Source organism: Chryseobacterium sp. CFS15 (genome assembly GCF_031118795.1).
In the GTDB taxonomy this organism is placed as follows: domain Bacteria; phylum Bacteroidota; class Bacteroidia; order Flavobacteriales; family Weeksellaceae; genus Chryseobacterium; species Chryseobacterium indoltheticum.
This window is the reverse complement of the sequence record NZ_JAVHYL010000002.1, coordinates 288,357-346,027: the sequence shown is the minus strand read 5'-3', so window position 1 is coordinate 346,027 and position 57,671 is coordinate 288,357. Positions and strand designations below refer to the sequence as shown.

The 57,671-nt window shown below is 33.6% G+C and carries 44 protein-coding genes (2 of these 44 cut by a window edge); 12 read left to right on the top strand and 32 right to left on the bottom strand.

All coding sequences use genetic code 11. The features are described from left to right. The 3 genes in view from OH814_RS04265 to OH814_RS04255 are tightly spaced (at most 27 nt apart) and all read left to right on the top strand, a layout consistent with a single transcriptional unit that may run on beyond the window. Positions 1-1,459: the 3' portion of a GMC family oxidoreductase gene (locus OH814_RS04265; RefSeq protein WP_308827241.1), read on the top strand. The gene continues 605 nt to the left of window position 1, outside the view; 1,459 of the gene's 2,064 nt are visible here — the last part of the coding sequence; the start codon falls outside the window, past its left edge; its stop codon occupies positions 1,457-1,459. 6 nt (positions 1,460-1,465) lie between these two features. Continuing rightward, a complete protein-coding gene (locus OH814_RS04260; protein WP_308827240.1) occupies positions 1,466-2,956 on the top strand; it encodes a ferritin-like protein in 1,491 nt (496 codons plus the stop codon). A gap of 27 nt (positions 2,957-2,983) precedes the next feature. Next, positions 2,984-4,546: a peroxidase, FMP-type gene (locus tag OH814_RS04255; protein WP_308827239.1), complete on the top strand. Its 1,563-nt coding sequence runs from the start codon at positions 2,984-2,986 to the stop codon at positions 4,544-4,546. Between the two features lie 173 nt (positions 4,547-4,719). Here OH814_RS04255 and bioA read toward each other — a convergent pair whose 3' ends face one another. From bioA to OH814_RS04230, 5 genes are all read right to left on the bottom strand, one after another. After that, positions 4,720-5,985 carry an adenosylmethionine--8-amino-7-oxononanoate transaminase gene (gene bioA, locus OH814_RS04250; protein ID WP_308827238.1) on the bottom strand — a complete coding sequence of 422 codons (1,266 nt, stop codon included), beginning with the start codon at positions 5,983-5,985 and terminating at the stop codon, positions 4,720-4,722. 80 nt (positions 5,986-6,065) lie between these two features. After that, a complete protein-coding gene (bioB, locus tag OH814_RS04245) occupies positions 6,066-7,067 on the bottom strand; it encodes a biotin synthase BioB (RefSeq protein WP_308827237.1) in 1,002 nt (333 codons plus the stop codon). After that, positions 7,064-7,717 carry a dethiobiotin synthase gene (bioD, locus tag OH814_RS04240; protein WP_308827236.1) on the bottom strand — a complete coding sequence of 218 codons (654 nt, stop codon included), beginning with the start codon at positions 7,715-7,717 and terminating at the stop codon, positions 7,064-7,066. The genes bioB and bioD overlap by 4 nt, the downstream gene beginning before the upstream one ends. 104 nt (positions 7,718-7,821) lie before the next feature. Further along, the gene (locus tag OH814_RS04235; protein ID WP_308827235.1) at positions 7,822-8,931 is read right to left on the bottom strand and encodes a pyridoxal phosphate-dependent aminotransferase family protein; all 1,110 of its coding nucleotides are present in this window, start codon (positions 8,929-8,931) and stop codon (positions 7,822-7,824) included. Next, complete coding sequence (locus OH814_RS04230) at positions 8,924-9,547, bottom strand: hypothetical protein (RefSeq protein ID WP_308827234.1); 624 nt, start codon at positions 9,545-9,547, stop codon at positions 8,924-8,926. The genes OH814_RS04235 and OH814_RS04230 overlap by 8 nt, the downstream gene beginning before the upstream one ends. 65 nt (positions 9,548-9,612) lie before the next feature. Between OH814_RS04230 and OH814_RS04225 the strand changes: the two genes are divergently transcribed. Further along, entirely contained in the window at positions 9,613-11,091 is a 1,479-nt protein-coding gene (locus OH814_RS04225) for a PLP-dependent aminotransferase family protein (protein WP_308827233.1), read from the top strand. 219 nt (positions 11,092-11,310) lie between these two features. Here OH814_RS04225 and OH814_RS04220 read toward each other — a convergent pair whose 3' ends face one another. The 5 genes from OH814_RS04220 to OH814_RS04200 all read right to left on the bottom strand — a co-directional run bounded on the left by OH814_RS04220 (position 11,311) and on the right by OH814_RS04200 (position 18,620). Next, the gene (locus OH814_RS04220) at positions 11,311-12,609 is read right to left on the bottom strand and encodes a TolC family protein (protein WP_308827232.1); all 1,299 of its coding nucleotides are present in this window, start codon (positions 12,607-12,609) and stop codon (positions 11,311-11,313) included. Between the two features lie 94 nt (positions 12,610-12,703). After that, the gene (locus OH814_RS04215; RefSeq protein WP_308827231.1) at positions 12,704-15,118 is read right to left on the bottom strand and encodes an FtsX-like permease family protein; all 2,415 of its coding nucleotides are present in this window, start codon (positions 15,116-15,118) and stop codon (positions 12,704-12,706) included. A 94-nt stretch (positions 15,119-15,212) separates the two neighbouring features. Then, entirely contained in the window at positions 15,213-15,935 is a 723-nt protein-coding gene (locus tag OH814_RS04210; RefSeq protein WP_308827230.1) for an ABC transporter ATP-binding protein, read from the bottom strand. A gap of 23 nt (positions 15,936-15,958) precedes the next feature. Then, positions 15,959-17,371: a DUF4932 domain-containing protein gene (locus OH814_RS04205; RefSeq protein WP_308827229.1), complete on the bottom strand. Its 1,413-nt coding sequence runs from the start codon at positions 17,369-17,371 to the stop codon at positions 15,959-15,961. A 7-nt stretch (positions 17,372-17,378) separates the two neighbouring features. Further along, positions 17,379-18,620, bottom strand: a complete 1,242-nt coding sequence (locus tag OH814_RS04200) for an efflux RND transporter periplasmic adaptor subunit (protein ID WP_308827228.1) — start codon at positions 18,618-18,620, stop codon at positions 17,379-17,381. 263 nt (positions 18,621-18,883) lie between these two features. On the opposite strand from OH814_RS04200, the gene OH814_RS04195 reads away from it, so the two are divergent. From OH814_RS04195 to OH814_RS04170, 6 genes are all read left to right on the top strand, one after another. Beyond that, positions 18,884-20,227: a sigma-54 dependent transcriptional regulator gene (locus tag OH814_RS04195; RefSeq protein WP_308827227.1), complete on the top strand. Its 1,344-nt coding sequence runs from the start codon at positions 18,884-18,886 to the stop codon at positions 20,225-20,227. Between the two features lie 91 nt (positions 20,228-20,318). After that, on the top strand, positions 20,319-21,635 hold the full coding sequence (locus OH814_RS04190) for an ATP-binding protein (RefSeq protein ID WP_308827226.1): 1,317 nt from the start codon (positions 20,319-20,321) through the stop codon (positions 21,633-21,635). 510 nt (positions 21,636-22,145) lie between these two features. Continuing rightward, positions 22,146-22,727 carry a hypothetical protein gene (locus OH814_RS04185; protein WP_308827225.1) on the top strand — a complete coding sequence of 194 codons (582 nt, stop codon included), beginning with the start codon at positions 22,146-22,148 and terminating at the stop codon, positions 22,725-22,727. An 85-nt stretch (positions 22,728-22,812) separates the two neighbouring features. After that, positions 22,813-23,532, top strand: coding sequence for an ATP-binding cassette domain-containing protein (locus OH814_RS04180; protein ID WP_308827224.1), 720 nt, complete (start codon positions 22,813-22,815; stop codon positions 23,530-23,532). A gap of 28 nt (positions 23,533-23,560) precedes the next feature. Continuing rightward, positions 23,561-24,049 (top strand): hypothetical protein, encoded by a 489-nt coding sequence (locus OH814_RS04175; RefSeq protein ID WP_236255452.1) that lies wholly within the window; start codon positions 23,561-23,563, stop codon positions 24,047-24,049. A gap of 66 nt (positions 24,050-24,115) precedes the next feature. Beyond that, a complete protein-coding gene (locus OH814_RS04170) occupies positions 24,116-24,556 on the top strand; it encodes a hypothetical protein (protein ID WP_308827223.1) in 441 nt (146 codons plus the stop codon). A 37-nt stretch (positions 24,557-24,593) separates the two neighbouring features. Here OH814_RS04170 and OH814_RS04165 read toward each other — a convergent pair whose 3' ends face one another. The 19 genes from OH814_RS04165 to OH814_RS04075 form a co-directional block, all read right to left on the bottom strand. Next, complete coding sequence (locus OH814_RS04165; protein WP_115621710.1) at positions 24,594-25,394, bottom strand: patatin-like phospholipase family protein; 801 nt, start codon at positions 25,392-25,394, stop codon at positions 24,594-24,596. A gap of 80 nt (positions 25,395-25,474) precedes the next feature. Next, the gene (locus OH814_RS04160) at positions 25,475-26,059 is read right to left on the bottom strand and encodes a hypothetical protein (RefSeq protein WP_308827222.1); all 585 of its coding nucleotides are present in this window, start codon (positions 26,057-26,059) and stop codon (positions 25,475-25,477) included. Positions 26,060-26,124: 65 nt separating this feature from the next. Then, complete coding sequence (gene lpdA / locus OH814_RS04155) at positions 26,125-27,513, bottom strand: dihydrolipoyl dehydrogenase (protein WP_076560747.1); 1,389 nt, start codon at positions 27,511-27,513, stop codon at positions 26,125-26,127. A 179-nt stretch (positions 27,514-27,692) separates the two neighbouring features. Continuing rightward, positions 27,693-27,956: a hypothetical protein gene (locus OH814_RS04150; protein ID WP_076560745.1), complete on the bottom strand. Its 264-nt coding sequence runs from the start codon at positions 27,954-27,956 to the stop codon at positions 27,693-27,695. 119 nt (positions 27,957-28,075) lie between these two features. Continuing rightward, entirely contained in the window at positions 28,076-29,383 is a 1,308-nt protein-coding gene (locus OH814_RS04145; protein ID WP_308827221.1) for a sorbosone dehydrogenase family protein, read from the bottom strand. A 210-nt stretch (positions 29,384-29,593) separates the two neighbouring features. Continuing rightward, complete coding sequence (locus tag OH814_RS04140) at positions 29,594-32,257, bottom strand: glycoside hydrolase family 3 N-terminal domain-containing protein (protein WP_308827220.1); 2,664 nt, start codon at positions 32,255-32,257, stop codon at positions 29,594-29,596. 241 nt (positions 32,258-32,498) lie between these two features. Continuing rightward, on the bottom strand, positions 32,499-33,941 hold the full coding sequence (locus OH814_RS04135; protein ID WP_308827219.1) for an alpha-L-fucosidase: 1,443 nt from the start codon (positions 33,939-33,941) through the stop codon (positions 32,499-32,501). 612 nt (positions 33,942-34,553) lie between these two features. Next, the gene (locus OH814_RS04130) at positions 34,554-35,447 is read right to left on the bottom strand and encodes a TIGR01777 family oxidoreductase (protein WP_308827218.1); all 894 of its coding nucleotides are present in this window, start codon (positions 35,445-35,447) and stop codon (positions 34,554-34,556) included. A 131-nt stretch (positions 35,448-35,578) separates the two neighbouring features. Beyond that, entirely contained in the window at positions 35,579-36,289 is a 711-nt protein-coding gene (locus OH814_RS04125) for a DUF2071 domain-containing protein (RefSeq protein ID WP_308827217.1), read from the bottom strand. A 74-nt stretch (positions 36,290-36,363) separates the two neighbouring features. After that, positions 36,364-36,828 (bottom strand): SRPBCC family protein, encoded by a 465-nt coding sequence (locus OH814_RS04120; RefSeq protein WP_308827216.1) that lies wholly within the window; start codon positions 36,826-36,828, stop codon positions 36,364-36,366. Between the two features lie 141 nt (positions 36,829-36,969). After that, positions 36,970-37,227 (bottom strand): fatty acid desaturase, encoded by a 258-nt coding sequence (locus OH814_RS04115; RefSeq protein WP_374990552.1) that lies wholly within the window; start codon positions 37,225-37,227, stop codon positions 36,970-36,972. Between the two features lie 7 nt (positions 37,228-37,234). Further along, complete coding sequence (locus OH814_RS04110; protein ID WP_308827215.1) at positions 37,235-37,741, bottom strand: fatty acid desaturase; 507 nt, start codon at positions 37,739-37,741, stop codon at positions 37,235-37,237. 224 nt (positions 37,742-37,965) lie between these two features. Next, a complete protein-coding gene (locus OH814_RS04105) occupies positions 37,966-38,367 on the bottom strand; it encodes a hypothetical protein (RefSeq protein ID WP_123887255.1) in 402 nt (133 codons plus the stop codon). A 422-nt stretch (positions 38,368-38,789) separates the two neighbouring features. Further along, positions 38,790-39,293, bottom strand: a complete 504-nt coding sequence (locus tag OH814_RS04100) for a transcriptional regulator (protein ID WP_308827214.1) — start codon at positions 39,291-39,293, stop codon at positions 38,790-38,792. 115 nt (positions 39,294-39,408) lie between these two features. Next, positions 39,409-41,001, bottom strand: coding sequence for a VWA domain-containing protein (locus OH814_RS04095; protein ID WP_308827213.1), 1,593 nt, complete (start codon positions 40,999-41,001; stop codon positions 39,409-39,411). A 62-nt stretch (positions 41,002-41,063) separates the two neighbouring features. Continuing rightward, positions 41,064-45,629: a TonB-dependent receptor plug domain-containing protein gene (locus OH814_RS04090; RefSeq protein ID WP_308827212.1), complete on the bottom strand. Its 4,566-nt coding sequence runs from the start codon at positions 45,627-45,629 to the stop codon at positions 41,064-41,066. 47 nt (positions 45,630-45,676) lie between these two features. Beyond that, a complete protein-coding gene (locus OH814_RS04085) occupies positions 45,677-48,442 on the bottom strand; it encodes a hypothetical protein (protein ID WP_308827211.1) in 2,766 nt (921 codons plus the stop codon). 67 nt (positions 48,443-48,509) lie between these two features. Further along, positions 48,510-51,080: a von Willebrand factor type A domain-containing protein gene (locus tag OH814_RS04080; protein ID WP_308827210.1), complete on the bottom strand. Its 2,571-nt coding sequence runs from the start codon at positions 51,078-51,080 to the stop codon at positions 48,510-48,512. Positions 51,081-51,091: 11 nt separating this feature from the next. Beyond that, positions 51,092-51,610, bottom strand: coding sequence for an RNA polymerase sigma factor (locus tag OH814_RS04075; RefSeq protein WP_115949855.1), 519 nt, complete (start codon positions 51,608-51,610; stop codon positions 51,092-51,094). A gap of 375 nt (positions 51,611-51,985) precedes the next feature. Between OH814_RS04075 and OH814_RS04070 the strand changes: the two genes are divergently transcribed. Continuing rightward, complete coding sequence (locus tag OH814_RS04070; RefSeq protein ID WP_308827209.1) at positions 51,986-53,188, top strand: C1 family peptidase; 1,203 nt, start codon at positions 51,986-51,988, stop codon at positions 53,186-53,188. Between the two features lie 311 nt (positions 53,189-53,499). Here the strand turns inward: OH814_RS04070 and OH814_RS04065 are convergent, their stop codons facing one another. After that, positions 53,500-54,561, bottom strand: coding sequence for an NADH:flavin oxidoreductase (locus OH814_RS04065; RefSeq protein WP_308827208.1), 1,062 nt, complete (start codon positions 54,559-54,561; stop codon positions 53,500-53,502). Between the two features lie 169 nt (positions 54,562-54,730). On the opposite strand from OH814_RS04065, the gene OH814_RS04060 reads away from it, so the two are divergent. Then, complete coding sequence (locus OH814_RS04060) at positions 54,731-55,120, top strand: helix-turn-helix domain-containing protein (protein WP_308827207.1); 390 nt, start codon at positions 54,731-54,733, stop codon at positions 55,118-55,120. A gap of 11 nt (positions 55,121-55,131) precedes the next feature. Here OH814_RS04060 and OH814_RS04055 read toward each other — a convergent pair whose 3' ends face one another. Both OH814_RS04055 and OH814_RS04050 read right to left on the bottom strand, forming a co-directional pair. Further along, complete coding sequence (locus tag OH814_RS04055; protein ID WP_308827206.1) at positions 55,132-55,947, bottom strand: hypothetical protein; 816 nt, start codon at positions 55,945-55,947, stop codon at positions 55,132-55,134. 87 nt (positions 55,948-56,034) lie between these two features. Beyond that, a protein-coding gene (locus OH814_RS04050) for a transketolase C-terminal domain-containing protein (RefSeq protein ID WP_308827205.1) crosses the window boundary here: on the bottom strand, positions 56,035-57,671 show its 3' portion. It continues 796 nt past the right edge of the window; only the last 1,637 of its 2,433 coding nucleotides appear in the window; the start codon falls outside the window, past its right edge; it ends in the stop codon at positions 56,035-56,037.

Here is a 57,671-nt window from a genome sequence, read left to right as displayed (position 1 = left end):
ATATCCAATCCAGGAAAGTATGGAAGAGTATTACGGTAAAGATTATGTTTTTCCGATGGATGAAATTCCGCAAAGTTATATGGATCAGCAGATTATTAACGGATTAGCAGGAACTTCGGTTCAGTTGAATTTTAAGAATATTCCGTTGACGATGGTTCCTTCACCTCAGGGAAGAAATTCTACCCCGAATATTGCTTACGGAAAAGCAAAATTAATAAAAGCCAATTCTTCAGATTCAGGTTATAAATTATCATTAAATAATATTGAAAACGAAGATTACAAAGCATTAGGCGCAGTTTGGAATCCTTACATGGGAGAACGTTGCGAAGGAAATGCTTCATGCGTTCCGATCTGTCCGGTTCAGGCAAAATATAATGCTTTGAAAACACTCAAAAAAGCACTTTATAAAGTCAATAAAAACGAAAACCTGCAGAGAAATCCTCATATTCAGATTCAGGCGCAGAGTGTTGTTTACCGATTAAGTGTTGATCAGGCTAATCAGGAAAAAATTTCAAAAGTTCATATAAGAAGATATACTTCCAGAGAAAAAACAGATTTTATTGAAGAAGAAATTGACACTACAAATTCTGTTGTCATTCTTGCAGCCAATGCTTTTGAAAATCCTAAAATTCTTTTAAATTCAAAATACACCGTTATCGAAAACGGACAAAAAGTTGAAAAAACGGTTGCCAACAGAAGCGATCAGGTAGGAAGAAACCTGATGGATCATATGGTCATGCTTACTTGGGGATTATTTCCGGAGCCGGTTTATTCTTACAGAGGTCCGGGTTCTACCACGAATATTTCATCTTTCCGAGACGGAGATTTCAGAAGCGAATTTTCTGCGTGGATTTCTCCACTGGATAATTGGGGATGGAGTTGGCCTGCATTTTCACCGGGATCTGATCTTTCAGAATTTTTGGGACAGGGACTTTTTGGCGAAGAATTAAAAGAAGCATTAACCTACAGACTTTCGAGACAGGTTTTATTTCATTTTGAAATAGAACAGCTTCCAAATCCTAACAACAGAGTTACCATTAATGATCAATATGTTGATGCATTGGGAATTCCGCGTCCTGTTATCAATTATGAATTGAATGAATATGAAATGAGAGCGATGGAACAGGCAAAATTGGCTTCCGACCAAATGTTTGCAAGATTAAATATTGAAGATTTCACAAAGTATAACGCGACAGATAACAACACTTTTGTGTACAACAATGTGAGATATTCTTACAACGGAGCCGGTCATATCGTGGGAACTCACAGAATGGGCGACACGCCGAATGATTCTGTAACCAACAGTTATTGTAAATCCTGGGATCACCCGAATTTATACATCGTCGGTGCAGGAAACATGACCACTTTAGGAACTTCAAATCCTACATTAACCTTATCAGCATTCACAATACGTTCGGTAGAATCTATATTGAAGGATCTGGAAACAATTTTAAAATAGAAAGAAATGAGACAAAGACTTATCAATAAAACAGAACCTCAGGAAACCAACAGTTTTTCAAAGAGTTCTTTAGCCAAAAATACAATCGAAGCAGAAGCTATTTTTCTTCAGTCATTATTATTTGATTCAACAATAAATAAACAAGACTGGATTGAAGGATTAAAATATCACAGCAAAACACTCACAAATCTGTTATTAAATAATCAGATTAAAGAATTTAATGAGTACTTAAGCACACAATTTTCCGGCAAAATTTCAAGTTTGCAACCTTCTGCAGAGCTTTCAAAAGGGCAATTGCTTGAACCTAAAAAAGGATTAACGGAATTAGACTATCGTCCTATTTTACAGGATCTTTTGCAAACAGCAATTTTAATTGAGCATTCTACGATTCCACCTTATCTTACGGCTTTATATTCGATTAAAGACGGAACCAATATTTTAGCATCGCAAATCATCAGAAGTGTTGCAGTGGAAGAAATGCTTCACATGATTATGGTTTGTAATGTAATGAATGCGGTAAGTATTCAGCCGTCGGTAAACAGGCCTCAGAACTACCCTACTTATCCGATGAAATTGCCGATGAATGTTGATTTTTTTGTTGGTCTGGAAACTTTTTCTACAAACAGCATTGCTACTTTTATTGCGATTGAAAGCCCAAGTAATCCTTTGGTAAAAGCTCCGAAACACACCCCTGAAGTAGAAAATTCGGCTTTATATACTAAAAGTGCTGTTCAGGAAAATAATTTGTGGACATTCGAAAACATGAAAGATTTTATGATGCAGAATGTTCATACCATTGGTGAATATTATGATGTTTTATTCTTTTACATCGTTGTTTTCCAAATCATTGCTTATTACAAGGCGAACGGAAAGCTTCCGCAAAATTTTGAAGAATTAAACAAAGGCGGAATTTTCACAGGAGATCCCGCAAAGCAGATTCGTCCGGAACAGTATTACGGAAGCGGTGGAAAACTACATCCTGTAGAAGCTCTGGATGGAGTAATTGCTGTTTTTCAGGAAATTAAAGGACAAGGTGAAGGTGCAGACGATTCTATTTTTGATGTAGATCCTTCGCAGTTTGAAGAAGGTGCAGAATTGGCGCATTATTTCAGATTTAAAGAAGTTTTTCATGAGCATTTTTATCTTGGCGGAGACTACAGACCTTTCACCGATGAAAACGGAATGATGCCTGTAACCACGCCACCTGTAGGAAAAGAATTACCGGTTGACTGGAACGCAGCTTACCCGATGAAACCCAACCCGAAAATGAGCGATTATCAATCGAATCCGCAATTGTACGCACAGGGAAAAGCATTTAACCAAACGTATAAAAATCTTTTGGATGCCATTCAGGCGGCTGTAGAAGGTAATGCGAAAGAATTGGAAAAATCAATTATGTATATGTATGCGTTGAAAGAACAGGCCATCGGATTGATGAGTCAGCCTTTAAATTCGACTCAAAATGCAGGACCAACTTTTGAATATCCTGCAAATTAAATTTAAAACCATCAAAACTAATAAATCATGTTAAAAAGAAATAAAGAAATTTTTGGACAGGAAAATCAGTTTTCAAGAGCTGCTGCTCCAAATCAGGATCAAGACCCGAAAGGCTATCTTGCCAATTTAATGAACGGATACTCGAAACTTTTGATCGATGATCCTGTAAGACCTTTTAGTGAAGAAAATCTTCAGGAAATTGCAAATAATGTAGATTATGGTGTTTTGGAAGCACTAAACGGTACTTGGGTAAGTTATAATGCCAATTACAATACAAACATCGGAAGACCTTCGCTGGGAAGCGGAATACATACGACCATCATGCCTTCTCCGGGTACAAATCCGAGTACAATTCCCGGAAAATTCAGCTTTGATACGGAAGAATATATTGAAAAGTTAACTTTCGAAATCGTTCCCGGCGGTGTTCGTAACCGTGGTGGTGCAACCGAATTATTTTGTGGTGCTGTAAAATACGATCAAACCATTAAAAGTGTAAATAAAGTAGAAGGAAATCCAGATTTGCAATACGCCGGAATTCATGAAGAAAACGGAATGTATCTTTGGTTAAGTGATGTCTACAATTATGCTGCAACGAAAGAAACCATAGAAAAAGACCGTGGAATTCACGCATTTTCTACCGAAGATTTTGAAAAATACGGATACAAAGGAGAATACAGAAACGAGCCATTGGTTGAAGTAAAAGACGAAAACGGTAATTCTTCATATATTCTTTTGAGCCAGTTGAAAGAAGGTCAAAAATATTACGAAATCATTCCGGCGCAGGAAATTAAACCTCTTGACGGAATTACGGGACCTTATTTCATTCCAGACTATTCTATTTCACGAAGTGGTGTTATTCCGCACGGAAGCACAATTACTGTGTTGGGAGATATTACCCCAGAAAGTGTCGATAAGAAAACATATTATCTTAGAAAAGGTAACCCAAAATTTCCTACCGGTATTGCAACCTGGGATCCTCCTCATCTTGCTATCTCACCAACTATGGGAGGTGCGGGCGGTGCAATTAATCTTGACGAACCAGCTCCGGCTTGGGTTCACGAAACATTAAACGATGAAAACGATCCTGGATCAAACAAAATCTATACGCAGAGAATATTGGCAGATGAGCTATATCCTTATTGTGTAAGACCCGATATGCGATTAAGAGATACATTGAGCGGACAAACTGTTGCCAATTATGTCCTAATCCAAATGTCATCAAAAATGCCAACTGGTGCACAAGGCGGAATTTTAAATGTTCCTTTCGTTAATCGTTTTGTCCCAACTGTAGAAATAGAATTTAACTTGTGGATCGAAACCGTGATTGAAGACGGAAAAGAAATTCTTCAGCTGCAATACGAGCAAATTATATTTTTCGAATTTGATTTTGGAAATGATGGTGGCACAACAAGCTGGCCTCATATTCAGGTAAATACGCTCCGTAAAATTGAGGACATTCCTGCTGATCAGAGAAAAGTAATTGAAGAGCAATTCTTCAACGCTCCTTCTGCAATGAGTATGACAACACCTGCCTCAATTACTGAACGTGTCGTAAACCCTCCTTCAGGTTGCCCTTATCACAAAGGTTAGCATAAGAAAATTTGGAAAAAGAATTACTTTTTTCTGAATATCAATCATCTTTCATTCCTCATTTAAAAATAAATTAATAATTAGAAAAAATAAACATTTCAATATTGAAATGTTTATTTTTTTATGGTTTTAAACAAAATTTAAAAGAATTTATAGCAAAAGATTAAACCTTTTTAAAGGCAATTTAGCACCTCTAAAATATTTTTATAAATGAAATTTAATTCTTCTGAGTTGATACAATAAGGCGGAACCAGATACATCACATTTCCTAACGGACGCATAACAATTCCCCTCGACAGAAATTCATCATAAACTTTTTTTCCTATCTCGTTAAAATAAGAAGTTTTATGATCATTTTTAATTTCCCAGGCTAAAATAGTTCCGGTTTGTCGTACGTTTTCAACTTTTGGATGCTGTTTTAAAACATTTGAAAAACGAAAATGTTGCCCCGAAATTCGTTGAATATTTTGTTGAGTTTCGTCATTCAATAAAAGTTCCATACTTGCTAAAGCCGCAGTACAAGCTAACGGATTTGCTGTAAAAGAATGTCCATGAAACAACGTTTTATATTTATCATCCGACAAAAAAGCATTGTAAATCTCGTTTGAACAAGTTGTAATTCCCATTGGCATCGTACCGCCTGTCAAACCTTTAGAAAAACACATAATGTCTGGTTTTTCTGAAAGATAATTAGCTGCAAATAGCTTTCCTGTTCTTCCAAAACCGGTAAAAACCTCATCCTGAATCATCAAAATTTCCTGTGCTCTGCAGAATTTCATTAACTTATCTAAATCTTCAGCATTGTACATCAGCATTCCTGCAGCTCCCTGAATAAGCGGTTCATAAATAAAACAAACAACTTCATCCTGATACGCGGAAATCTGAGCTTTGAGATTTTCAATATTTTCAGAAGTAGGAGTATCAATAAAAATAACTTCAAACAGCATCTCTCCGAAAGGCTTCGTCCAAACACTTCTTCCACTCACCGACATCGCTCCGAAAGTATCACCGTGATAAGCGTTTTTAAATGCTAAAATTTTCGTCTTTTCTTTTCCCTGATTGTAAGCATGTTGAATACACATTTTCAAAGCAACTTCTACTGCCGTCGAGCCATTATCAGAATAGAAAACTTTCTGCTGATTTTGAGGAAGAAGTTTTAGTAAATTTTCAGAAAGCTGTATCGCTGGCTCATGGGTAAAACCTGCAAAAATAACCTGCTCTAAAGTATTCAACTGTTCAGAAACCCGTTGTGCAATGTAAGGATGCGCATGACCGTGAAGCGTAACCCACCATGAAGAAACGGCATCAATATACTTATTTCCTTTATCATCAAAAAGGTAAACTCCTTTTCCTTTAACGATCGGAATAGCATCATCTGCAGTTTTCATTTGCGTGTAAGGATGCCAATTCACAGCTCTGTCGCGCTCTTGTAAATTCATTGTTTAGGGTTTAGGGTTTAGGGTTTAGGGTTTAGGGTTTAGGGTTTAGGGTTTAGGGTTTAGGGAAAATAATTCATAATTCATAATTCATAATTCATAACTTTTTTCGTTTCCTTTTTCTTCATCGGTTTCAATCCTAAAGTCTGCAGCATTTGCATATCTTCCGAAACTCCCGGATTTGGAGTTACCAATAAAGTTTCTCTTTCGCCTGTAAAAATTGAGTTTGCTCCTGCCATAAAGCACCATCCTTGTTCAAATTCTGTCATTTCAATTCTTCCTGCGCTCAGACGAACCATCGATGAAGGCATTACAATTCTTGCGGTAGCAATCATTCTTACCATTTCCCAAGTGTTGGTTTTTTCGTTATTTTCAAGAGGAGTTCCTGCCACTCTTGCCAAGGCATTAATCGGAACAGATTCAGGATGTTTCGGCATTGTAGCCAATGTCAACAGCATTGAAATTCTGTCTGCATGAGTTTCACCCAAACCGATAATTCCGCCCGAACAAACTGTAATTCCAGCTTTTCTGACGTTGTTGATGGTATTGATTCTATTATCAAAAGTTCTTGTAGAAATAATTTCTTTATAATATTGTTCTGAAGTATCCAAATTGTGATTATAAGCATACAAACCTGCTTGTTCAAGACGAACAGCTTGTTCCTCGGTCAACATTCCGAGCGTACAGCAAACCTCCAATCCGAGTTCATTTACACCTTTCACCATATCGATAACGCGGTCAAAATCACGGTTATTTCGCACTTCTCGCCAAGCTGCAGCCATACAGAAACGGGAAGAACCTTTGTCTTTTGCTTTTTGGGCATGTTCGATTACTTTTTCAGTTGGTAATAAAGCCTGAACTTTAATATTGGTGTGATAACGTGCAGCTTGCCCGCAATACGAACAATCTTCTACACAACCACCTGTTTTTATTGATAAAAGAGTTGACATCTGTACCTCTTCCGGATTGTGCCATTCTCTGTGAACCGTTGCCGCTTTATAAATCAATTCAAGGAGTGGAAGATTGTAGATTTCTTCGATTTCTTCTTTCGTCCAATTATTTCTCAATTTTGTTTTATCTATCATATTTTTTCTAATTGTTTTGTAATACGTTCTATGTTTTCTTTTGTTATGTTTTCTATCTCGGGAATTCTTATAATTTTGGTTTCCTCCTGAATGTTTTTACAGATTATTCTTTCTGTATCTGCAGGGAAATTTCCATTTAAAATCAGATATTCCAGCTTGATATATTTTCGTTCTAAAGCCATCAGCGACAATAAAGTATGGTTGATGCATCCTAAATAATTTCTGACCACCAAAGCAACGGGAGGGTTTAGCTTTTCAATTAAATCGATAATAAATTCTTCATCAGAAATTGGAACCATTAATCCTCCTGCCCCTTCTACAATTAAATTATTTTGAGTTTCAGGAAGTTTAAAATCATTACTGTTAATTAAAATTCCTTCCTCCAAAGCCGACTGATGAGGTGACACCGCAAGTTGCAATCGATATCTTTCAGGATGAATGATTACATCTTCACCCACCCATTCTTTAATTTTCATACTGTCTGAAAAATGTAAATCTCCGGATTGAATGGGTTTCCAGTAATCAGCTTTAAAGTATTTTGTTAAAATTGCCGAACAAACAGTTTTTCCTATTTCGGTTCCAATGCCTGTGACGAAAAGTTTTTTTTGCAGTGAGTTTTGTATTTCTAATTTTCCTTTTCTTATATCCATATTTTTATCCATCTAGTTTGTCATTCTGCAAGAATCTCAACTATTGAAAATAAATTCTTTGCTTAGAATCCTGCGAAATCACAAAAGTCACGCTGTTTTTTACATTAAATAAAATCCTTAATTACCTTAGTCATACCAATAATTTCTTCTTCTGTATTGAAGCTATGAAGGCAAATCCTCAGTCTTTCTGTTCCCTGTTTTACAGTTGGACTAAAAACAGCATAGGTTAAAAATCCCTCATGTAATAAAGTTTCCTGCAAATCTTTTAACCGATGATTATCCGAAATTAAAACCGCCTGAATCGAACTATTTTCAGAAGACGGAGTTTTTATATTTTGCTGATGAAAAATTTTGATGTTTTCCTGTAAACTGGAAGATGCATGTTTGTTTGCTTTTAAAAATTCATATCCAGTTCTTATGCTTCTCCACTGAATATCCTGAGCGGCGGTTGTATAAATAAAAGGTGATGCAAAATTGACAAGATAAGATTTGACAACCTCATCGCATAAAATCGCTGCGCCATGTGAACCGAGTGCTTTTCCGTAAGTAACTACCGTTGCCAAAACCGACGTTTGTAATTGATATTTTCCAACTAATCCATATCCGAAAACCCCAAAAGAATGAGCTTCATCTACAATCAAAAAAGCATTATATTTTTTAACGGTTTCTGCAATTTCACGAATTGGCGCAAAATCTCCATCCATTGAGTACAGACTCTCAATCGCAACGTAACAATTCCCGTTTTGTCTTTTTAATATCTGTTCAAGATCCTCAACATCATTATGCTTAAATTTTAATTTTCTGGCATGTGACATTTTACAGGCATCATGTACGGAACGGTGAATTTTTTCATCAACAATAATTGTATCATGACGGTTCGGAAGTGTAGAAAACAGAGCTAAATTGGCATTATACCCAGAAGAAAAAAGCAATGCAGATGAACTTTTATGCTCTTTTGAAATAAAGCTCTCTGTTTCGATAACTTCCTTACTGTTTCCGCTGATCAATCTCGAACCGGTACTTCCTGAAAGTAAATGAGGATGATTATTAATCTGTTTTAACAATAAATTTTGTAACTCTTTATTTCTTGCCAATCCCAAATAATCATTAGAATAAAAATCAATACCTTCAGATTTAGGTTTTAATATTCTTAAAGTCTGATTTGCTTTTCTTTTATCCAGAGCCTCCCGAAAATAATGAAGATGATTAAGCATAATCCGGTTTCATCACTTCTTCAGTTATCGCATTAACCCAATCGATATGCAAATCTTTTTCAATTTCTATAATTTTCTCCGCGTGCGGTTTCCAGTTCTCAGAAAATTCATCTAATTGATGAATCATTTCTTCCAAATGTCCCTCTTCTTCCAATATAATAGATTTCACCATCACTTTTGAATTGGTTTTGGTAAGAACTTCCTGATATACGGGATATAATTCGTCGGCACGAACTTCAATTGCATACGTCACAAAAAGATAGGCCGCATATTTTAGCTCCTCTTTTGTTAAATCGAAATGAGCATGAAGATATTTGCAAGCTTTCACATCCAAAGCGTGAAGATATTGACGTGTTGCAATCGGTGCTAAAAGTTCATTCGCTTCGTAGGTTTTGCACCATTCAACATTGATTTTTCCAATCTGCTTTTTGAGGTAATACGCATGACGATGCTCTTCACAAGCATGTTTAAGCTGAATTAAATTTACTTTTGTAGGATGTTCGCAAGCAGAAATTTTTCTTGCTCCTGCATTCTCCATAAAAGAGAGTGTATTGAGCCATTTTGAATGAGCTTTATTATCGCTTACGATCTTATCAATAAGGTTATAAAATTCCATTTGTTTTTATTTTGTTTCAAAAGTAGTATATTACCGGATGGTTAGATAGTGCCAGTTTTAACATTATGAATAGTCCGGTTGAGTTTCCTTATGAAAGTTTTATTTTAATCAATAGAAGTTCAGAGATTTCTATTTACATGCAGATCTCCAATCAATTGATCAATGCAATACAAAGAGGATTTTTACCTTTTGGCATAAAACTGCCGGGAACAAGGGCTTTAAGCATTATTTTGAATGTTCACAGGAATACAATTGTTGCTGCTTATGACGAATTGTTTGCACAAGGCTGGGTAGAAAGCCTTCCCAATAAAGGAACTTTTGTCATCGGGAAAAAACATGAAAAACCATTTCAAATTAAAGATTTTGAGAAAAACCTAGAACATTATCCAAAATCGACCGGTTTTTCATTTAAAACTTCAAATATTTTAGATAATCCGTTTGAATATTCTAATTGTGAATATATTTTCAATGACGGCGTTCCTGATATTCGTTTAACCCAAATTGATCATCATTCCAGAATTTACAGTTCTATTTTAAAAAGAAAAGCCCATAAGATAGGACAATACAATCAGGATGGAAGTGAATTTTTCAAAAAAAACCTTTCGCAGTTTTTAAATCTATCACGAGGTTTACCAATCTCGAAAAACAATCTTTTGATAACACGTAGTACGGAAATGAGTATTTATATTGTTTCCGAAATTTTACTTTCGGAAGGTGATATCGTCTTAGTCGGAAAATTAAGCTATTTCTCTGTCAATATGATCTTTCAAAAAGCCGGAGTAAAAATTCAGCCTATTTCGATTGATGAGGAAGGAATTAATGTAGAAGAAGTGAGAGAAGCATGTGAAAAGCAGAAAATAAGAATGCTTTACCTTACGCCGCATCACCACTATCCTACTACCGTCACTTTGAGTGCAAAAAGAAGGTTGGATTTACTCAATCTTGCGAATGAATTTGGTTTTATCATTCTTGAGGATGATTACGATTATGATTTTCATTATGATAAAAGTCCTATCCTTCCTTTGGCAAGTGCAGACACCAACGGAATGGTTATTTATATCGGATCTTTTGGGAAATCTTTGGTTCCCGGTTTCCGAACAGGATTCATTGTAGCACCGGAAAATCTGATGATTGAAATGCGAAAATATTTAGGAATTATAGACCGGCAAGGCGACGTTCTGATGGAGCACGTTTTGGGAGAAATGATCGCTGAAGGAGAAATTAACCGGTATTTAAAAAAATCATTAAAAATCTATCAGGAAAGAAGAGATTATTTTGTTTCTCTTTTAGAACAAAACTTAGGAGAATACATCGATTTTCAAAAACCTTCAGGAGGTTTGGCGGTGTGGATGAAGTGGAAAATTCCCGTAAATCTAATGCAACTCAGTAGAAACTGTGCCCAAAACAATCTTTTCATTCCCAAAACCCTACTTTATCAGAACAAAAATCTTACGGCAATGCGGTTGGGTTTTGGAAATTTAAATCTGACAGAAATGGACAAAAGCATTGAAATTTTATCTGAAAACATCAAATTATTGTCCTAATTTCAAAAAAAGCAACAATCTTTTTTACCGCAAAAGTATCAAAAGAAATGATTGAAAAAAGAGAAATTCAAAAGCTAGCAAAATGTAAAATTTAATAATCGTTTTCTTTCACAGCATTTTACAAAACCTTGTCAAGGTTAATAAATATGCGAATTATTAACCTTGACAAGGTTGAGTTTACAATAGATGCAAAATCAGTGAAAATTTATTTGGATGATATTAAAACTCAGATTGAAGAACTTTCAATAATTCGATTTGTTGGTTGACATCATTTTTGCTGCTTATTAAATTATAATTCGCCTGAAGCCAGTTATTTCTTACCACAAAAAACGTATAAGCATCCATTAAACCTTCTTTATATTTTTCTTCAGATTTTTGAAAAGACAGTTTTTGGTTTTCAAAATTCAGTTCCAAAAGGCTGTATTTTTCCTGTGCATTCAGAAACTGAGCTTTTATGGAATTGATAGATTTTGTTAAATCATTAATGATTAAATCTTTGCTGTATTTGTAATTAATAACATTTAATTTTGCTATTTCTACGTTATTTTTGATTTGAAATTTATTAAAAATTGGAATATTCAGTCCAAAAGAAATTGACTGGTTTTTATTCTGGCTAAACTGATCAGAAAAACTGGTGTTGGAAAGAGCATTGCTGCCTAAAGATTTATTATAAAAAGTAGACCAGCTGTAGTTTCCATTAAGGGTTGGCAAATAGGCAGATTTTTCAATATCTATATTTTTTTGCTGTGCGCTGATTTCTGCAATGACTGTTTTATAAGCTGGATTATTTTCTATTAATTTATTGGTAAAATCAGCAGTATTAAAATCTTCCTTAACTAAAGATCCATTGTCATCTATCACAAAATCTATAGAATCTTGTGTCATATTCAGTGCATTCAGAAGGTTTATTTTTGCCAGATCACGCTGATTTTTTGCCGAAACCCATTGTTCCTGCAAAGTTCCCAAGTTGGCTTTGATATCATAAACATCACTTTTTGAACGGCTTCCTATTTCCACTTCTTTTTCTGTACGCTTGATCTGCTCTTCAATTCCTGCGATCTGCGTTTCTAAAACCTCCAACCAGCTTTTACTGTTTTGATAGGTGAAAAAATTCTGAATTACATTAAACTTCACTTCATTCTGAGCTTGTTTAAGCCTATAGGTACTCGCATTTTTATTGAGTTTTGACAATGAAATATTCAAATAATTTCTCCAGTTAAACAATTCAATATTTGCCTGAGCAATCACCTGATCATATTGCGTATTAAGCGTCTCTCTCTGGTTACTCGACTGATTAATTGACGAGCCCAAACTGTAACTGTGATTTACACCTGCATTTACGGACGGAAGCAACATTCCTTTTGAAGCAGCAATCTGTCGGTCGTTCTTCTGAATATTAACAGCGGCCTGCTTTACCAACGGATGATTTGTCGAAGCGTAATCGAGACATTGTTTGAGCGTCCAACTCTGTTGGGCCGGGAAAAGATTGATGATGAATATGAAGAATAATTTTTTCATGGTGGATTTTTTTGGACTGAAGATGGATGATGGAAGCTGGAAGTTAATATTAGGCTATCAAAAACACCAAACCTCCATCATCTAACTTCAAACATTATTCGTATTTCAGGTATTTTACAAGATTCACTTTTGTAGCCTGGTAAGCTTTAATACTCACCACTGCGAAAGTTAAAATCAATAATAAAATCATACTCAGAATGAATGGTAAAACCGGCATATCAATTCGGTACGCGAAATCTTTCAGCCACTCATTCATCAGATAATAACTGATCGGAATGCTTACAAGAACCGCTATAAAAGTAATCCAGAGAAATTGTTTCGTTAATCCTACGATCAAAGTTCCGTCTGATGCACCCAACGTTTTTTTGATCGCTACGTCTTTTAATTTTTGCTCGATCATTAATGAAGACAAAGCGAATAATCCTAATAATGCTACCATCAAAACCATTGCATTCAGAATTGTGAAAAGGGTTTGCTGTTTTTGGTACGTTTCAAAGGTTTTCGCAAATTGCTTATCTATAAAATATGAGTTGAATGGGTAACCCGGTTCTACACTATTTTGCCAATACGTTTTCAATCTTTTTACAGTTCCATCGATATCGTCTGCTTTTAATTTCAATTGAATATTACCTACATTATATCGTTTCCAGGTAGTTTCTCGGTAATGGAAAAATATCATAGGCTCTACTTCGCTCTTCAAGCTTCTAATGTTGAAATCTTTTGTAATTCCTACTATACGATAAGCTTTGTCATCAAATCCAGGTCTGATCTCTCTTTTCATTGCCTGCTCATCTGTCCAGCCAAATCTTCTTAAAAAAGCTTCATTTACCAAGGCATTATTAATTGTGTCTGAGGACAATTTCGGATCAAGCCAACGTCCTTTAAGCAATTTAACACCCATAAACTGCGGATAATTATAATCCATCGAACCGTGACGAGCCTGAATACTTTTATCCATATAATCCATATTTGAAGTACTCTGATTATTGGTTCCGGGAGGCGCTTCTGCAAACGAAACACTTTCTACGCCAGGGATTTTTGCCATCTCCATTCTCAATCTTTCATATTTCAACCAAGGCTTGCCATTGTTATCTTCATTAAAATCGATCTGAAAAATCTGCTTTCCATTGAAACCAAGATCCTTATTCATCATATATTTTACCTGCTGATTGACAATCAACCCACCGATGATAAAAAAAGAAGAAATAATGAGTTGCAAAGTCAGAATACCGTTTCTCAACCAAACACCATTTTTACTTCTGGCAAAGTTTCCTTTCAGGGTTTCTATCGCTTTAAAATTGGATAAATACAGTGCAGGAATGAGCCCGGAAACCAAAGTAACCAAAGCCACCATCAAGAAGGAATAAAAGTATATGTGCCAATCATTCATCACAATTTCTTTATCATAAAACTTGTTGAGACTTGGCAAAAGAAGCTCCGTTAAAGCCAGCGACAAAAGATATGAAGCAAAACAGATCAAAAAAGTTTCCATTAAAAACTGAAGTATAAGACTAGATTTTGTGCTTCCAATCGCTTTTCTCACTCCGATTTCTTTTGCTCTTTGAGAAGCTTGAGCTGTTTTTAAATTGATAAAATTGATAGCTGATAAAATCACAATCAGAACAGAAAGAGTGAACAAAATCATTAATGATTTGAAATCGGGCTTCCCGAACCAGGTCATCTCTGAATGTAATTTTATCCTCTCAATTGGAGTAAGCAAAGAGTCAGTTGGTCCATACATATCAATAAATTGCTGAGGTGTCACTCCCGCACCTTTAGAGTTTATTTTTGCACGCAACATAATGATATCCAGAAATTTGTTCTCAAAACTTCTTGGGTCTGCTTCTTTTTTCAGCAGAAAAAAGCAACCATAGTTGAAATTTCCCCAAGCTTCTTTATCATTTTTCAACTGTTCTGCAGGTTTAAAAATAAAATCCGGTTTTATCTGGCTATTTTCCTTTGGCAATTCATAAACTGCTGTAACGATGTAGTCTTTAGCATTGATTTTAATTGTTTCGCCGGCAACTTCAGTTTTTCCAAAAAGATTTTTTGCCACAACATTAGAAATAGCAATGTTGTTATCATTTTTAAGGACATCTTTGTAACTTCCTGCCACTAATTTGAATGGAAACAAGTTGAAAAAATTCTCCGACGCAGCAAGTCCGCCCTGTTGATAAGCTGTCTTATTTTTTGTGGCCATTTTATACGCTATTTCCATCCCGTTTATCAAAACGTAATCCTGAACTTCAGAAATCTGTTTTAATGCATTTTCAGCTAAAGGAATAGAAATAGCACCTCCGTAACTATTATCTTTTTTGTAATACGTCTGGAAATAATAAATATTATCTTTTTTAGGATTCCATCTTTCGAAGGATTCTTCGTCATTCCAATGCATGAGGATGAGCATAAATCCTGTAAGCCCAATCGTCAATCCGAATAAATTGATAATTGTGGAAAGCCAATTTTTTTTATAATTGATGAAGGCAATTTTGAGCCAGTTTTGTAACATAATTTTAGTTTTTTGGTTGATTTTTTGTTAGTTGATTGTTGTTAGTTTTGAGAATTCCCATCAACTAACACCCGACAACTATCAACTAAAGTTTTTACGCGAAGTTTTTAGCATCTGCTTTTTCGAAAACATCTTTTCTTTGGGAAGAATGTTCTTCTGAGAAAATCTCACCGTCTTTCATATTTACAATTCTTGATGCATAGCCGGCATCGTTAGAAGAGTGCGTTACCATTGCAATAGTAGAGCCTTCTCTGTGAAGTTCTGCCAAGAGATTCATCACTTCATTTCCGTTGGAACTATCGAGGTTTCCTGTTGGTTCATCAGCAAGAATCAATTTTGGTTTTGTAACCAAGGCTCTTGCAACGGCAGCTCTCTGTTGCTGACCTCCGGAAAGTTGCTGTGGATAATGTTTTGCTCTGTGCGCAATATTGATTTTCTCCATAATTTCTTCCACGCGTTTTTTTCTTTCTGAGGAAGGAACTCTGTTGTAAATTAAAGGCAGTTCTATATTTTCATAAACCGTTAATTCATCAATCAGATTAAAATTCTGGAAAATAAAACCTATATTTTTCTTTCTGATCTCTGATTTTTTCTTCTCCGAAGTTCCGATAGTTTCTACAGATTCAAATTGGTAAGAACCGGAAGAAGCGCTGTCTAAAAGCCCAAGAATATTTAGAAAAGTCGATTTTCCACAACCTGAAGGTCCCATTATCGCTACAAATTCTCCTTCTTTGATGATTAAACTTACATTATTGAGCGCATTGGTTTGTACGTCTTCAGTTTTATATACTTTGGATAAGTTTTGAATATTTATCATTTTAATTTGGTTTTAAAGTTGAGTTATTTTGTTTTAAATTTTATTACGGTTTCCTTTAGAGGATAGCCTTCTTTCGATTTGAATTTATTTCCCGTCAATACAAATTCATATTCTGTATTAGACTTCATTTCCGTCAATAATGTTATTCCTGTATGATCATTCACAAAGCCTACGAGTTTTTTCAAAGGAAAATGTTCTTTGCCTGTACTTCCAATGCTTATAGAAACGCCTTCTGCCATTTCTCTGTCAAAATTTATGGTGATTTCTTGTATCGCAGGATCTACATCATTTTTGTTCCGGACATCGGGAAAAATAGATTGTACTTTAGGTTGTTTTTGTTCGTAATCTGCAATAATGGTCTTAATTCTTGGTGCTAGCTTATTATAGAAAGAGATAATTTCAGGATAAAAGCTTTCAAAAGAAGGATATTTTTTTCTGTTGTTCTGATACATTCCCAGCAGATCCACCAATTCTTTCATCCACAAAAATTTTCTTTTTTCCTGAATAAAAATTTCTTCATCAATATCTTTTTGTGAGTATTTATTATCGATCATATACCGTACAACAGCGGCTCTCACCAGACTTTCATTGATCATCGTTTCCCAATTTCCATACGCTTGAGATTCCATGTCTTTTTTTACCAATTCATAAATTATTTTACCTGAATTTTCTAATTTTAAAGTATTTCCATTCATTTCCAGAATGTAATTGACAAATGAATGATTGAACTCATGAATCAATAAAGGCTGAAATTCATTTTTATCGAATTTTGCATTTCCGTCCTTATCAAAAGACCAGACACCGACTACTGCATTTACGATGGTTTTACTTTTTTCGGGGTGAATTTTAATTCCATAATTTCCACCGCCATTTCCGTAACCTAAAATGATTTTATAATCTTCATTGGCTTTTTTACCGTAAAATTTTGAATACCAATCTTGATTAAAATCAGACAAAACAGATGTTTGATATTCAATTTCTGCTTTTTTATATTCTCCAGCATGATGGTTAAAAAATTTCTGAAAATCGGTTTTCTCGTAAAATTGATTCAACAAAGAAACAAACCGTTTGGTGTCTACTTTTTCCCACCTTTTATCTAAAGAATTTTCTTTCTCTTTAATCAAACTGAATTTTCCGTTTTTAAAAGATAAATGAAGCGCCATCGACATTACGGCATCGTAGCCCAATCCGTTTTTATTTCTGTTTTCCTTAATAAATTCAATTATTTCTGAATTTTTATAAGCATTAAAATAAGTACTGATATCTGCCACATACTTTTTATTATCGTTTTGACTATATTCTTCAGCTCCCGCCAATCGAAAAACCACGCTTACAATTTCTACCCTTTTATCAACTTTAGATTCTAATTTTTCCTGCGAAAAATTCAGAATTGAAGCAAAAAGAATAGTTAATACTAGAAATTTTTTAATCATCATGCTTGTTTTATTTTTTAATATCAATAATTTCATATTTCTTAAGTTCAGAATAGTCGGAAGTGATGACATTTTCTCCCGTCTTCAATCCGGAAAGCACTTCGTAATACATCGAATTTTCTCTTCCAAAACTTACGTTCCGTTTTATGGCTTTATTTCCTTTCACCACAAAGATCCATTTTCCGTTGGTATCTTTATAGAAATTTCCTTTCGGAACCATTAAACTTTGGGTATCTCCGGACAATTTCAGTTTCACACCGAATGTCATTCCTATTTTTAAGTTTTCAGGTTTCACATCAATGAAATTAAGTTCTACAGAAAATTGCCCGTCTTTCACTTCCGGAAGAATTTTGGCGACGATCACTTCATACTCTTTTCCATTATTGTCAAGACTTCCTTTGATGCCCATTTGCAGTTTATTTATATAATATTCATCTACTTTAGCAATCAACTTGTAACCACCCATTAAGTCTATTTTCCCGATGCTTTCGCCACTGGTTAAATTTTGTCCTAAAGATATATTGAATGACGATAATCTTCCGGAAGCCGGTGACATAATCAGGAAATTATTTTTATTTGAATGCAGAATATTCAAGCTTTTTTCCATTTGACTGATAGAATTATTGATCGCCGTAAATTGAGAATTTCTTGAGATCCTTTCATTTGCGCCCCCTTTTTCTACGATTTGTTTTCTTTGCTTCTGATAATTCAGATTTTGAAGAGCCACATCATAATCGGTTTTCTTTCCGATCTCCGCATCATACAATCTTTTCTGAAGATTATACGTTTGCAAAGCCGTATTATAATCATTTTGAGATTGCAATAATTCTTTATCCTGATTAAATTCCTGATTCTTCAATTCCAGAAGAGAACTTCTCATTTGGCTGATCTGTTGCATAATTCCGGTTTCCTGATTCAGATAATTAAACTCGGTATTGGGATTGAAAACTCTGGCTATAGGCTGTCCTTTCATCAGCATTTGTCCGTCTTCAGCAAAAAATTCTTTTACAGCACCACCTTCCAAAACATTCACAAGAGAAGAATTAAGAGACTGCGTTTGCGCCGTTACCATTAGCATATCTTCAAATTTCCCATGCTTCACTTCATCAATTGTAATATCTTCTGATTTTACATTATAGGTTTTTTTCTGATTGAGAAAGTACCATCCAAATACAGAAACTGCCAAAGCAGAAGCAATGATGATTAAAATTAATTTTAGTTTAGATTTCTTTTTTACTATTTTCGTATCCATATTCAGATAACTGTTTTACTTATAGATAATTACACAATACAAAGACCAGAGATTTACAATACTATAACTCCCTGTAAATGTGATTAAATATATTTTAATTAATTTTAAGACTGTTCATTATCGGACACTTTTTGTACGAAAACGAACAGATTTAGTTGATAGTTGTCAGTTATTAGTTGATTGTTTTTGAATTCTATTCTAAATCTTTAGCAATTAAATAACTATTAACTAAAAATTATCAATCGACAACCAAATAAAAAGAAATGCGAAAAAAGGAAGCTCATATTTTAATTGTGGATGATGATGAGGATATTTTGTTTTCAGCAAGAGTCTGGCTCAAAAAATTTTTTTCGGAAGTAAGCTGTCTTAGTCAGCCAAAAAATATTCTGAAATTTTTATCTGAACATCAGGTTGATGCCGTTCTTTTGGATATGAACTTCAGGAAAGGTTTTGAAAGCGGACAAGACGGTTTATACTGGATGCAGGAAATCAAAACGCTTGAAGCTCAACTTCCAATTATTCTGATGACCGCTTATGGCGAAGTAGAATTGGCTGTAGAAGCTTTGAAAAACGGTGCTTCCGACTTTATTCTGAAACCTTGGAATAATGAAAAACTGTATGCTTCCGTTAATTTGGCTGTTGATATTTCCCGAAAAAACAAAAAACTGAATCAGTGGGAAAATATCAGTATTAAACCCAATCAATATCAGCTGGAAACCAAGTCTCAATCTATGAAAGAGGTAATGGATCAGATTGAAAGAGTGTCTGCAACCGATGCCAATGTTTTGCTTTTGGGAGAAAATGGAACCGGAAAATATGTTCTCGCCGAACACATTCACGAATTATCAGAAAGAAAAAATCAACCTTTCGTGCATATCGATTTGGGAAGTCTTTCAGAAAATCTTTTTGAAGCTGAACTGTTCGGTTATAAAAAAGGTGCTTTTACCGATGCGCATCAGGATTATGCCGGAAAAATAGAAAATGCAGAAAACGGAACTGTTTTTCTTGACGAGATCGGAAATCTTCCGCTTCATCTTCAAACCAAATTATTAAGTTTAATTCAGAACAGAAAATTGTCAAGACTTGGAGAAAGCAAAGAGCGAATTTTGGACGTGCGATTTATTTTTGCCACCAACGAAAATTTAAAAAAAGCAGTTTCAGAAAACAGATTCAGAAAAGATCTGTATTACAGAATCAATACTGTTGAGCTGCAAATTCCAAGTCTTAGAGAGCGATTGGAAGATATTCCTGATCTTGCTAATTATTTTCTCGATAAGTACAAACAGAAGTATCACAAATCTGAATTGGCATTAAATGAAAACTTACTTTCAGAATTGATAAAGTATTCATGGCCGGGAAATATCCGGGAACTCGATCACTGCATTGAGCGAAGTGTGATTCTTTCCAACGAAAAAAATCTGAAATTACTAATGCCTCAAGATGAAGATTCGGAAAATACCATTATTAATCTAAACATCGAAGAAATGGAAGAAATTCTCATAAAAAAGGCTTTGAAAAAACACCGTGGAAATATATCTCTCGCCGCAGAAGATCTGGGATTATCCAGAGCCGCATTGTACAGAAGAATGGAAAAATTTGAATTGTAAAAATGGAAAAAACGTATCATTCAGGAACAAGGAATCTTATAATAGAAATAGATCCTACACTTCACTGAATGACAACCTTGAAAAAATTTAAATGAAAAAGCAACAGTTTTTTTGGTTACTATTCATTCTGCTTGCAATTGTCAGCGGAATTTTTGCCTTTAATTTTTATTCTCAAAACAGGTGGATTAATTGCTTCCTTTTTTCATCGATAAGTCTTATTTTTATTATTTTGGCGCAAAAATCGGCTTCATCTTACATTCAAAAAACAGAAAAGCTGCTTTTGGCCATTCAGAAAAAAGATTTCTCGCTATTTCCTGAAGCTGAACAAAACAGTATGCTCGACAATACCGTAAAACTTTACTATCAAAGCAAAGAAGAGCATCTCTCGCATTCTTCTTACAAACTTCTGTATGAAGAAATATTGAATCAGCTGGAAATTGGATTAATGATTCTTTCCAAAAAAAATAATGAATGGGAAGTTTTTTATGTAAATCCTGTTTTTCTGGAAATTCTGGAAATCCCGAAATATAATCACTGGAATCTTTACGAAAGTAAAACACCCAATTTTTACAAAATCATCGAGCAGACACAGTATGAAAACTCTCAAGAGTTCTTCGATATTTCAATTAATGAAAATACAAAACAGTCATTTTCTCTCAGAACAAAGAAAGTAGAGAATGTAAAAAACCGTTTTTGCATCATCAGCTTAGAATCTGTGCAGAAGATAATTGAACAAAAGGAAAAACTGGCCTGGAATAACCTAATGAAGGTAATTTCTCACGAACTTCTAAATACTTTAACGCCCGTCAACAGCCTGATTCAAAATCTGGAATACATTGCCAATCAGGAAGTCATTGACAAAGAAGATCAAAAAGACATGCAGGAAAGTCTGATGATTATCAATAATAAATCGAAGCAATTGTTGAATTTTGTTGATGATTACAGACAGGTTGCCGAGTTGCCAAAACCTGTTTTCAAAACTATTTCTCTGAGTGATATTGTGGAATCAGCACTCAATTTCCTGAAACCTGAATTTGAAAAAAACAATATAAAAATCATCAATTCATTAGAAAACCAAACTGTTTTTGCAGATCAGAAAATGATTGAAAGATGTCTTATCAATCTCTATCTAAATGCAATCTATGCCGTGGAAGGCACACCCGAAAAAACCATCCGAACAGAGATTAAAACATTAAACAAACGTATTGTTTTGAGTGTAGAAGACAGCGGAATCGGAATAGCGAGCGAAATTAAAGATAAAATTTTCCTTCCATTTTTCACGACCAGAATCAGCGGCTCGGGAATTGGTTTGACTTTGAGCAAAAGTATTATTGAGGCTCATAAAGGATATCTCAATTACAAAGCATTGGAGCAGGGAAGCCGATTTGAGATTTGGTTTTTAAGCTAAGCATTTAAGCTAGTTTTTACAATAAATCTTAATTATTGGTATAACTCTTGATTCAGAATTGTTATAAGAATTTTATTTATATATCTTTTTGAATAGCTTACGTATTTTTATTTAATATTAAATTTTCATTAAAATTTTAAAATAAAAACATTGATCTATTTAAAGTATTATATCTAAATTCATTTAAAACTATTAACCGTAAAACAAACCAAATTAAAGGCTTTTGTATTGTAGAAAGAGGCTATTGCGTCTCTGGAAACTTAAGTACATTTCCTATGTAATTTATTGACATCTAACTTTTAAGCCCTAATTCTGTTACGAAAAAATTCTAATATTCATAATATAACTGAATTTTAAAGTCATTTTCCTGATTATATATTACGATTTGCATAATATTCGAGAAAAGACAAATTAAAAAAAAACATTATTTTTGCTTAATAAAAGTAAATGGTCTTTGTGATTTTATATATAAATTAGCATTACCAACCGAAATATTAAATTTACAATAGCATGAAAAAAATAATTTTACTCCTCACTTTACTTTCCGGAATATCGGCATTTTCACAAATAAAGGTTCTTAAAAACGAAGCATTAGTTGAGATAGGGAAAGACAATTCTGTCGGCTTATATAAAAAGGAAAACAAGTTTACTTTTAATTATCAGGATATCAACACAAGTAATCTCAATACATTCAGATCATTCTCATTTAATGATGTAAACGGTGACGTGCAAGGGCTTTATAAGCTGATCACTGATGGTTTTATAGACGAACCAAGCGGAAATATCACTTTGGAACTTCCGAATGATATTATAGAACTTTATTATCAGAAAAACTACGGCCAGCCAACAGTGCAGATTATACAATATATCAATAAGAATAAAAAATATGTTGGTAAATCTCAGTTTTTAAATAAAAAACAAATCGATAAAATTTTCGGTATTGGAACGTCTAAGGCAGCGTTGTACAGCAAATCGGCGGTAAGACAAACTCCTGTAAATGCAATGAACAATACTTCGGCGCAAGGTTCGGCAAATACTCAACAAAACAATAGTCAGAAGACACCGGCAAAATCGACGAAAAAAAGAAGATAATTTTCGTTTTTTTAAACATATATCAGCTCATTCTTACCGAATGAGTTTTTTTATTTCTATTTTTGTCAAAATATTGCATTGTACTATGTCTCTTCAGGTAATTAATCTAACAAAGAAATTTGGTGAGCAGACTGCTCTAAATAACATCAACATAACTATCGATAAAAATGAAATCATTGGTCTTTTGGGTCCCAACGGAGCCGGAAAATCAACTTTAATGAAATCGATTGTCGGTGCATTGAAAATTGATGAAGGTGAGATTATCTTTAACGGGAAAAATATTACAGAGCACGAAATTGAGAGCAAAAAGAATATCGGGTTTCTTCCCGAAAACAATCCGCTTTACCTGGAAATGTATGTAAAAGAATATCTGCAGTTTGTAGCGAATATTCATAAAATTTCTGAAGCAAGAGTTGATGAGGTAATAGAATTGGTTGGAATTACACCCGAAAAATCTAAAAAAATTGGTCAGCTTTCTAAAGGTTACAAACAGAGAGTTGGTTTGGCGCAGGCAATTATTCATCAGCCTGACTTATTGATTTTGGATGAACCAACCAATGGTTTAGATCCCAATCAGATTCTTGAGATCAGAAATGTGGTAAAAGAAATCGGGAAAGAAAAAACCGTTTTACTGTCAACACACATTATGCAGGAAGTTGAAGCGCTTTGTACAAGAGTGATTCTTATTCATCAGGGAAATATCATTCAGGATTCTAATATCAATGACTTTAAAGGAAAATTTGAGAGTTTAGAAGATGCTTTTGCGAGTTATACACAAAATACTGTTGCTTCAACGAAAGATTAAACTTCAGAATTGGTACTTTTTATAATTCATGAAGACTAAATTTACTTTTAAAGCTCTTATACTTCCAATACTGTTAATTGCAATTTTGTGTATGATTGTTTTAATAATTCCTGATTTTTTTACATCTCCATTGTATGAAGGTAAATTATTTGTAAAGATCTTTGTTCCAACAATAATGATACTTTCATTTGTTTTGCTATTTTTTATAGAACTTAAAACAAAATGTAGTATCGTATTAATTAGTAAAGAAAAAATTATCGTAAAGCAATTTTTTGGGCTGATTACTAAAAGTTTTCCATCTTCTGAAATTGAAGGCTGGAAAAACAGTCATCAAAGCGACAATGGTGGAACATATGAATATATTTTTTTATACCGTAAAAACAATAAGGTAGTTATTATATCTCAATCTTATCATCGAAACTATCAAAAAATAAAAGAGTATATAAAAAATAATTTCGATTATCTAGGTTATGAAAAATTCTCTTACATTAATGACTTCAAAGAAATTTTCAAGTAATAAAAACTGAGCTAATTTATTGGCTTTAAATTTGATTTCCATGTAATAATTTAAAACAAAATCAACATGATTAAGAAATTATTATTGGGAACTTTATGCATCGCTCAGTTTTCTCTCGTTGCCGCACATGATTTAAAACAGACTTCAAATTTTACAAGGGATAACGGAACTGAATATTTTCAGAATGTTCCTAAAACAGTTATTATTAAAACTAAAAAATTTAAGGTAAGAATTGATAAGCAACCGAATGGAAATTACCTGTATCAATCTTGGGGAGCCAATACAAAAATCACGGCGAAACCAAGTATGATCATCAGTAACGGAGAATTAATTCCTGATGGATCGGGAGGTAATTATTATTTCGAATTTAATAACAACGGAACTATTTATCAGGTATGGAGGAATTATTTAACAGATTCCCCAAAAAAAGCACCTTACACATTAGTGGTCGTTGGTGAAAACGGCGACACCTTGGTAAGACAAGATGCGCAAATCGTAAAAAATTAAAATTAATAAACTCTCGCTTTCAGGCGGGAGTTTTTATTTACGATCCAATATTTTTTATTTGTGTAAAATAATTGCTTTCGGCAAAACTGTCTTTGGCAGCGCGATATCCAATATTAAATATTTGTTCTAAACGGTCTTTTTTGCGTTCAAAAGTTCCGTAGCTTGATAAATCCTGAGAGGAAATAAGCCAGTCACAATGCTCAAATTTAACCTTTTCGATGCGATACGAAAGCAAGTCATAAGATCTTGAAACAATTGCTTTTATGGTCTTTAAATCATTAATTTTAATATCATGAGGCGGCGAGACAAACACACCAATCAGTTTATCGCAATCTGCACGGATAATATCTGCAGGAAAATTATTTAAAACACCTCCATCGCAGAACATTTCTTCCCCTAAAATATAAGGCGTTGTAATGCCCGGAATCGAGCACGACGCAATGATGGCATCGGTAACTAAAAAATCTTCATCAAAAATTTTCTCTGTTCCGCCAACCAATTCGGTGGCAACAATTTTCACTTCCTTATCAAGATCTCCAATCTTCATATCCCTGAAAATAGGTTTCAGATATGTATTAAAAATCACAGACGACACCAGACCCGGCTGGTTAAAAGTAAAATGTTTCCAGTTAAAAAAATAAACCGACTGAAAGAAATCTAAAATTTCCTCAGGTTTTTTTCCGATTGCATAAAGGCATCCCACGATAGAACCGGCACTGCAGCAAGCGAGAATATCTACATCGATATTCTGCTCATTCAAGAATTTTAGTACTCCCGCATGGGCAATACCTTTGGTACCACCGCCTGATAATACCAACCCAGTTTTTTCAAAGTTCATAGAATAAATGTAAGAAAAGACGTTCTAATCTCAATAGCTATTTTCCTTAAATATTTATTAAAATCTATATAGTGTTTTAATTATTGTTTAGCATCGTATAAACGCAAAAGCTTTACAAAATCTTCTTCCGTATTCGCAGACTTTAATCTCAGTTGCAAATCCGGGTAATCTTTAAATATAATCTTAAACTTACGTTTCAAATCATCAAAGAAGCCCCAGTAAAGAATATTTTTATTATTATCTGTAATATAACCTTTGATTTGCAGCTGCATAGCCAACGTTGGATTGTGATAATCTTTATACCAGTTTATATTTTTCCCTTCGTATAAAACTTCGATTAATCCCTGCTCTTTCGGAAGTCTTTCAGATGAAGCAAAATATTCATGTTTTAGATTGTTCTCATCAGTAATTTTGATATATTTAATATCATCTGGCTGCACCCAACTCTCATTCCCATCAGAATCTCTCATTTTCATTTTAAACATAATGGTAGCAAAGTAATACTTCTTATTACTGAATTTACCTACGTTTCTGACTTTAGCTTTTATCGTATCCTGACTACTTTTTAAAATATATTCTACAGGGAAAAAATTTTTATCGTCTTTTTGTTGAGAGAATAAGAATGCCGATATTAAAGAAAATAATAAAATAAATTTTGTTTTCATAACTATAGCGTAAAAAAAGCCCAGACAGAATCTGAGCTTTAGATATATAATAAATTATACTTAAATTAAATGTGAATCACTTCACCATAGGCAGCAGCAGCAGCTTCCATAATTGCTTCAGAAACTGTTGGGTGCGGGTGAATTGATTTGATGATTTCATGACCAGTCGTTTCAAGTTTTCTTGCTACAACCGCTTCAGCAACCATATCTGTTACGCCTTCACCAATCATGTGACAACCTAACCATTCGCCATATTTGGCATCAAAAATCACTTTGATGAAACCGTCTGTATTTCCGTTTGCAGTTGCTTTTCCACTTGCAGAAAGAGGGAATTTACCAACTTTAATTTCGTAACCTTTTTCTTTAGCCTGTTTTTCGGTAAGACCAACAGAAGCAACTTCCGGGTGACAGTACGTACATCCAGGGATATTGCCGTAGTCGATTTTCTCAACGTGCATTCCTTTGATTTTTTCTACACAAGTAATACCTTCAGCAGAAGCAACATGCGCCAAAGCCTGAGTCGGGATAATATCTCCGATTGCGTAATAACCAGGAACTGAAGTTTCGTACCATTCGTTAACCAAAACTCTTCCTTTATCTGTCTGAATTCCCACTTCTTCAAGACCGATGTTCTCGATGTTTGCAGCGATACCAACAGCAGAAAGCAAAATATCAGCTTCAAGAGTTACGTTTCCATTTGCAGTTTTCACTGTTGCTTTCACACCGTTTCCGCTTGTATCAACGCTTTCTACAGAAGCATTTGTCATGATTTCAATACCTGATTTCTTAAGAGATTTCTCTAAGTGTTTTGAGATTTCTTCATCTTCTACAGGTACGATGTTTGGTAAAAATTCTACAACAGTTACTTTCGTACCCATTGTGTTATAGAAGTCAGCAAATTCTACTCCGATTGCTCCAGAACCTACAACAATCATAGATTTTGGCTGCTCAGGAAGAGACAATGCCTGTCTGTATCCGATTACTTTTTTACCGTCTTGTGGTAAGTTTGGTAATTCTCTAGAACGAGCTCCTGTTGCGATGATGATGTTTGTTCCTGAATATTCAGTCACTTTACCGTCTTTATCTGTTACAGAAACTTTTTTACCTTTTTGCACTTTTGCAGTTCCCAAAATCACATCGATTTTGTTCTTTTTCATCAAGAACTCAATTCCTTTGCTCATTTTAGAGGCTACACCACGGCTTCTCTGGATTACGTTTGGAAACTCAAAACTAGCTTCCACTTTATTTAATCCGTAATCTTCTGCATGATTAATATAATGAAAAACCTGAGCAGACTTCAACAAAGCTTTAGTCGGAATACATCCCCAGTTAAGGCAGATTCCTCCTAAATTTTCTTTCTCAATAATTGCAGTTTTAAAACCCAATTGTGCCGCTCTGATTGCAGTAACATATCCACCGGGACCACTTCCGATGACAATAATATCGTAATTCATTAGCTTAAAATTTTTATGCGAATTTAAGGAAAAATATTGGATGTTTTGCGTTTCAGCAAATTCATCTGAGAATGCATTATAAAAAGTTTCCTGATTTAATTTTAAACTAAAAAAGAGAACGCAATCTGCATTCTCTTTTATTCTTTTAAGGAATATTTCAGTAAGAAATCTTCCTTGGGTTACCTTGCGCTTCTAAGCAATTTTTTTTCGTTCTGATATCTTATATTTAAAGCTTTCAGCTGATCATTTTTCATTTTTTTTGTGGCAACCGGATGATTCAGAATCATTTTCTTTTCTGCCCTGTATCGTTTATCAAGTTCGCTTGCTTTACTGTTTGCCAACTGAGCTTTTGACGGATGAGGTGGCGCTGGCGGACGTTGCTGACCATAAGCACTTACTGATAATCCTACTAATAAAACCGTTGATATTAATAACTTTTTCATGATGTTTAACTTTAATAATTAAAATTTAATAATTTCAATTGGTTACACATTGAATCTTGCATATTTCATACCACAAAATTTCATCTAAATTATTTCAAAATGAAAATTGAGATTCAGCTTTACTTTTTATTGTACGCAACTCTCCAGACAATTCCACTTACATCGTCAGCAACCAGCAATGATCCGTCAGCAATTTGCAGGACACCAACAGGTCTTCCGTAAACATCTCCTTTCTCTTCATTGGCGATAAATCCGGTAAGAAATGGTTGATAAGATCCCGCCGCTTTTCCATTCTTAAAAGGAACAAATGCGACCTGATAACCAACAAGTGAAGAACGGTTCCACGAACCATGTTGCCCGATGAAAGCTCCATTTTTATATTTCTCAGGAAACTGGTTTCCCGTATAAAAAGACAAACCTAAAGATGCCGTATGCGATCCCAAAGGAACGTCTGGAACAATTGTTTTTGCTACAAGATCTGGTTTTTCGCCCTTTCTTCTCGGGTCTTCATTTTTCCCGAAATAAGCAAATGGCCAACCATAAAATTTATTTTGTTTAACGCTTGTCAAATAATCGGGAACCAATTCGTCTCCCAATTCATCTCTTTCGTTCACCACCGTCCATAATTCTCCTGTTGAAGGGTTCCAGCTCATTCCGACAGGATTTCGAAGACCTGCTGCATAGATTTTCTCGCCACTTCCGTCAGGATTCACTTCAAGAATATTGGCTCTTCTCACTTCATTTTCCATTCCGTTTTCGCCGACATTACTTCCGGAACCAACAGAAATATAGATTTTCGACTGATCTTTATTGGCAATTAAATTTCTCGTCCAGTGATTATTGTAACCACCCGCTGGAAGATTCACTATTTTCTTTCCGGGTTTTGTAATTTTCATGTCGCCTTCTTTATACGGATAAACCCAAAGTCCATCGGTATTTGCCACATAAAATTGATCTTTGATAATCAACATTCCGTAGGGCTGATTCAGATTATCAAGAAAAACAGAAGATGATTCTGCAATGCCGTCTTTGTTGGCATCTCTGTAAAGAATAATTCTATTGGCAGATTTACCTCCGACTTCAGCATCACTTTTTCCAATGATGTCATTTTTTATCTTTTCAGTTTTTGTGCGTTCAGAATTTGAAAGCACTACAAAAATATCACCGTTTGCAGCCTGAATCATATTTCTTGGGCTTTTTATATTTTCCGCAAAACGGGTAACCGTAAATCCTTCAGGAGCTGTCGGGGATTTTCCTGCAGGCCAGCCAAGGACATTGCTGAATTTGTTTTTGGCAGCTTTCTCGTCTGGTGGTGGTAATTTTAAAGTATCTGTTTTGGTAACAACTTCTGGTTCCGAAGTATTATTTTTATTTTCTTTGCAACTGAAAAAAAGCAGAGCAACTGCCGGGAGAAGATATTTTTTCATAAAATAAATGATGTGATGTGTTAGAAATATTTTGTTTAAAAAATTGCAAAAACCGTTCCCTAAAAGAAAACGGTTGCACATTTTAGAAATTGAATCTGTGAATATCATTAATATTTTACTCTTTTTAATTTAGCGCAAAGTCAAACAAAAGAATTTTAAATATCTTATCATCACTTATTACGTATAATCATCCGGATTTAATCTAAAACATTATTCCACCTCGATATTCTTTTTCAACGGGAGATTTTTTGACGAATTTCCAACCATAATTCTGTACGTTCCTTTTTCTACAATCCAGTTCATTTTTGAATCTAAAAACTGCAATTCTTTCACCGGAACTTCAATGGTAATCTGTTTCGATTCGCCGGGTTTTAGATACACTTTTTGAAAACCTTTCAGTTCAATAATCGGTCTTGAAACTGAAGCCAACAAATCTTTCACATATAATTGAACAACTTCACTTCCTGCTTTTGCACCTGTGTTTTTTACATTGACTTTGGCGACAATCGTTTCGTTTTCAGAAAATTTTAATTTATTCAACTGTAAATCAGAAATTTCAAAATTAGTATAACTTAAACCAAAACCAAACGGATACAACGGCTCACCACTCAAATCATAATAATCATTTCCTCTTCCTGTCGGATGATGATTATAAACCAAAGGCAACTGACCTTCCTCAATCGGAAATGTAATTGGTAATTTCCCCGACGGATTTTCAGCTCCAAAAAGAACTTTTGCAATGGCACTTCCGCCTTCTTCTCCGGAATACCAAACGTCTAAAATTGCTCCGACTTTATCTTTCCAATCGGTAGTTTTTATTGCAGAACCGCCCACCAAAACAACTGTTGTAGGTTTATTTAATTTTGAAACTTCCTGAATCAATTGTTCCTGATTTCCGGGTAAGCTTAATGAAGAACGATCCTGAAATTCACCTTCATGAATTCCGGCTGTAACGATGATATAATCTGCATTTTGAGCCAATTTTAAAGCATCATTAAAATCTTTTTGGTAATCGTTCAAACCATAATTCCAAATCAGTTCTATATTTGCTTCTCCCCTATTTTCATGGAATTCAATTACAATATCAGATCTTTGACCTTTATTAAAATCAAGCTCAACCGTTTTGGTTGAATAACTCAACTTTCCCCAATTGTCAATCAGTAATTTTCCGTTTACATATAATCTGAAGCCATCATTTCCTCTTAAACCCAATTGATATTTTCCGGAATTTGGAGCTTCCAGTTTTCCTGTCCAACGAACGCTGTAATTGTCGGGTTGTAATTTTTCAGGGTTTGGAGAATACAAAGTCCATTTGAAATTTAATTGTTCGTCCTGTTTTTCAAAAGCTGGATTTCCTTTTAAATCTGAATTGGAAAAATAATTTCCTTTTAATCCTTTTTTATTTTCGAAAGATAAAAACTCAGTGGGTACGGTCGTAAAATTCTTTAAATTCCAGTCGATTCCTTTTGAATAATTGACTTCAATATTTTTATTTTTTGTGAAATTTTTAATTCCATCTAAAATATTTACCTTCTTATTTCCCGGCCCGGAATAACCTCCCAATCTTGCATCAACAGCATCTGTTCCGACTATTAAAATCTTTTTCACATTTTCAGAAATCGGAAGCGTTTGATTATTATTTTGAAGCAAAACAAAAGATTCAATGGCTGTTTTTTCCGCTAAAGGTTTATGATTGATTTTCTTTAATTCTTCAATATTTTTGTTGGAAACGTAAGGATTTTCAAACAAACCCAATTCAAATTTTGCTCTCAAAACTCTCGAAACTGCATCATCAATTCTTTCTTTCGAAATTCTTCCATCCAAAAATGGCGGAATAAATAATTTATAATGTTGATATTCTGTTTGGAAAATCACGTCAAGACCGGCATTGATCGCCTGCGCAGAAGCATCATCGTAATCTTTTGCCGTGAAATGCAGAACATTTGCTCCACCAACTGCACTTGCATCACTGATCACAAAACCTTTGAAATTCCATTCTTTTTTTAATTTTTCGGTTAATAACCAATGATTTGCTGTCGAAGGTCGACCATCCAACAAATTATAAGAAGTCATCACCGAACGGCTTTTCCCTTGTGTAAAGGCTTTTTGAAAAGGAATTAAATGGGTTTCTTCCAAATATCTCTTGCTCCAATGAATTGGGTAAGAGTCTCTTCCGCCTTCTCCAACATTCGCTAAAAAATGTTTCGGAGTTGTGATAATGTTCTGATTTTCGAAAGAACTCACAAAATTCACACCCATCACAGAAGTCAAAAACGGATCTTCACCATACGTTTCCTCTGTCCTTCCCCATCGAACATCGCTCGCTAAATTCACAACCGGAGTTAAGATCTGACGAATTCCTCTCAATTTCGATTCTTTGGCAATCGCTGTTGAAACTTCTTTCATCAACTCAGGACTGAAGGTTGCCGATAAACCGATCGCCTGTGGAAAAGCAGTTGCACCTTCACGCATCAATCCGTGTAAAGCCTCATCAAAAGGAATAATCGGAATTCCCAGCCGTGATTCTTCCACAAAATATTTCTGAATCGCATTTATCTTTTTAGCTAATCTTTCAGCATCTTCATTGGCATTATATTTTAACAATTGTCCGGCGACTCCACCGCCTTGATTTCCTGCACTTACCTGTAAACCGAAAATTCCATGAGCATATTGACCTTTCGGAACGTTATCTAAATCTCCGGGAATCATAAAGCACTGCCAGAATTTTTCTTCCGGAGTCATACGTTTCAGCAAATCCTGAACTCTGACTTCTACAGGTTGTTTTGGGTCTTTGTATAAAGGTTTTTGAGCGGTAATAAATGTCGTGCTCAATAATGAAATTGCTATAATTTTAAAACGAAATTTAAAGCGCATAAATAATTTGATTTAATTATTGTTCTTTTGTCTTGAAACAAAAGAACCAAAAGTTCAAGACTTGGAACTCTCCGCTAAAAATAAAATCTGTTCTCTAAAAATTCTAAAACTCGCACGAATCAAATATTAGTTCTTCAGTTCAATATTTGTGACGTGCTCAAACAGTAGAATTTTCTTAACGTTCACAGACTTTATTTTCTTAACGCTCCGATTTCCTAAGTCATTTTAATTACAAATTCAACTATTGAATTATTTGAATTACGGTTGAATATTTTAACTGATTTCTCTCTTTTGGTAAATTTATTTCAATTGAATTTCCTGTTTTTTTCCAATGAATTTTATTTTTTAGACCTAAAACTTTCAAAGATTTTGGTTTAAAATTTTCAGGAATTACAAAACTTACTATTGATGGAGATTGATAGTTTTCTTTTTCATCCAGATGAAAGATATTCACTGTTTTTCCATCTTTGCTTTGTGTATAATAAAAATTTCCATCGTGATAAGGCGCCACAGCTCTCGTTGCAAAAACCGCTGATTGATTGTCATTCATCCAAGTAGAAATTTCATTTAATCTGTCATAAACAATTGGATCGTAATCTCCGTTTGGTCCGGGAGCGATATTCATCAGGTAATTCCCGCCTCTTGAAATGATTTTAACTAATGTTTCAATGATTTTTTGAGACGATTTATAATTGTCATTCGGAACATACGAAAACGAATCTCCCATCGTGATACAACTCTCCCAAGGAATCGAAAGCTCCTTTTCGGGAACGGCTTGTTCGGGAGTCACATAATTTTCCCATTTTCCTGGAACAGTACGATCTACAATGATAATTCCGGGTTGATTTTTGCGAGCCATCGTCCCTATTTTATCCATATCAATATCCTGCTCTACTTTGATTGTTCGTTGCCATTCTACATTGGGATCAATGGTTTTGAAAGGGCGAACCCAGCCTCCGTCTAACCAAAGAATATCGACTTTACCGTAGTTTGAAGTGATTTCATTTAATTGATTAAAGGTGAAATTCTTGAAACTGTTCCATTTTTCAGGATATTTTTTCGGATCATAATTTACATTTCTGTCTTTCGGAGGAAAATAAGACCACCAATAATCATCATAATGCCAATCGGGTTTTGAGAAATAAGCTCCTATTTTGAAGCCATCTTTTCGGAATGTATTGAAGATTTCTTTCGTTACATCTGCTTTTGGATTTTTGGAAAAAGGAGTTTTTGAAGAAGTAATTTTATAATCAGACTGTTGTGTATCGAACATCGCAAAACCGTCGTGATGTTTTGTTGTGAAAACTACATATTTCATTCCTGCTTTTTTCGTCGCATCTGCCCATTTTTGTGGATTAAATTGAGTGGGATTGAAAGTGGTCTGAAGATTTTCGTAGTTTTTTACATATTCATTGTATGACTTTCCGTGTTCGGGTTTACGCTGCGTCCACGATTCATCTTCCGGACAAAGGCTCCAGCTTTCGACAATTCCCCATTGACTGTACGTTCCCCAATGCATGAAAAGCCCGAATTTTAGATCCTGCCAGTTTTCAAGATTTTGAATAACCAATGGATCTGTCGGTTTTTGATAACCTTCTGAAACGTTGTGAGCCTGTGAAAAAAAAGTAGTGGATAAAAGTAAAGACGATAGAAAAAGAGTTTTCGTTTGTTGTTTGGTGAACATCAAGTTTAGTTTTTTGCTAAATTAATATTTAACCGTAAAGTTTTACCACAAAAGGCACAAAAGTTTTTTGACACATGAGTCACATTAGTTTTATGTTTAATTTATGGAGAATATTTAGAGCACATAAGATTGAAAATCTGATATTTTTTGTGAGACTGTAAACAGGTGTGTTTTCATTCAAACAGTTTTGCGTTTCACTACTGACAATCTTGTTTTGATTAAAATAGTTTTGTGTAGGAATACAAATAACCCGGTTTGGACTTAACGCAAATTGATTTTAAATACAAATAACCTTGTTTGAACCTAATGTACATTGATTTTAAATTCAAACACTATTATTTGGACTTAATGTAAAATGATTTTAAGTACAAATAACCTTGTTTGAACTTAATGTCAGTTGATTTTGAATACAAACACCACTGTTTGAACTTAATGTACATTGATTTTGAATGCAAACACACCTGTTTGAACTTAATGTCAGTTGATTTTGAATACAAACACCATTGTTTGGACAATATGTAAATTGACTTTGAATAAAAACGGCGATGTTTTAAATTAATTGGAATACGATTGAATAAAATTAAAAGCAATTTTAAAATTTGCAGTATGATCCTAAAGTAAATTCTCAAACGCTTTTTCGACTGTAGGATACAAAAACTGAAACCCATTTTGAATCAGTATTTCGGGATAAACATTGCGGCTTTTGAGAAGCAATTCGGTTTCAGTTCCTAAGATGATCGAGGCGATTTCCAATTGCCAGACCTGAGCGTTTAAGCCAAACGGAATTTTCATTTCTTTTCTTAATTTTCGCATAAACTCTTCATTGTTCAAAGGATTTGGAGCAGTTACATTAATTTCTTCGGAAATGTTTTCATTCCCAATAATCCATTCAACAACTCGGCAAAAATCATCAATATGAATCCAGCTTACATTTTGGTTTCCTCTTCCCTGTTTTCCACCTAGGCCCAGTTTGGTGATCGTTTTAAGTTTGGTAAAAGCTCCACCGTTATTTCCTAAAACTATTGATGTTCTTAACGCAACTTTTCTGGTGTCTGGATTTTTAGTTTTAAAAAATTCCTTTTCCCAACTTTTACAAATATTCATTGAAAAGTCGTCACCGATAATTCCGTTTTCTTCTGTATTTAAATGCTTTTCGGAATGAACATAAATTGTTGCTGAACTTGCATTTAACCAAATCTTAGGTTTGTTGATACATTTGTCAACCGCTTGTTGAAGGACTTTTGTACTATTAATTCTTGAGTCGTAAATTTCCCGTTTATTTTTCTCTGTATATCTGCAATCGACAGATTTTCCTGCGAGATTAATTAAGATATCACAGTCTTCGAGAAGATTTTGCCATTCTCCTAAAGTCTTTGCATCCCATAAAAATTCGTTTTTACGTTTTGGAGTTCTGGTTAAGATACACACCTGATTTCCTTTTTCGGTAAAATATTTTTCGAGATTTTTGCCGAGAAAACCGGTTCCAGCTGCGATTATTATTTTCATTGAAGTTTATTTTAGTTGTTGGTTGCTTGTTGATAGTTGGTTTTGTGTGAGATTCTTCGACTTCGCTCAGCATGACATTTCTAATACTAACTGTTTTAAAAATTTACAACTTACTTTTTACTTGGCTCTTTTTACTTTTGCACCAAATATTTCTTCGTTCTCACTTCGATTTCAGAGCCTTCTGCAAGCATTACAGAGATTGGTTTCTGATGATTTAAACATTCAAAATCTTTTCCGTAAACCTGTTTAAAATCAATTTCAAGCTTATGATTTTTCACCATATACCACTCCCATTTCGGATGGAAGACTTCATATTCTGAAGTTTTATCCTCTTTTTTCGTAAAACCCCAATAATGTTCTGTGATAAACTCAAATTCAGAATCATCTTCCATCGTTTGAGATTTACTTTCGGCAGTAATCTGTATAGAATACCAATCTTTATCTTTCCAAGAATAGGTCACAACCAAATCATTGTCGGTATATTCCATCTTGTTTTTCATTTTCAAAGTCTTATAATTCTCTTTATACACAGAATTGGCAACCATACTCAATGCATATTTAGGAACAATTTCTTTGATGAAAACAACTCCTCTTTTCCATTGACTTCCTTCTTTTTTCTTAACATAAAATCTTAAATTCACTTCTTCAAAATTTCTATGAAAAGGAATGGGAAGTCCCAACAATTTGGTATTCAAAAACATGAATCCAACCAAACTGACATAGCATTTTCCTTTATAAAAATCTAGTTCAGTCCCTTTTGGAAGATATTTTAATAATATTTCGGGACTAATTTCGTAGTTGATGATGGCTAGTTTTCGCCATTCTGCTTTTAGAAATTTCATGACTTTTGGTTGTTGTTTGTTAATAGTCTCTGCATTTAATATGCTTCGACAAACTCAGTATAACAGTTCTAATACTAATTGTTTATTTTATTATTTTCTGTTATGCTTTTAATCATCTTGTTTCTTTCTAATAAAAATTTTTTCATGTAATTTTTCAGAAAAAAATAATTGAACAATTGACCGATAATTCCAAAGGGTGATTCAAACTCCAAAATATCTGTCATGATTGTGTTTTGATCTTCTTTTTTAAATAGATGTTGATGTCTAAATGATTTAAATCTTCCTTTTAACATGACATCAGTAAACCGATAGGGCTTTTCCATCTCTATAATTTTTGATTGATGGGTTTGATAAAATCCGAGATGTTTTGCTCTCCAAGTAACGGTTTCGTTCAATTCAATTAAACCTGAAATCCTTCCTGCGATTGCTTTTTCATTCGTTTTTGAAGTTGATTTTTGGTGCAAATCAATGTCTCTAGCCAAATCGAACACTTTATGAATATCCGCTTGAATGGTTGTGTTTAGAATTATTTTAGACATATTTTGGTGTTTGATGGTTGATGGTCGATTGTCGATTGTCGATTGTCGATTGTCGATTGTCGATTGTCGATTGTCGATTGTCGATAGGATTTCATCCTATCCTTTGGTAGGCCGTCCCTTTGGGACTTTATTTTAGAACTTTTAAAATGTTTGCTTCTTATTTAGTTCCGGTAAAAGTTTATCGATTCTTTCTGCCAATTCTGGTAATTTTATGGTGGGAACTGCGGGAAAAAGATGGTGTTCCATGTGATAAAACATACTGAACGTTAATTTATTTTTCCAGAATCCACGTTGTGTTCTTGCGATATTTGGGTTTTCGTGAGTGTCGTGATGAACGGTCCAAACTGCGAAAAATGCCATTAAAAGTTCACCAAAAAACATGATTAAAATATGATATATTAAAAAATTAAACTGAAAATAAAAAGCAATAAAAACAAAAACAGCAATTGAAAAACATATTCTTTTTGTAGCTTTTATTGGCTAATTTAAAAGTCATCCAATGAATTAAAAACAGATGCTTCGGATCGTACAAAATAGCTTCATACCATTTCATTGAAGCCGATTTCCCTTCGTAATCTTCTTCTGAAAGACAATATTTATGATGCCTGATGTGATTAAATTTAACGGCATGAATAGATGTCATCATCGAAATACTATTGAGGTACATCGAAAGCCAAGTGAGAAATTTCCCTGTTCCTAAAGAGTTGTGAAAACCGTTGTGAACTTGTCTTAAGGCAGTCAAAAAATAGAATCCAGAGAACGGAAGCGCCACCCAGTAATATCCTTTGTAAGCTAAGAATAGAGATATAAAAAGCCATGGCAAAGAGATATTATTTTCTATCAACATTTCTTTTACGGAAAGCTTTTTAAGGTCTTTCCATTCTACTTTTTTTGTGAGTTCAAGATGATTCATTTTATGTTTTTTATAAATTTAACCAAATAATTATTGTCAAAGCCGTCAATCTGAAAATAATCCAGGATATTGTAGGAGGGCGATTTCTTTAATGCAAATGCATGAACATTAGAAATCTTTCATGGCAATAAATTTTAAAAGTTGAGTCTTTTCGTTTTTCCTCCGAAGTAAAAAATCAGGACTAAATGAATGATTAAGTTTTTCATAATAGTTAATTTAAAAGTTTAAGACTTTACAATTTCTTCCTGTTTGATTTTGTCTTTGTTCATTGCATTTTTACGACCTTTTAGAAATAAAAGTAAATTCAGAAGCATCATCACGCCAAGATAAATTGAAAATCCACCAATCTTTTTGCTTAATGCAACAACTAATCTTTCAACAGTTTCGATTTGGAAAAACTCGATAATACAGAGTGCAAAACCAATGTTTAAAAGATAAAATCCGATTTTAAACAATGAGTTGGTTGCCATCGCGATGTCTTCTTTCTGATGAAAAATATCAATCATAAATGTTTTTGAATTTTTAAACAAAAATTGAGAAACAAGTACAGTTAATGTAATAACGATTGGTAAATAAATCATGTACGCCGAAAAATTGTAAGTTTGGGTAAGAATAGTTGCAGTCATAATAGTTTTATTTTATTGTTAATTTTTTTCTTAAAATATACAGTGTCATAATATTGGTAAAATGTAATGCACAAAGGATTAAAACAATGATTCCAATGCGAGTGGAAACGTTGGTTAAAAGTTCTTCTATATTTGAAATTTTGTTCCAAAAGCCGAGATTGATTGCGATATAACCGAGATTCACTAGATAATAACTTGCGAGTAGAATTCTGTTGACTGTTAAGCAAAAATCTTTGTCTTTGATGAGATATTCCAAATATATTTTCCCTGAATTAAAGCATCTTCTTCCCACATCTATAGTGATATAAAAGCTTATTCCCAGAAATAACAGATATGAAACAATACTATACATCTTATAAATATTATATTTTCAGTAATTATTGAAAGTTAATTTGAAATAAAAAAGGATTTTGAAGTCCTTTCTATTTTAATAAATTGGTAATCTTTCCGACTAACCAATGATCGTCGCTTTTTATGGCGAGATCCATTATATTATTAATTTTGCCTGTCACAGAGCTGAAATCGCTCATTAGTTTTATAAATTCTTGAGCTTCTTCAGAGTCTTTATCTTCAATGTTTTTCAGTTCTTCCAAAAAAGTTATAACAGGTTCAATTTCGCGTTTTCTTCTTTCTTTTGTAATTTGCTTAAACAAATACCAAACATCTTTTTCGGCTACGAAATACTCTTTTCGGTCGCCTTTAATAAATTCTTTTTTTATAATTCCCCAATCTATCAAAGCGCGAAGATTCATATTGGCATTTCCTCTTGAAATTTCGAGCTGCTCCATTACTTCATCCGTTGAAAGTGGTTTTCCAGTTGCCAAAAGTAAAGCATGCACCTGTGCCATTGTACGATTGATTCCCCAATTGGTTGCAAAGGTTCCCCAAGTTTGAATGTATTTTTCTTTGGCTTCTGAAAGTTGCATTTCTTTATTTTTTCTAATTTCTATTACAAATATAATAATATTTTTTGAATTTTCAATAATTTTTGAAAGTTTAATTTAAATAAAAACAGACATCATAAAAATGTCTGTTTTAGACTTATTTTTGCGTCGCTTTATAACTCTGAAGAAGTTTAATAAATTCGGAACGATAACCGTCTGAATCTCTATTTTTACCTTCTTTTGCCAAATTTTCAACTGCAGATAAATTTTTATTTTTAATCAGTTTTGAATCTCTTAATACCAACCCGAACCATGCTACAGATGTTGCAAATTTAAAATCTGGACTTGCCGATTCTATTCCTGAATTTGAATTTTTTATTTCCTGAATAAATTCTATACTTTTATCTCCGTCAGGCTTTTTATATCTAAATTTCACGGTAGCCAAGTCATCTCCAAAACCTTTTGATGCATTATTCGACGAATATTTCAGTTGAGTTTCTTTTGGTAAAAACTCAGAACGAGTATCTGTAGGAATGATTTCATACAAAGCAGTTACCGTATGACCACCTCCTAATTCTCCTGCATCTACTCTATCATCGGTAAAATCTTCATTTCTGAGTTTTCTGTTTTCGTAACCAATTAGACGGTAAGATTGTACATATTTTGGATTAAACTCAATCTGAACTTTCACATCTTTTGCAATCGTATAAATGTTTCCGGCAAATTCTTTTCCTAAAAACTTATTGGCTTCCTGTAGATTATCAATATAGGCGTAATTTCCATTTCCTTTGTCTGCTAAGGTTTCCATTTTATCATCCTTATAATTGCCCATTCCGTACCCTAAACATGTCAGGAAAATTCCTGTTTTCCTTTTTTCTTCAATTAAAGTTTCAAGATTTGCCACGGAAGATGTTCCTACATTGAAATCACCGTCTGTTGCCAAAACCACTCTGTTGTTTCCTCCTTTAATGAAATTTTCTTTTGCCAGTTTATAGGCTAATTCAATACCTTCTCCGCCTGCTGTACTTCCACCTGCAGTAAGTTGATCAAAAGCTTCAAGAATTTCACTTTTTTCAGAAGCAGAAGTTGAAGGTAAAATTACGCCCGCACTTCCTGCATATACTACAATTCCTACTTTATCTTTGGGTCTCAGTTGATTTAAAAGTACCTTTAAAGACTCTTTCAGTAATGGTAATTTATTATCATCTTCCATTGAACCTGAAGTATCAATCAGGAAAACAATATTAGAAGGAGGCAAATTATTCATCGAAACACTTTTACCCTGAAGTCCTATTTTTAATAATTTATGTTTAGGATTCCATGGTGAATCAGTGTATTCTGTATTAATTGAAAATGGATGATTATTCTGAGGCTGCGGATAGTCATATTTAAAATAATTCACCATTTCTTCAATTCTCACTGCGTTTTTATCTACAGTTTGTCCTTCATTAATCATTCTTCTGATGTTGGAATAAGAAGCATTGTCTACATCAATAGAGAATGTAGAAACGGGCTGATTTTTTGTAAGCTCAAAAGGATTTTCTATCAGAGAAGCATATTCTTCATCACTTGTGTCAATTTCCTCGTTATTTTCCGTTTCATTTGGCGGATTTTCAATTTTCACTTCTTTGGCCATTACAGGTGATTCCATTATCATATCCATTGAAGCGGCATAAGCATCTTCCTCCTTTTTCTTTTGGCAACTTGTCAATATTGCTATTGCTACGATTATTAAACTAATTTTTTTCATATTGTGTGGTTTTTATTTTACAATTTAAATGATTTATTACAAATATTTACAATCTAATTTTATTAAGGTTCAATTCTAGCCTTTATTCCTTCATTCCAAGACTTAGACTCCGGCATATAGTAAAGATAAACATTACTTGCTTTTCCCGTATATTCACCTGCAAATTCTACTTTTAAATCTAGATTAATTGTTTTTGTTTCATTAGCATCAAAATTCTCCCAATACAACACCAAATAGTTATCGAAAATTTCGTAGTAAGAAATCTGTTTTTTATCAATTAAATCTTTCAACAGAGCATTTTGTAAAGTCAATCCTGCAGGAATTCCAATTTTTGCAGTGGTCATCGGTAATTGTCCGTTGATTTTATTTTTCACCGTCACCGTCATTCTGTTGGTTTCTCCTACTTTTGAAGTTTCAGATTTTAACTTTGTTTCTAAAGTCACAGGAATATTTTCACTTTTTGGAGCTTCTAAAGTGTAGTATTGATAATCTAATTTGTAAGACAAACCTTCATCACATAAATATTCAACACTCAAATCGTTTTCACCTTTTTTGAAAGCAGATGCGAAACTATTGCTAACCAGAACTTCAACATTATTAATTTTAATTGTGGGTTTATCAATTCCAAATAACTTTTCATTTTTAGCAAAAAAATCTGATAATGCTTCTAAAGCGACTGTTGTAGCCTGCGTAGAACCAAATCCGTAATATCCGTTATAGTTAATCAGGTCATCGGCGACTTTGGCAATTTCCAGCTGATTAGTCTTGTCATTTTTTTGCAGAGCCATCATATACAAGGAAAGCGTTTCAGCATTGGCAGAAATTCCACCAGAGCCTGTAAATGTGGTTTTAGTTTTTACATTTTTATTGATGTACTGTTCATTTAAAATAGTCATCAGATTATTGTAATCATCATTTTTTCCGAGATTTGCCGCCGCATTTGCCATTAAAGCCAACTGATAAGAATCTTTCGTAGCCAAAGCTCTTTTTAAACTAATTTCAAAGGTAATTTGCAACTCACTTTTAAATCCTATTTTTGACAAAGCATACAAAACATACATATTTCTTGACCACGAATACTCCGAATATTCAGCTTTCGATTCATAATTTCTGCGAACTTCAAAAAGACCATTAGCACCTTTTCTTGACAATATAAATGTGCTAAGATTCTGAATTAATTTTGTATCAACAGCCACATATTTTTTTAAATCTCTAAATTCCATCAAGGCAAAAGCAGAAAGAGCGACATCAGATTCGTTGCCACCAAAATAAGAAAATCCGCCATCACTGTTTTTGTAGGACAGCATTTTCTGATACCCCTTTTTCATATTTCGGATACTCTCTGACTCTGTAGATGCATTAATTTTCTTTGTTGATTTTAAATAATCCAAAATAAAAATATTCGGATAAACCGTTGAAGATAGCTGTTCAAAACATCCGTAAGGTTCTCTTTTTAGCCTTTCCATATCTTCAAACATTTGCGAGGCAGAGTTTTCGTAAACATAATATGATGCTTCCAAGGTTGTATTGATATAATCAGGAATATTAATTTTAGTATTTTCAGATTTATTATTTATAATTGAAAAATGATACGGAAATCCTTTTTCTTCAACTTTTAAAGGTAAAATCATTGTTTCTCTGAAATCTCCGGACTTTACAGTAAACTGAATATTAGAACTAATCAATTTATCCGTCTGCATTTTCACAAATAATCTTCCGGATTCTAAAGGCTTCAATGTTATTAAACTATCCGCTTTCATCAGTTTAATGTGATTCGGAACAATGACATTTATTATTAATGTTTTCGTTTCCGAAGAATTATTTTTAATAACCACAGGAATTGTCATTTGGTCTGTTCGGGTAACATATTGCGGAATTTTTGCATCGATTGAAATTAAACTTTGAGCAGCATAAGTGGTTTCATCTCTGCCAATTAAGCCCGATGCAGAAATACCTTCCGTAATTATTCTAAATGCAGAATTGGCATCAGACTGATAAAATTCAATTTGAGCTTTACCATTTTTATCGGTCTCTACAACTGGATTCCAATATAATGTCTCGCGATAATCGTGTCTGTAGGAAGTATTGGTTGATTCATAAACAGAGTACGAAAATTTACGGTAACTATTATAATAATCATATTCATTATTATAATTAACTAAACTATCTCTTGGAATATTTTTTACAGCAAAATAAGTTGTAGGAGTAATATCAAATTTTATGTTTGAATTTTGTCCATTTTTTGAATTAATAATGATAACGCCATTCGCTCCTCTGTTTCCGTATATTGAAGTTGCAGCTGCGTCTTTTAGAATTGAAACACTGTTGATGTCATTTGAATTTAAATTTCGAAATTGACTGGTATTGGCTATCATTCCGTCAATCACGTACAATGGATCTGCATGAGCTGTGATTGATGAAACACCTCTTATCACAACATCTATTTTACCTGAAACAGGAGAACCCGAGGCAGAAGTTATAGACAATCCTGCCACCTGACCTTGTAGAGATTGTAAAAAAGATGCATTCGGTCTGTTTTCAAACATTTTTGATTCTACGGTCGTAATAGAATTTGTTGATAAAGATTTCGTTAACAATTTATTGTAGCCTACAACAACAACTTCTTCTATAGATTGTTCTTTACTAATAGTATCTGATGTAGATCTCACTGAAGGTAACGTTTTTACTCTCCCTTCAATTCCTTGTGAAATTGAATTCTTTTTTTCTTTTATTTCTGCTTCTTTTATAATTTCTTCAACATTAATGTTTTCTAACGATTGCTTTACCAAAGGATTTATATTAAGTTTATAAGAAAGCAATCTGATTTTTACTTTCTGTTTCGAATCTAAAGATTTTGCAATGACATCATGTTGATACTCTCCAGCTAAATCAGAAAAATAGAATAACCCATTTTCTGAAGTCATCTGTTTTTTAATCTTGGAATAGTTTTCAATCAGATAAACCTCTGCTTTTACAGGTTTTTTATTTTCATCTTCAACGATTCCGTAGATCGGATTTTTCTTTTCCGGAAGATATTTGTAGTTTCCACTTTTTACAACATCGGGAACCATCTCAAAATAGCGGTAACCATTGGTCAACATCACTAAATCTAAACTTTTTAAGGCTTTTTCTTCTTTTTTGTCGAAATAGAATTGAGGTCTTTCAATTTTTCCTCTTAATTCAGAATCCATTAACAGCCAAGAAAGAATATGATTTTGCTTGTCATCGGCATACGTCCACAATTTATCGTCAACTACGCTCATGGCAAGATTTGCGGGAATTGGTTGGTTGTTTTCGTCAGTTGTTTCTACATTGACGATTACCTTTTCTCTTGGTAAATAATTTTTCTTTGTCGGTGTTATTTTCACCTTCATCTGTTTATTTTCATTCCAAAACACAATTCTTTCCGCTAAAGGAATATTATTTTCAATCACTGTAAATCTGCAAATTCCGATGGGAAGTTCTTTTTCTGAAATTTCAAGCTCATTTAAACCTTTTTTCAAGTTCATTTCTTTCGAAAAAATCTCTTTTCCTCGGAAGTTTCCTTTAATCAAAACATTTCTATCAAAAGTAGAATTGATTACTAATCTGATTTTTTGATTCTCTTTTTTAGCATTAAAAATAATTCCGTCATCTTTTGTGATAGGAAGTGGGTATATTTTACTGATATTTTCTGGTTTAAGAACTTTTGCATAATATATCTCACCTTTTTTAGGTGTAAAAAGAAAGCTTCCCATTCCGAAATTATAGGCTGAGGTTTCCGTCAATTTCTGATGATTCTGATTATAAATTTCTAACATTGCATCAACAGGCTTTTCAAATTCATCTAAAACTTTAAAAGCAATATTTTGTTCGATTCCGTTGATGAAAGCTCCACCTTCAGGCATAAACTTTACATCCAGATTATTAAGAACAATTGGGATATTTCTAGAAATAGATTCTGTAAAGCCATCAAAATTGACTTTTATATTCAATAAAGCATCCGAAGATGTCAAGACTTCAGGAAGTTTAAATTTTAATAAATATTTTCCTTCTTTATCAGTAATCAAAGAACCTTCACTTATTTTTTCTCCTTTATGCATCACCGTAAAATGAGCTTCATAAAAAGGAATCGGAAGATTGGTTAAACTTCTCATTGAAAAATCTGCCAAAACCTCATCTCCTGCTCCATAACCTTTTTTAGGGAAATCTAGTTTCATTAAAATTCGTGGAGAAACAATTTTCTGAAGAGTAATTTCTTTTTCAAACACATTTTTCCCGTCTTCATTTTGCATCCAGGCTGTAAAAGCTCTGATCTTGTAGATTCCGCCTTTCATCTCTTCACCAAAATAAAAAGATCCTTCTGCGTAACCTTTTTTAATTTCAAATTTTTCTTTTTTAACTACAGCTCCGCTTGGATCAACAAGTTCAAAATTTACGATTCTGCTTTGGTCGGCTGGAAGATTATTTTCAGCCTGAATAACATAAATTTTAAAAAACATAATTTCTCCAGGTTTATAAAAAACATGGTTGGTCTGTATATAAGTTTTCTCTTTTTTGAAATCGTTGAATGAATTCTGTGCCTTACAAAATGGATTTGAAAGCAAAATAAAAAAAGGAATTATGTAGAATAAAAAATTGAATTTCATAAGTTCATTTATTGTGTTGAATCGTCTTTTGAATCTCTGATTTCGTATTAAAACTTGAAAGAAACTGTGCATCCGAAAGTTTTAAAAGATGGTAGATTAAAAAAATCTAAACCTCGGCTGTTATCAAAATCATAGAAATTCTGATTAGAATCTACACCGTTATTTGCCTGCCAAAGGAAAATGTTATTGACATAAAAACTGATTCCTAAAGCTCTTTTGAAATCTCCAACATCAAAATATGCTGAAAGAGAAATATCATTGATTCTAATGTAATCTGCTTTTTCAACATAATTTTCAGCAACGCCAAGAAAACCATATCTCGCCCAACGATTTTCACTTACCGATTGGTTTGTATTGTAAAAATCTACCGGTATTTGATTAACATTTCCATTATAATTGACGCCTTCAAAAACGTAGTTTTTAATATTTCTTTCATCAGCAGAAGTTTGAGAACGACCGTAATAATCGAGAACAGCTTGTGTTCCATTCCAGGTTTGTCCGCCTTTTTTCCATTCCCAATTGATGTCTAAAGCAAACATTTTGTAATTGAAGTTATGAGTAAATTTTACCACAAAATCGGGTGTAGGATCAGCAATTATTTTCATTCCGGAAGCTTTTACGGGATAACCATAATCATCGATTATTACTTTTCCGTCTGCATTTCTTTCATAATAACTTCCCGTTACTGCGCCCAAAACCTGACCTTCTGATAAAACTTTATGAATATCATTAAAACCCGAAATCATCAGATTATTATACCCCGGATTTACCCGATCTACAACGTCCTTATACTTAAAAAAGGAAGCTTTACTGCTTACTTTAAAATTTTGATTAGTGATGATATTGTCATAATTAAAATTTGCTTCAAAACCTTTGTACGTATGATCTGCTAAATTTTTAAGCACTAAATTATTTCCTTCAAAAACAGGAAAAATATCATCAGAAATGTTTCTATTAAAATATTCTGCCGTAAGGTTTATTTTTCGATTAATCAAAAATTTAAAACTGGCTTTCCATTCTTTTATATTGATATTCGAAAGATTATTAAAGGTTTCTACTTCTTTTAAAGGAAAATATTGATAAGAATTTTGTGCAGAAAACTGTGTCGTGGCATAAGAAGAATAAGATTTTGCAATTTCCGGCTCTGCAGATAATTGAGTGTATGCTCCCAACAGTTGAAAATCACTATTATTCCAGCCGAATATATTCTTAAAAGTAAAATATCCATTTACTTTCGGAAGCCAATAACTGTTTTTGCGCGAAGTGTTTGAGATATAAACAGAATTCCCAAGATTTGCCCCAAATTCTATATCATCGTAATTCTCGTAATCTAAATTATAATTAAAAATATAATCCTGAGAAGTTCTCTGGTAAATATAGTTTCGGTCTAAACTATGATTAACACTTACTTTTCTGTCATTTAGAATATGATTTAAGCTAAATCCGTGCTTCAATTCAGAATCTCTCCAATCATAAGACAAAACAATATTTGAATTGTAAAACTCGTTTTTCTGATCTCTTTTGTTGTACAATCCGTTAATAAAACCGCTGGTTGACGGTTTGTAAACATCACGATTCATAATATCCTGATTGTCGTAAGCCTGACTGATATTAAGTTTAAAGCCATCCCAATTTTTGCTTAGATCAAAACTAAATTGGCGGATATTTTCGTAATAATTATACTTGTTTTTCTGATCAAATAGAAATTCAGGATTGTCAGCATACAAACTGTAACTTCTCTGCAAACCATTGCTTAGATATGCATTCTGCTGGTTAGAAAATGAAATCGGAGTCAGAAGAGAATTTTGATACGCTCTATTGAAAAGCCCAATTCTATTGGTATTTGTTGCTTTATTTTCCTCATAATTAAATCCTGCATTGATATTAAAATCTAAAATTTTTGTGCTGAATTTAGTTTTAAAAGAATTCGTTACATCATACTGATCTATAAAATACATCTGGTCTTTTCTTTGACCCAAATTGAAAGAAAGTCTTGCATCTTCCTGATAACCTCCACTTTTAATAATCGCATTTACATTCAGCTGATTACTATAACCAACCGTTGTTTTGAAAATATTATTATTGTAAGCTTTTGCCGGAGAAACTGCTTCTGCCAAATCAACTAATTCCCCATTGACATCATATTCGTATGCCTGTCCGGTGAATCCTAAAGTTGATATATCTGGTCCGAAGCTGAACATTTCATTTGTATCCGGCCCTTTCCAAATTAATAATCCATTTTCAGATCTTCCCTGAACATACCGATTGTGGGTTTTAGGAATTCTATTTCTGTTTTTGATATCTACAGAAGTACTGAAACTTCCGTTGAACACAAGATATTTTTTCGGCTGACTCTTAATTTTATATAAAGAATCCTGCTTTAATTTTAGTTTTCTTATCGCTGAAAAATGACGATCTGAATTTTTCCTTATAGAATCGTAGGAGTTTTGTATACTAAATTCATCGTTTTCAGGTTTTTCAAGCAGATTTTCGTAATCTTTAGAATTAATATCTTTAACATTTTCTCTATTTACTTGTCTTTCCAGAATATTTTTTAATTCATACACACCATGAACTACCTGAATATTTTTTCCACTGTTCCAAACTAAAGTATCATATTCTTTTGCAGCAATAATCGCAAAGCCCTTTTCATCGGTCAATTCGTAAACACCGCTGTTTTTGTTGAAAATTTTGAGAAAATTCTGAGGCTTTTTCTTTTCATTAAAAAATGTTCCCGAATAATACCGCTGAGAATCCTGCGCAAAGGCAAACTGCACCGCAAAAACAGGCAATAACAGATAAACTTTTTTCATCTTTGATAATATTTCTAAAAATAGAGAAAAAAAAGAAATCTCCGAAGAAATTTCTTTTTTTGAAATGTTATTTTTGTGTTGACTTATACGTTTCTACCAATCTCACAAACTCCGCTCTGTAACCTTCATCATCTTTTCCTCTTCCTTTTTTAGCAAGGCTTTCAATATCTTTTAAATCTTTATTTTTAATTAAATTAGAATTTCTTAAAACCAAGCCAAACCAAGCAACTGAAGAAGCAAATTTGAAGTCATCGCTTGAAGATGAAAAAGATTGATTGTTATTTTTAACAACCTGAACAATTTCAGAACTTTGATCACCATCAGGTTTTTTGTATCTGAATTTTACCGTTGCCAATTCATTATTAAAATTTTCATCATTTGTATTTTTAGTATATTTTAAATCATTTTCTTTTGGTAAAAATTCAGAATTCACATCGGCAGGAATGACTTCGTATAAAGCCGTTACGGTGTGACCGCTTCCCAATTCTCCCGCATCAATTTTATCATTGGTAAAATCTTCGTTCTTTAGTTTTCGGTTTTCATAACCAATCAAACGATATGATTTTACATATTTCGGGTTAAACTCAATCTGAATTTTTACATCTTTTGCAATCGCATACATATTGCCGGCAAACTCTTTTCCAAGAAATTTATTGGCTTCCTGAAGATTATCGATGTAAGCATAATTTCCGTTTCCTTTATTGGCTAAAGTTTCCATGCGGTTATCTTTGAAATTTCCCATTCCGAAACCTAAACACGTAAGGAAAACGCCAGATTTTCTTTTTTCTTCTACCAAAGTCTGAAGATCGCCTGTTGAAGAAGCTCCCACATTAAAATCTCCGTCTGTAGCGATGATTACACGATTGTTTCCATTTTTGATGAAATTTTCCTGAGCCAACTTATACGCCAATTCAATTCCTTGTCCGCCTGCCGTACTTCCACCCGCCTGAAGTTTATCTAAAGCTTCAATAATTTTATTTTTTTCTTTGGCCGAAGTCGGTGGTAAAACCATTCCGGCGCTTCCGGCATAAACAACAATTCCTACTTTATCGGTTGGTCTTAATTGATCCAAAAGTACTTTAAAAGAAGATTTCAACAATGGTAATTTATTCGGTTCATTCATCGAGCCTGAAACATCGATCAGAAAAACAAAATTTGAATTGGGAAGTTTATCTGTTGGAATTTCCTTTCCCTGCAACCCTATTTTTAGTAATTTATGCTGGCTATTCCACGGGGAATCATTGTATTCTGTATTAATTGAAAACGGCTGATTATTTTTTGGTTGCGGATAATCGTATTTAAAATAATTAATCATTTCTTCGATTCTCACTGCATTTTTATTCACATATTCTCCATTGTTAATCATTATGCGAATGTTGGAATACGCTGCTTTATCAACATCAATCGAAAACGTTGAGACCGATTGATTTTTCGCCAATTCAAAAGGATTCTCTACAAAAGCATCGTATTCTTCACTATTTCTTTGCTGAATCTGTTTTGAAATATTAATACTATCCTGTGCTTTTTGTAATTTCTCAAAAGCTTTTCTTTCTTTTCTCGAAAGTTTTTTAGTTTTAATGATAACGACTCCGTTTGAAGCTCTGCTTCCGTAGATTGACGTGGCAGCTGCATCTTTTAAAACTGAAACACTTTCAATAGTATTCGGATTTAAATTGCTAAAAGCTTTACTGTCTGAAATTTTTCCATTGATAACATATAAAGGTTGACTATTTGTATTTAAACTGCTTACCCCTCTAATTATAAGTGGTTTGGAAGAACCTGGAATTCCAGATCCGCCCGTCATGTTAACTCCCGGAGCGGCTCCTTGCAAAGATCTCAATATCTTACTATTCGGTCTATTTTCCAAGAATGTATTTCCTATCGTATTTGAGGCGACTGTTGATTGCTTTTTTGTTAAAGTTTTCGAATATCCTAAAACAACGACCTCTTCTATAGCTTTTTCTCTGCTTTCAGCAATTTGAACTCCAGCAACCCTTCCATGTAGTGTTGAATTTGTATTTGATAAAATCCCTTCGGGAATAGAAATATTAGGTACAATATTTTTATTTCTCAATTCCACACTTTCAATCACATCATTTTTATCTAAAACTCCATCACCGTCTGTATCTTCGTAAATTTCATTTGCTATTGTATTTGATGATACATTATTGTTTTTTTCGATATAATATGAATCTGAAGAAAAATCAAGTTGTTTTTTAATTTCTGGAATAGGATTTCTTAAAGGTTCTAGAATTTTAATATCATAAGCTAAAACTTCAGGCTTATGAATTTCTTTCTGAGAATAAATTTCCTTTTCAATATTAGATTTCACCGTACTGTCAATTGCCTGAACATCTGAGTTTAATTTAGGAGAAACCGTATTTTGAGCAATTGCAGGTTTATTAATTTCAGAAACATCATTTCTACTAATAAAGTAAAATGCTCCTAAACCAATGATCAAACTTGCGGCAATTCCATAAGGAAACCAGATTGGAACGATTCTTTTCTTGTCTTCTTTTTTATCTAATTTTTCTTCAACTTTAGCCCAAACTTTATCAAAACCCGGAAAAGTAGCTGGTTCTTCTAAAGATTGAGAAGCCTCATTGAATTTTTTATCTATATCGTGATTATTTTCCATTGTGTAAAAGTTTAAATGTTATGATTTACCAATAATTCCTGAAGTTTTTTCCGTGCAAAATTCAGCTGAGATTTTGATGTTCCTTCGCTTATCGAAAGCATTGTTGCAATCTCTTTATGCGGATATCCTTCAATGGCAAATAGGTTGAAAATTGCTCTGCAACCTTCAGGAAGAAAATTCAGAAGCTTCAGAATATCTTTTTCAAAAGAAACTGTATCAGCTAAAGTATCCGGAGATTCTACAAACTGATCGTCTAATGAAATATGAAGCGCTTTCATACTTCTGAGTTTTTGCAAACATTCATTCACCGCAATTTTCTTAGCCCAGGCTTCAAAAATATCATGGTTTTGTAGTTGATTAAGTTTCGTAAAGATCTTATAAAAAGTATCGGCCAATACTTCTTGTATGTCTTCATCGTTTTTCAGATAGCGTTTGCAAACCGCATAAAGTTTACCCGCCATTTTTTCGTAAACTTTCCGCTGTGCATTGCGGTCGTTCCGTTGGCATTCTATCAGTAATTCTTTTTCCATAGTCAGGCTTTATACTCTTATAGATGCAGGAAACTTCGGGCAGGTTGGAAACATTGTTAAACTTTTTTTAAAAATAAGGAAAGTTGTGAATAGTTTTTAGTTGATAGACTGAAACTTGTATATTATTAATATTTATAAATCTTAAGTTAAAACTAATAATCCCTCTAAAACTCTAAAACACCCCAACTCTAATTCCCTAAAACCCTCCCACTCAATTTTAACCCTTTTTTAACATAAAATCTTGTAACATATCCTTAACATTGCAGACTATTAGAATATCATTTTAAAGCTGATAAAATTGTATTTGATTAAGAAGAGAAATTTTGATCGAATCCAATTTTAAAATCACCTTTAAAAATAAATAGATCGTTACTTATGAAAAACAAAAGATTTGCGTCATTACTTTTTGTTTTATGCGCAGGAAGTATGATGTTTGCTCAGGATGACCTGATCAACAAGTTGAAAAACAATCAGTCTCAAAATGCCAATTTCCAATTTACCACGTTAAAAGATGTGGGTGCAACTTCGGTAAAAAACCAAGGTTCATCAGGAACTTGTTGGAGCTATTCAGGAAACTCTTTCCTGGAGTCTGAAATGCAGAGGATGGGCAAAAAGCCTGTTGATTTGGCTGAAATCTTTACCGCAAGAAATTCTTATCACGATAAAGCAAAATTATACGTGCTAAACAGCGGAGCAATCAGCTGGGGAGATGGAGGTGAGCTTCACGATGTTGTGAATATGTACAAAAAATACGGTGCGGTTCCCCAGGAGGCTTACACAGGTTTGAAAGCCGGGCAGACTTTAAATAATTTTAAAGAAATGCAGGAAAAACTGAAACCAGTTTTAGATAGTCTTGTAGCAGCTTCTTCAAAAGGAAAACTTTCAGATAACTGGATGGATTCTGTAGATGCTATTTTAGATGAATATTTAGGAAAAGTGCCTGCAAACTTTACATATGAAGGAAAAAATTATACGCCGAAAACTTTTGCTAAAGAAGTGGTAGGAATTAATCCTGAAGATTATGTTGAGCTATCTTCATACAAAGATTATCCTTATTACCAAAAATTTGTAGTTCCGATTCCTGATAACTGGAGCCATGATTCTGACTGGAATATTCCAATGAATGAACTGACTGCAATTATTGACAACGCAGTAAGCAAAGGATATTCTGTAGGTTGGGCAACAGACGTTTCTGAGCCTTATTTTTCGTACAAAAATGGTGTTGCTTACGTTCCTGATGTAGATCTTGATCAAATTACTTCTGAAGTAAAAAAAGATCTATTCACTCAGCCTAAAAAAGATAAAACCATTACTGAAGACATGCGTCAGAAAGCTTTAAACAATCTTTCTACAACCGATGACCACGGAATGCACATCGTTGGTTTGGCAAAAGATCAGTCTGGTAAAGAATATTATATGGTCAAAAATTCTTGGGGTGTAACCAATGATTTTGAAGGATATTTGTATGTAACCAAACCTTATGTGGAGTATAAATCTACTGCTATTTTGGTTCACAAAAATGCAATTCCTAAAAACATTAAAAAGCAATTAAAGCCAAGCAAAAACATTGGTTTGTAAGAAATCATTATTGTCTACTAGGTGACAATTTTAGATATTTAAACTTGTTAATAGGCCGTCTGAATTTTTTCAGGCGGTTTTTTTGATTAATCTCTTTGCGAACTTTGCGTTAAGAGAAATTCAGTATTATTAAAAATAAAAAACCGCTTTCAAAAAAATTGAAAACGGTTCCTCTAAAAATTAAAAAAATTATAGGTAAAATTATGTATAAAATAAAAGTGAACTGCCCATTTTACTTCTCAGGTGAATAGTGGAAATAAAGTTTAAATAATAAATTGACCACGAAGCAAACCTGCAATTCACTGTAGTTTTTAATATAGCACGCCTAAACTAGAGCCTGCAAAATCTGTAAGCTCTTCTACTCTGCCGTCTTTTATTTTCTTTGCCCATTGATAATCGCTCAACAAAGCACGCCCTACGGCTACAAGATCAAAATCTTCACGGTCAAGTCTTCTTACCAACTCTTTAAGATCAGCTTTTTCTGAACCTTCTCCTGCAAAAGCAGACATAAAATCACCGTTTAATCCTACAGAACCCACAGTAATTGTCGGTTGACCCGTTATCTTTTTTGCCCAACCGGCGAAGTTCAAATCTGAACCTTCAAATTCCGGTTCCCAGAAACGTCTTTGTGAACAGTGAAAAATATCAACTCCAGCTTCTTTTAATGGCAATAGCCAATCTTCCATTTCATTAGGATTTAAAGCTAATCTGCTTTTATAATCCTGCTGTTTCCACTGAGAAAGGCGGATAATAATTGTGAAATCTTCACCTACTGCAGCTCGCATTGCTTTTACAACATCTACAGCGAATTTGCTTCTTTCTTTTAAGGTTTTCCCACCGTATTCATCGGTTCTGGTATTGGTTACTTCCCAGAAAAACTGATCGATTAAATAACCATGAGCTCCGTGAATTTCTAAAACATCAAATCCTAAATCTTTTGCCGATTTTGCAGAAGCCGCAAACTGAGCAATGGTATCCTGAATGTCTTCCAAAGTCATTGTAGAAGCTTTTTCCATATCAACTAAAGGATAATCTTCTGAACTTCTGGTATCACCAACGTGCCAAATCTGAGGTCCCATTTTCCCTCCATTTTGGTGAACAGCATCGATGACGTTTTTCCAACCGTTTAAAGCTTCAGTTCCATAAAAATCCGGGATATTCTGAATATTTTTTGATCCGGGTCTGTTGATTACTGTTCCTTCAGAAAGAATCAATCCAACTTCCGAAGCGGCTCTTCTTGCATAGTAATCTACAATTTGCTGAGTCGGAACTCCGTTATCAGATTGTGCTCTCGTCATCGGAGCCATTACGATTCTATTTTTTAGTGTTAAATTCTTGTATTGAAATGGTTTAAACAATGATTCTGTACTCATTTTTAAAGTATTTATTTTATAATTGTTACACAAAGTAACTAATAATAGTTTGTTTTTGTATCTTTCAATGAAAAAATAGTGGTAACTTCGCAGTAACTTACGTTAGTAACTTGAAAGTAACGTATGGAATCTTTGATTCTCTAAAGTTTTTAAAAATAAAAATTTCCTTATGAAAAAGAGTGAATTAATGGAATACAGCTGTCCTCTTGGTAAAGCAATGTCTGCATTGGGAAGCAAATGGAAACCAATCATTGTATTGGTTATCAAAGACCGAAAATTACGTTTTGGCGAGCTTGCTGTTCGTATTAATGTAATTTCAAGAAAAGTTTTGACAGATCAATTAAGAGAAATGCAAACTGACGGATTGATCATTCGTGAAGAGTTTAAAGAACTTCCGCCAAGAGTAGAATATTCGTTGACAGAAAAAGGTTTGGCGCTTTTGCCGATTTTATATCAACTGGAAGAATGGGAAACAAAATATCATGTTTATGATCCTGAGAAAGCTAAGGATTGTAAGACTCTTTTAGAAAAAAAGGAAAAGAAAAAAGCTGTTGTTTAAAAGTTTTCTATTTACTTAAAAGAAAACAAATTTGATTCTGGAAAATTAAGAGATTCACTTTTTCTTAAAAGTTCTGTGATAGCATCGATTCGTGTTGAAATCAATCTTCTTCTATTTGAAATTGGCCAATCAGTCATTATTCCAAGTAATTTTGGATTTGCATTCTCTTCATAATTTTGAGGATCTAAATACCACAATCCACATCCACTAATTCCAAAAAGGTTTGGTCCAAAACTAAATTTTTTAGATTTAAAATTGACTGTTTCTTGTCTGTTATATTCTACAATAATATTTAATACCTCGTTCCTCTTTAATTCGGGGTATTCAGCTAAGTCAACACATTTTGTAAAATTTATAAATGGGCGGGAATGAAATGAGCTTCGAGAAAAAGATTTTTTCGACCAACTTGAAGGATAACCAAAAACAATATAATTATGAAGGTAAGTTATATCATGATTAATTGCTAAGTTACTTTCAATCACAAAATCATAGCTTTGAATTAAATCTTTTACAGATATATCATCTAATATTAAAATACCAATATCTAAATCATCATTGCTTCTACTAACTTTGGAATTGTTAATTATTAGTTTACCACCAGGTTTAAGTAATGTTTCACCATTTTCCAAAGGAATAAATAGTTCATGAAAATCATCAAATACATGAGCAGCAGAAATAAGTAAATATAAATTTTGAATTTTCGCAAATACACCTGTTCCATGAACTTTATAATCACTATAATTCTTAATTAGAATACAAGTATGATTTCGAATTATAGAAAGGCTTTCTATTTGTTTTTCTGCTATTTGTTTTATAATATTTTTCATAAAATACAATTACTCTAATATACTCATTTATCATAAAAAAAACCGCTTCCCAAAGAAAGCGGTTTCAAAATTTATCTAAAATCCCAATTAAAATATCGCAGGATATTTCTGAGGATTTGTTTCGTTAAACATTGCGTAAATTCTTTCAACCATATCATCCGAAGATGGCTTAGAGAAATAATCACCGTCACTTGCGTAAGCTGGTCTGTGGTCGTTTGCAGCAATCGTCAACGGATCAGAATCTAGGAATCTGAATGCTTTTTGCTTCTCTAAAATCTGTTGTAGAATAAACGCTGAGGTTCCACCTTCTACATCTTCGTCGATTACAACCAATCTGTTGGTTTTCTTTACGCTTTCAGAAATTTCATTCGTTAAGTCGAAAGGAATTAATGACTGTACGTCAATAACTTCTGCAGAGATTCCTAATTTCTCAAGTTCTTCCGCTGCTTCCATTACAATTCTCCAAGTCGAACCGTACGTTACCAACGTTACGTCTTTTCCTTCTTTTGTAACTTCAATTTTCCCAACAGGAACGGTGAATTCACCTAAATTATCAGGTTGTCTTTCTTTTAATCTGTAACCATTCAGACATTCAACAATTACGGCTGGATCGTCACTTTGAAGCATTGTATTGTAGAAACCGGCAGCTTTGGTTAAGTTTCTCGGCACCAATACCAAAATACCTTTTGAAAGGTTCAAAATTCCCGCCATTGGCGAACCAGAATGCCAAACTCCTTCCAATCTGTGACCTCTTGTTCTGATAATTAAAGGAGCTTTCTGACCACCTTTTGTTCTGTACTGAACAGTCGCCAAATCATCACTCATTCCCTGTAAACAATACAAAATATAGTCTAAATACTGAATTTCAGCAATTGGTCTCAAACCTCTCATCGCCATTCCGATACCTTGGCCCAGAATTGTCGCTTCACGGATTCCTGTATCAGCAACACGTACGTCACCATATTTTTCCTGCATTCCTTCAAGACCTTGGTTTACGTCACCGATATTTCCGGCGTCTTCACCAAAGACTAAAGTTTGAGGATATTTTTCGAATATTTTATCGAAATTATTTCTTACCACTACTCTTCCGTCTACATCTTCAGAAGCATCAGAATAGATGGGCTTGATTTCTTGAATATTTTCAGCTTTCCACTGAGACTGAGAATACAAATGAGAAGAATAATTGTCTTTTTCAACCTCAAAGATCTCGTTGTATTTCTGCATCAATTGATTTCTCTCTGCAGAATTTGTTCCTCTTGTTGCCAATAAAGATTTTCTTACCAAATGGAAGACATCTTTCTTCGCTTTTGAAACTAATTTATTGTATTGATTAATATACGTTTCAATTTCAGAATTTTGTCCTTTCAGGTTTTCAACTAAAGGCAAAACTGAAAAAGCTAGTTCAGTAATCGTCTTTTGGTAATTTTCCCAGGCATTTTTTTGCCCGTTTTTTACTGTTTTTTTGGCTTCATCATCGATTGAATCAAGTTCTTCAACAGTTGCAATAATTTCTTCTTGCCCTTCAATTTCGATTGAATAATTTAAAATCCATTCTCTGAATTTCAATAATCCGTCAAACTGAGATTCCCAAGACAAACGTTCTTCATTCTTATATCTTTCATGAGAACCTGAAGTCGAGTGACCTTGTGGCTGCGTCACTTCAATCACATGAACTACAACAGGAACAGATTCCATTCTTGCAAATTGCTCAGCTCTTGCGTAGG

What these genes read in the sequence shown, in the direction of transcription:
- bioD (WP_308827236.1), bottom strand. Translation starts at nt 7,717, where the DNA reads ATGGATATAAGAAAAGGAAAATTAGAAATACAAAACTCACTGCAAAAA.
- OH814_RS04095 (WP_308827213.1), bottom strand. Translation starts at nt 41,001, where the DNA reads ATGAAAAAAATTAGTTTAATAATCGTAGCAATAGCAATATTGACAAGT.
- bioA (WP_308827238.1), bottom strand. Translation starts at nt 5,985, where the DNA reads ATGAATTTACAAGAGCGCGACAGAGCTGTGAATTGGCATCCTTACACG.
- OH814_RS04220 (WP_308827232.1), bottom strand. Translation starts at nt 12,609, where the DNA reads ATGAAAAAATTATTCTTCATATTCATCATCAATCTTTTCCCGGCCCAA.
- OH814_RS04145 (WP_308827221.1), bottom strand. Translation starts at nt 29,383, where the DNA reads ATGAAAAAATATCTTCTCCCGGCAGTTGCTCTGCTTTTTTTCAGTTGC.
- OH814_RS04225 (WP_308827233.1), top strand. Translation starts at nt 9,613, where the DNA reads ATGAATAGTCCGGTTGAGTTTCCTTATGAAAGTTTTATTTTAATCAAT.
- OH814_RS04100 (WP_308827214.1), bottom strand. Translation starts at nt 39,293, where the DNA reads ATGCAACTTTCAGAAGCCAAAGAAAAATACATTCAAACTTGGGGAACC.
- OH814_RS04205 (WP_308827229.1), bottom strand. Translation starts at nt 17,371, where the DNA reads ATGATGATTAAAAAATTTCTAGTATTAACTATTCTTTTTGCTTCAATT.
- OH814_RS04055 (WP_308827206.1), bottom strand. Translation starts at nt 55,947, where the DNA reads ATGAAAAATATTATAAAACAAATAGCAGAAAAACAAATAGAAAGCCTT.
- OH814_RS04260 (WP_308827240.1), top strand. Translation starts at nt 1,466, where the DNA reads ATGAGACAAAGACTTATCAATAAAACAGAACCTCAGGAAACCAACAGT.
- OH814_RS04230 (WP_308827234.1), bottom strand. Translation starts at nt 9,547, where the DNA reads ATGGAATTTTATAACCTTATTGATAAGATCGTAAGCGATAATAAAGCT.
- OH814_RS04070 (WP_308827209.1), top strand. Translation starts at nt 51,986, where the DNA reads ATGAAAAACAAAAGATTTGCGTCATTACTTTTTGTTTTATGCGCAGGA.
- OH814_RS04140 (WP_308827220.1), bottom strand. Translation starts at nt 32,257, where the DNA reads ATGCGCTTTAAATTTCGTTTTAAAATTATAGCAATTTCATTATTGAGC.
- OH814_RS04185 (WP_308827225.1), top strand. Translation starts at nt 22,146, where the DNA reads ATGAAAAAAATAATTTTACTCCTCACTTTACTTTCCGGAATATCGGCA.
- OH814_RS04170 (WP_308827223.1), top strand. Translation starts at nt 24,116, where the DNA reads ATGATTAAGAAATTATTATTGGGAACTTTATGCATCGCTCAGTTTTCT.
- OH814_RS04255 (WP_308827239.1), top strand. Translation starts at nt 2,984, where the DNA reads ATGTTAAAAAGAAATAAAGAAATTTTTGGACAGGAAAATCAGTTTTCA.
- OH814_RS04160 (WP_308827222.1), bottom strand. Translation starts at nt 26,059, where the DNA reads ATGAAAACAAAATTTATTTTATTATTTTCTTTAATATCGGCATTCTTA.
- OH814_RS04075 (WP_115949855.1), bottom strand. Translation starts at nt 51,610, where the DNA reads ATGGAAAAAGAATTACTGATAGAATGCCAACGGAACGACCGCAATGCA.
- OH814_RS04135 (WP_308827219.1), bottom strand. Translation starts at nt 33,941, where the DNA reads ATGTTCACCAAACAACAAACGAAAACTCTTTTTCTATCGTCTTTACTT.
- OH814_RS04215 (WP_308827231.1), bottom strand. Translation starts at nt 15,118, where the DNA reads ATGTTACAAAACTGGCTCAAAATTGCCTTCATCAATTATAAAAAAAAT.
- OH814_RS04150 (WP_076560745.1), bottom strand. Translation starts at nt 27,956, where the DNA reads ATGAAAAAGTTATTAATATCAACGGTTTTATTAGTAGGATTATCAGTA.
- OH814_RS04175 (WP_236255452.1), top strand. Translation starts at nt 23,561, where the DNA reads ATGAAGACTAAATTTACTTTTAAAGCTCTTATACTTCCAATACTGTTA.
- OH814_RS04060 (WP_308827207.1), top strand. Translation starts at nt 54,731, where the DNA reads ATGAAAAAGAGTGAATTAATGGAATACAGCTGTCCTCTTGGTAAAGCA.
- OH814_RS04165 (WP_115621710.1), bottom strand. Translation starts at nt 25,394, where the DNA reads ATGAACTTTGAAAAAACTGGGTTGGTATTATCAGGCGGTGGTACCAAA.
- OH814_RS04210 (WP_308827230.1), bottom strand. Translation starts at nt 15,935, where the DNA reads ATGATAAATATTCAAAACTTATCCAAAGTATATAAAACTGAAGACGTA.
- OH814_RS04180 (WP_308827224.1), top strand. Translation starts at nt 22,813, where the DNA reads ATGTCTCTTCAGGTAATTAATCTAACAAAGAAATTTGGTGAGCAGACT.
- OH814_RS04090 (WP_308827212.1), bottom strand. Translation starts at nt 45,629, where the DNA reads ATGAAATTCAATTTTTTATTCTACATAATTCCTTTTTTTATTTTGCTT.
- OH814_RS04130 (WP_308827218.1), bottom strand. Translation starts at nt 35,447, where the DNA reads ATGAAAATAATAATCGCAGCTGGAACCGGTTTTCTCGGCAAAAATCTC.
- OH814_RS04235 (WP_308827235.1), bottom strand. Translation starts at nt 8,931, where the DNA reads ATGCTTAATCATCTTCATTATTTTCGGGAGGCTCTGGATAAAAGAAAA.
- OH814_RS04065 (WP_308827208.1), bottom strand. Translation starts at nt 54,561, where the DNA reads ATGAGTACAGAATCATTGTTTAAACCATTTCAATACAAGAATTTAACA.
- OH814_RS04120 (WP_308827216.1), bottom strand. Translation starts at nt 36,828, where the DNA reads ATGTCTAAAATAATTCTAAACACAACCATTCAAGCGGATATTCATAAA.
- OH814_RS04080 (WP_308827210.1), bottom strand. Translation starts at nt 51,080, where the DNA reads ATGGAAAATAATCACGATATAGATAAAAAATTCAATGAGGCTTCTCAA.
- OH814_RS04110 (WP_308827215.1), bottom strand. Translation starts at nt 37,741, where the DNA reads ATGAATCATCTTGAACTCACAAAAAAAGTAGAATGGAAAGACCTTAAA.
- OH814_RS04200 (WP_308827228.1), bottom strand. Translation starts at nt 18,620, where the DNA reads ATGGATACGAAAATAGTAAAAAAGAAATCTAAACTAAAATTAATTTTA.
- bioB (WP_308827237.1), bottom strand. Translation starts at nt 7,067, where the DNA reads ATGATAGATAAAACAAAATTGAGAAATAATTGGACGAAAGAAGAAATC.
- OH814_RS04125 (WP_308827217.1), bottom strand. Translation starts at nt 36,289, where the DNA reads ATGAAATTTCTAAAAGCAGAATGGCGAAAACTAGCCATCATCAACTAC.
- OH814_RS04105 (WP_123887255.1), bottom strand. Translation starts at nt 38,367, where the DNA reads ATGACTGCAACTATTCTTACCCAAACTTACAATTTTTCGGCGTACATG.
- OH814_RS04190 (WP_308827226.1), top strand. Translation starts at nt 20,319, where the DNA reads ATGAAAAAGCAACAGTTTTTTTGGTTACTATTCATTCTGCTTGCAATT.
- lpdA (WP_076560747.1), bottom strand. Translation starts at nt 27,513, where the DNA reads ATGAATTACGATATTATTGTCATCGGAAGTGGTCCCGGTGGATATGTT.
- OH814_RS04085 (WP_308827211.1), bottom strand. Translation starts at nt 48,442, where the DNA reads ATGAAAAAAGTTTATCTGTTATTGCCTGTTTTTGCGGTGCAGTTTGCC.
- OH814_RS04195 (WP_308827227.1), top strand. Translation starts at nt 18,884, where the DNA reads ATGCGAAAAAAGGAAGCTCATATTTTAATTGTGGATGATGATGAGGAT.